General features: G+C 72.8%; 53 protein-coding genes and 1 pseudogene (1 of these 54 only partly in view). 24 read left to right on the top strand and 30 right to left on the bottom strand.

What is annotated here, in order from left to right; translation table 11 throughout:
• Window positions 1-200: pseudogene (locus ACWGJO_RS14375) on the top strand (phosphatase PAP2 family protein) (its annotated part extends 412 nt beyond the left edge of the window); the annotation flags it as partial.
• Window positions 201-368: 168 nt separating this feature from the next.
• Here the strand turns inward: ACWGJO_RS14375 and ACWGJO_RS14370 are convergent.
• Together ACWGJO_RS14370 and ACWGJO_RS14365 are read right to left on the bottom strand one after the other, a co-directional pair.
• Window positions 369-1,073: a response regulator gene (locus ACWGJO_RS14370; protein WP_452183696.1), complete on the bottom strand. Its 705-nt coding sequence runs from the start codon at window positions 1,071-1,073 to the stop codon at window positions 369-371.
• A gap of 82 nt (window positions 1,074-1,155) precedes the next feature.
• Complete coding sequence (locus ACWGJO_RS14365; RefSeq protein ID WP_452183694.1) at window positions 1,156-2,694, bottom strand: sensor histidine kinase; 1,539 nt, start codon at window positions 2,692-2,694, stop codon at window positions 1,156-1,158.
• A 159-nt stretch (window positions 2,695-2,853) separates the two neighbouring features.
• On the opposite strand from ACWGJO_RS14365, the gene ACWGJO_RS14360 reads away from it, so the two are divergent.
• Window positions 2,854-3,087: a hypothetical protein gene (locus tag ACWGJO_RS14360; protein WP_452183692.1), complete on the top strand. Its 234-nt coding sequence runs from the start codon at window positions 2,854-2,856 to the stop codon at window positions 3,085-3,087.
• A 54-nt stretch (window positions 3,088-3,141) separates the two neighbouring features.
• On the opposite strand, the gene ACWGJO_RS14355 is transcribed toward ACWGJO_RS14360, so the two are convergent.
• Together ACWGJO_RS14355 and ACWGJO_RS14350 are read right to left on the bottom strand one after the other, a co-directional pair.
• A complete protein-coding gene (locus ACWGJO_RS14355; protein WP_452183719.1) occupies window positions 3,142-4,254 on the bottom strand; it encodes a serine hydrolase domain-containing protein in 1,113 nt (370 codons plus the stop codon).
• A gap of 138 nt (window positions 4,255-4,392) precedes the next feature.
• Entirely contained in the window at window positions 4,393-4,839 is a 447-nt protein-coding gene (locus ACWGJO_RS14350; protein WP_359902968.1) for an Lrp/AsnC family transcriptional regulator, read from the bottom strand.
• Between the two features lie 93 nt (window positions 4,840-4,932).
• On the opposite strand from ACWGJO_RS14350, the gene ACWGJO_RS14345 reads away from it, so the two are divergent.
• The 6 genes from ACWGJO_RS14345 (at window position 4,933) to ACWGJO_RS14320 (ending at window position 10,476) form a co-directional block, all read left to right on the top strand.
• Window positions 4,933-5,742, top strand: coding sequence for an LLM class flavin-dependent oxidoreductase (locus ACWGJO_RS14345; RefSeq protein ID WP_452183690.1), 810 nt, complete (start codon window positions 4,933-4,935; stop codon window positions 5,740-5,742).
• A complete protein-coding gene (locus ACWGJO_RS14340) occupies window positions 5,739-6,176 on the top strand; it encodes a nucleoside deaminase (protein WP_452183689.1) in 438 nt (145 codons plus the stop codon). Before ACWGJO_RS14345 ends, ACWGJO_RS14340 begins: the two co-directional genes overlap by 4 nt.
• Window positions 6,177-6,400: 224 nt before the next feature.
• Complete coding sequence (locus ACWGJO_RS14335) at window positions 6,401-7,510, top strand: threonine aldolase family protein (RefSeq protein WP_452183687.1); 1,110 nt, start codon at window positions 6,401-6,403, stop codon at window positions 7,508-7,510.
• A 73-nt stretch (window positions 7,511-7,583) separates the two neighbouring features.
• Complete coding sequence (locus ACWGJO_RS14330; RefSeq protein ID WP_452183685.1) at window positions 7,584-8,162, top strand: NADAR family protein; 579 nt, start codon at window positions 7,584-7,586, stop codon at window positions 8,160-8,162.
• Window positions 8,159-9,277 (top strand): hypothetical protein, encoded by a 1,119-nt coding sequence (locus tag ACWGJO_RS14325; protein WP_452183683.1) that lies wholly within the window; start codon window positions 8,159-8,161, stop codon window positions 9,275-9,277. The genes ACWGJO_RS14330 and ACWGJO_RS14325 overlap by 4 nt, the downstream gene beginning before the upstream one ends.
• Before the next feature lie 68 nt (window positions 9,278-9,345).
• Entirely contained in the window at window positions 9,346-10,476 is a 1,131-nt protein-coding gene (locus ACWGJO_RS14320) for a hypothetical protein (RefSeq protein ID WP_452183681.1), read from the top strand.
• A 165-nt stretch (window positions 10,477-10,641) separates the two neighbouring features.
• On the opposite strand, the gene ACWGJO_RS14315 is transcribed toward ACWGJO_RS14320, so the two are convergent.
• Window positions 10,642-12,024, bottom strand: coding sequence for a glycine--tRNA ligase (locus tag ACWGJO_RS14315; protein ID WP_359902988.1), 1,383 nt, complete (start codon window positions 12,022-12,024; stop codon window positions 10,642-10,644).
• Between the two features lie 191 nt (window positions 12,025-12,215).
• Between ACWGJO_RS14315 and ACWGJO_RS14310 the strand changes: the two genes are divergently transcribed.
• Genes ACWGJO_RS14310 through ACWGJO_RS14295 form a run of 4 tightly spaced genes read left to right on the top strand, consistent with a single transcriptional unit; the run spans window position 12,216 to window position 15,437 of the window.
• Window positions 12,216-13,286: a metal ABC transporter substrate-binding protein gene (locus tag ACWGJO_RS14310; protein WP_452183679.1), complete on the top strand. Its 1,071-nt coding sequence runs from the start codon at window positions 12,216-12,218 to the stop codon at window positions 13,284-13,286.
• A 14-nt stretch (window positions 13,287-13,300) separates the two neighbouring features.
• Window positions 13,301-14,065 carry a metal ABC transporter ATP-binding protein gene (locus ACWGJO_RS14305; protein ID WP_380348007.1) on the top strand — a complete coding sequence of 255 codons (765 nt, stop codon included), beginning with the start codon at window positions 13,301-13,303 and terminating at the stop codon, window positions 14,063-14,065.
• Window positions 14,062-14,991, top strand: a complete 930-nt coding sequence (locus tag ACWGJO_RS14300) for a metal ABC transporter permease (protein ID WP_452183677.1) — start codon at window positions 14,062-14,064, stop codon at window positions 14,989-14,991. The genes ACWGJO_RS14305 and ACWGJO_RS14300 overlap by 4 nt, the downstream gene beginning before the upstream one ends.
• A 35-nt stretch (window positions 14,992-15,026) precedes the next feature.
• Window positions 15,027-15,437, top strand: coding sequence for a Fur family transcriptional regulator (locus ACWGJO_RS14295; RefSeq protein ID WP_189918013.1), 411 nt, complete (start codon window positions 15,027-15,029; stop codon window positions 15,435-15,437).
• 89 nt (window positions 15,438-15,526) lie between these two features.
• Here ACWGJO_RS14295 and ACWGJO_RS14290 read toward each other — a convergent pair whose 3' ends face one another.
• The 4 genes from ACWGJO_RS14290 to leuA all read right to left on the bottom strand — a co-directional run bounded on the left by ACWGJO_RS14290 (window position 15,527) and on the right by leuA (window position 20,111).
• On the bottom strand, window positions 15,527-16,360 hold the full coding sequence (locus ACWGJO_RS14290) for an isoprenyl transferase (protein WP_359902997.1): 834 nt from the start codon (window positions 16,358-16,360) through the stop codon (window positions 15,527-15,529).
• Between the two features lie 4 nt (window positions 16,361-16,364).
• A complete protein-coding gene (gene recO, locus ACWGJO_RS14285; protein ID WP_359903000.1) occupies window positions 16,365-17,111 on the bottom strand; it encodes a DNA repair protein RecO in 747 nt (248 codons plus the stop codon).
• Window positions 17,112-17,409: 298 nt separating this feature from the next.
• Entirely contained in the window at window positions 17,410-17,955 is a 546-nt protein-coding gene (locus tag ACWGJO_RS14280) for a TerB family tellurite resistance protein (RefSeq protein ID WP_452183675.1), read from the bottom strand.
• Window positions 17,956-18,314: 359 nt separating this feature from the next.
• A complete protein-coding gene (leuA, locus tag ACWGJO_RS14275) occupies window positions 18,315-20,111 on the bottom strand; it encodes a 2-isopropylmalate synthase (protein WP_359903005.1) in 1,797 nt (598 codons plus the stop codon).
• A gap of 341 nt (window positions 20,112-20,452) precedes the next feature.
• On the opposite strand from leuA, the gene ACWGJO_RS14270 reads away from it, so the two are divergent.
• Window positions 20,453-21,475, top strand: a complete 1,023-nt coding sequence (locus ACWGJO_RS14270; RefSeq protein WP_387693765.1) for a M4 family metallopeptidase — start codon at window positions 20,453-20,455, stop codon at window positions 21,473-21,475.
• 164 nt (window positions 21,476-21,639) lie between these two features.
• Complete coding sequence (locus tag ACWGJO_RS14265) at window positions 21,640-21,906, top strand: protealysin inhibitor emfourin (RefSeq protein ID WP_359903011.1); 267 nt, start codon at window positions 21,640-21,642, stop codon at window positions 21,904-21,906.
• A 75-nt stretch (window positions 21,907-21,981) separates the two neighbouring features.
• On the opposite strand, the gene ACWGJO_RS14260 is transcribed toward ACWGJO_RS14265, so the two are convergent.
• The 16 genes from ACWGJO_RS14260 to hrcA form a co-directional block, all read right to left on the bottom strand.
• On the bottom strand, window positions 21,982-22,686 hold the full coding sequence (locus tag ACWGJO_RS14260; RefSeq protein ID WP_452183673.1) for an alpha/beta fold hydrolase: 705 nt from the start codon (window positions 22,684-22,686) through the stop codon (window positions 21,982-21,984).
• A gap of 123 nt (window positions 22,687-22,809) precedes the next feature.
• Window positions 22,810-23,739: a GTPase Era gene (era, locus tag ACWGJO_RS14255; RefSeq protein ID WP_387693763.1), complete on the bottom strand. Its 930-nt coding sequence runs from the start codon at window positions 23,737-23,739 to the stop codon at window positions 22,810-22,812.
• A gap of 70 nt (window positions 23,740-23,809) precedes the next feature.
• Window positions 23,810-23,986, bottom strand: a complete 177-nt coding sequence (locus ACWGJO_RS14250) for a hypothetical protein (RefSeq protein ID WP_452183671.1) — start codon at window positions 23,984-23,986, stop codon at window positions 23,810-23,812.
• A gap of 148 nt (window positions 23,987-24,134) precedes the next feature.
• On the bottom strand, window positions 24,135-24,488 hold the full coding sequence (locus ACWGJO_RS14245) for a cytidine deaminase (protein ID WP_452183669.1): 354 nt from the start codon (window positions 24,486-24,488) through the stop codon (window positions 24,135-24,137).
• Window positions 24,489-24,516: 28 nt separating this feature from the next.
• On the bottom strand, window positions 24,517-25,074 hold the full coding sequence (locus tag ACWGJO_RS14240; protein WP_452183668.1) for a DUF4383 domain-containing protein: 558 nt from the start codon (window positions 25,072-25,074) through the stop codon (window positions 24,517-24,519).
• 20 nt (window positions 25,075-25,094) lie between these two features.
• Window positions 25,095-25,331 carry a hypothetical protein gene (locus ACWGJO_RS14235; RefSeq protein ID WP_452183666.1) on the bottom strand — a complete coding sequence of 79 codons (237 nt, stop codon included), beginning with the start codon at window positions 25,329-25,331 and terminating at the stop codon, window positions 25,095-25,097.
• A 33-nt stretch (window positions 25,332-25,364) separates the two neighbouring features.
• Window positions 25,365-26,690, bottom strand: a complete 1,326-nt coding sequence (locus tag ACWGJO_RS14230; RefSeq protein ID WP_452183664.1) for a hemolysin family protein — start codon at window positions 26,688-26,690, stop codon at window positions 25,365-25,367.
• A gap of 19 nt (window positions 26,691-26,709) precedes the next feature.
• Complete coding sequence (ybeY, locus tag ACWGJO_RS14225) at window positions 26,710-27,204, bottom strand: rRNA maturation RNase YbeY (RefSeq protein WP_452183662.1); 495 nt, start codon at window positions 27,202-27,204, stop codon at window positions 26,710-26,712.
• A gap of 14 nt (window positions 27,205-27,218) precedes the next feature.
• On the bottom strand, window positions 27,219-28,352 hold the full coding sequence (locus tag ACWGJO_RS14220) for a PhoH family protein (protein WP_380348012.1): 1,134 nt from the start codon (window positions 28,350-28,352) through the stop codon (window positions 27,219-27,221).
• 194 nt (window positions 28,353-28,546) lie between these two features.
• On the bottom strand, window positions 28,547-29,470 hold the full coding sequence (locus ACWGJO_RS14215; protein ID WP_359903035.1) for a ribonuclease Z: 924 nt from the start codon (window positions 29,468-29,470) through the stop codon (window positions 28,547-28,549).
• 6 nt (window positions 29,471-29,476) lie between these two features.
• Window positions 29,477-29,830: a histidine triad nucleotide-binding protein gene (locus ACWGJO_RS14210; protein WP_359903038.1), complete on the bottom strand. Its 354-nt coding sequence runs from the start codon at window positions 29,828-29,830 to the stop codon at window positions 29,477-29,479.
• A gap of 52 nt (window positions 29,831-29,882) precedes the next feature.
• The gene (locus tag ACWGJO_RS14205) at window positions 29,883-30,629 is read right to left on the bottom strand and encodes an RDD family protein (protein WP_452183659.1); all 747 of its coding nucleotides are present in this window, start codon (window positions 30,627-30,629) and stop codon (window positions 29,883-29,885) included.
• Window positions 30,630-30,750: 121 nt separating this feature from the next.
• A complete protein-coding gene (locus tag ACWGJO_RS14200; protein WP_452183657.1) occupies window positions 30,751-34,014 on the bottom strand; it encodes a S41 family peptidase in 3,264 nt (1,087 codons plus the stop codon).
• 155 nt (window positions 34,015-34,169) lie between these two features.
• Complete coding sequence (locus ACWGJO_RS14195) at window positions 34,170-34,919, bottom strand: 16S rRNA (uracil(1498)-N(3))-methyltransferase (protein WP_452183655.1); 750 nt, start codon at window positions 34,917-34,919, stop codon at window positions 34,170-34,172.
• 75 nt (window positions 34,920-34,994) lie between these two features.
• Complete coding sequence (dnaJ, locus tag ACWGJO_RS14190; protein ID WP_387693757.1) at window positions 34,995-36,134, bottom strand: molecular chaperone DnaJ; 1,140 nt, start codon at window positions 36,132-36,134, stop codon at window positions 34,995-34,997.
• A gap of 76 nt (window positions 36,135-36,210) precedes the next feature.
• The gene (gene hrcA, locus ACWGJO_RS14185) at window positions 36,211-37,245 is read right to left on the bottom strand and encodes a heat-inducible transcriptional repressor HrcA (protein ID WP_359903053.1); all 1,035 of its coding nucleotides are present in this window, start codon (window positions 37,243-37,245) and stop codon (window positions 36,211-36,213) included.
• A gap of 289 nt (window positions 37,246-37,534) precedes the next feature.
• Here hrcA and htpX point away from each other — a divergent pair, with 289 nt between their 5' ends.
• The 3 genes from htpX to ACWGJO_RS14170 are packed head-to-tail and all read left to right on the top strand — an operon-like array spanning window position 37,535 to window position 39,931.
• The gene (gene htpX / locus ACWGJO_RS14180; protein ID WP_452183653.1) at window positions 37,535-38,455 is read left to right on the top strand and encodes a zinc metalloprotease HtpX; all 921 of its coding nucleotides are present in this window, start codon (window positions 37,535-37,537) and stop codon (window positions 38,453-38,455) included.
• A gap of 32 nt (window positions 38,456-38,487) precedes the next feature.
• The gene (gene pspAB / locus ACWGJO_RS14175) at window positions 38,488-39,072 is read left to right on the top strand and encodes a PspA-associated protein PspAB (RefSeq protein WP_387693755.1); all 585 of its coding nucleotides are present in this window, start codon (window positions 38,488-38,490) and stop codon (window positions 39,070-39,072) included.
• A 31-nt stretch (window positions 39,073-39,103) separates the two neighbouring features.
• Window positions 39,104-39,931 carry a DUF3097 domain-containing protein gene (locus ACWGJO_RS14170; RefSeq protein ID WP_452183651.1) on the top strand — a complete coding sequence of 276 codons (828 nt, stop codon included), beginning with the start codon at window positions 39,104-39,106 and terminating at the stop codon, window positions 39,929-39,931.
• A gap of 6 nt (window positions 39,932-39,937) precedes the next feature.
• Here the strand turns inward: ACWGJO_RS14170 and ACWGJO_RS14165 are convergent, their stop codons facing one another.
• From ACWGJO_RS14165 to ACWGJO_RS14155, 3 genes are read right to left on the bottom strand one after another with little or no spacing between them, the layout of a single operon-like run.
• Complete coding sequence (locus tag ACWGJO_RS14165; RefSeq protein WP_452183649.1) at window positions 39,938-40,495, bottom strand: Uma2 family endonuclease; 558 nt, start codon at window positions 40,493-40,495, stop codon at window positions 39,938-39,940.
• A gap of 40 nt (window positions 40,496-40,535) precedes the next feature.
• Window positions 40,536-41,765, bottom strand: coding sequence for a radical SAM family heme chaperone HemW (gene hemW / locus ACWGJO_RS14160; RefSeq protein ID WP_452178215.1), 1,230 nt, complete (start codon window positions 41,763-41,765; stop codon window positions 40,536-40,538).
• A gap of 57 nt (window positions 41,766-41,822) precedes the next feature.
• Complete coding sequence (locus ACWGJO_RS14155; protein ID WP_359903070.1) at window positions 41,823-43,745, bottom strand: AMP-dependent synthetase/ligase; 1,923 nt, start codon at window positions 43,743-43,745, stop codon at window positions 41,823-41,825.
• A 306-nt stretch (window positions 43,746-44,051) separates the two neighbouring features.
• Here ACWGJO_RS14155 and ACWGJO_RS14150 point away from each other — a divergent pair, with 306 nt between their 5' ends.
• The 4 genes from ACWGJO_RS14150 to ACWGJO_RS14135 all read left to right on the top strand — a co-directional run bounded on the left by ACWGJO_RS14150 (window position 44,052) and on the right by ACWGJO_RS14135 (window position 50,088).
• A complete protein-coding gene (locus ACWGJO_RS14150; RefSeq protein WP_452183647.1) occupies window positions 44,052-45,785 on the top strand; it encodes an ABC transporter ATP-binding protein in 1,734 nt (577 codons plus the stop codon).
• A gap of 155 nt (window positions 45,786-45,940) precedes the next feature.
• Window positions 45,941-47,839 (top strand): ABC transporter ATP-binding protein, encoded by a 1,899-nt coding sequence (locus ACWGJO_RS14145; RefSeq protein ID WP_452183717.1) that lies wholly within the window; start codon window positions 45,941-45,943, stop codon window positions 47,837-47,839.
• Window positions 47,840-47,921: 82 nt separating this feature from the next.
• Window positions 47,922-48,920 carry an RNA polymerase sigma factor SigJ gene (sigJ, locus tag ACWGJO_RS14140; protein WP_452183645.1) on the top strand — a complete coding sequence of 333 codons (999 nt, stop codon included), beginning with the start codon at window positions 47,922-47,924 and terminating at the stop codon, window positions 48,918-48,920.
• Window positions 48,921-49,008: 88 nt separating this feature from the next.
• Complete coding sequence (locus tag ACWGJO_RS14135; protein ID WP_452183642.1) at window positions 49,009-50,088, top strand: NAD(P)/FAD-dependent oxidoreductase; 1,080 nt, start codon at window positions 49,009-49,011, stop codon at window positions 50,086-50,088.
• A gap of 108 nt (window positions 50,089-50,196) precedes the next feature.
• Here the strand turns inward: ACWGJO_RS14135 and lepA are convergent, their stop codons facing one another.
• Window positions 50,197-52,065: a translation elongation factor 4 gene (gene lepA, locus ACWGJO_RS14130; RefSeq protein ID WP_359903081.1), complete on the bottom strand. Its 1,869-nt coding sequence runs from the start codon at window positions 52,063-52,065 to the stop codon at window positions 50,197-50,199.
• A gap of 397 nt (window positions 52,066-52,462) precedes the next feature.
• On the opposite strand from lepA, the gene rpsT reads away from it, so the two are divergent.
• Together rpsT and ACWGJO_RS14120 are read left to right on the top strand one after the other, a co-directional pair.
• Entirely contained in the window at window positions 52,463-52,732 is a 270-nt protein-coding gene (rpsT, locus tag ACWGJO_RS14125; RefSeq protein ID WP_030309778.1) for a 30S ribosomal protein S20, read from the top strand.
• Between the two features lie 277 nt (window positions 52,733-53,009).
• The gene (locus tag ACWGJO_RS14120) at window positions 53,010-53,825 is read left to right on the top strand and encodes a hypothetical protein (protein WP_452183641.1); all 816 of its coding nucleotides are present in this window, start codon (window positions 53,010-53,012) and stop codon (window positions 53,823-53,825) included.
• 92 nt (window positions 53,826-53,917) lie between these two features.
• On the opposite strand, the gene holA is transcribed toward ACWGJO_RS14120, so the two are convergent.
• The gene (holA, locus tag ACWGJO_RS14115) at window positions 53,918-54,916 is read right to left on the bottom strand and encodes a DNA polymerase III subunit delta (protein ID WP_452183640.1); all 999 of its coding nucleotides are present in this window, start codon (window positions 54,914-54,916) and stop codon (window positions 53,918-53,920) included.
• A gap of 74 nt (window positions 54,917-54,990) precedes the next feature.
• Here holA and ACWGJO_RS14110 point away from each other — a divergent pair, with 74 nt between their 5' ends.
• Complete coding sequence (locus ACWGJO_RS14110) at window positions 54,991-55,284, top strand: hypothetical protein (protein WP_359903089.1); 294 nt, start codon at window positions 54,991-54,993, stop codon at window positions 55,282-55,284.
• Window positions 55,285-55,620: the final 336 nt, after the last annotated feature.

Here is a 55,620-nt window from a genome sequence, read left to right as displayed (position 1 = left end):
GCCGGGCCCTGGTCGGGCTGTCGGGCACGGCGGGCGCCGCGTGTCCGCCGCCGGGCGACTGGTCGTTCCCCAGCAACCACGCCACCCTGGCGGTCGCGCTGGCGACGGGGCTGGTGCTGCTGCGCCCGCGCTGGGCGCCGCTGCTCATACCCGTTGGTGGTGCCACGGCCGCGCTGCGGGTGGCGGCCGGGGTGCACTACCCGCACGACGTGCTCGCCGGTGCCGCACTCGGCGGCACGGTGACGGCGGCCGCGCTCCTCGCCCTGCGGCCGGCGGCCACCACCGCCGTCACGGCCCTGGCCGGGGTGCCGGTCCTCGGCCTGCTGCTGTCGGCACCGGCGCCGGCACCGGGCACGGGCGCGGCGACCTCAGTCCCGGGGGCCGCCCGCGCAGGTCGCGCCGAGGGTCAGCCCGGCCTCATGGGCGAGGACGGCGGCGGCCGCCCGGTTGGCCACCCCCAGCCGCGCCAGGATGGAGCTCGCATGGGCCTTCACAGTGCCTTCCACCACGCCCAACCGGCGGGCGATCTGACCATTGGACAGCCCGGCGGCGATCAGCGTCAGCACGTCCCGTTCCCGGGCGGTCAGGGCGGCCACCCGGTCCTGGGCGCCGGCACGCCGGTCGGCGGGGCCGCCGGCCCCGGTGGCGGCCAGGTGGGCGACCACCCGGGCGGCCACCTTGGGTGAGAGGTAGGCCGCCCCTCCAGCCACCGCGTGGACCCCGGCGAGCAGCTCCTCGGGCTCGCCGGACTTGATCAGGAAGCCGTTCGCGCCGCCGCTGAGCGCGCGCAGGATGTAGTCGTCCTCACCGAAGGTGGTCAGCATGAGTACTCCGGTGGCCAGGCCGTTCCGGCGGATCTCGGCGGCGGCCGTGATGCCGTCCGTCCCGGGCATCCGGATGTCCAGCACCGCGACGTCGGGCCGGTGGCTCCGGACCAGTTCGACGGCCTCCCGGCCGTCCCCGGCCTCGGCGACGATCTCGATACCCGGGTCGGTGGCGAGCACCGCGCGCAGCCCTGCGCGGATCATGGGCTCGTCGTCGGCGAGCAGCACCCGGATCGGTGCGGTGGTCATCGGTGGCTCCTGTCGGTCGCTCGGGGCGGGGGCGGGGATGGGAGTGGGAGTGGAGACGAAGGGAGGCGGGTGCGGCGGCAGGTCAGGAGACGAGCACGTCGCGCGAGACCAGGCGGGAGTCCTGGAAACAGAGCCGGTAGGCGTCGCCGGCCCGGTCCACGAACAGCTGGGAGGTGATGGCGTAGTGCACGCACGAGACTCCTTCCCCGGACGGCAGTGCGGGCGTCGACGGCCCACTCGGCGGACGGTACGGCAGCCGGTGGCCCGGCAGCAGACGCTCGACCGAGGCCTGGTCCTGCCCCACCTGGAGGGAGGCGAAGACCTCCGGCTCCAGCACCGACAGGCTGACCACGTAGAACGTCCATACTCGCAGCGCCACGGTCAGCAGCACGGCCGTCGCCAGCGGGACGAGCACCACCGCGGCCAGGGTGCGGCCCACCCTGCGCCGGGCCTGCCGCAGTTCGCGCACCGGCGACGGCGGGACGGCGGGCACCGGCGGGACGGGCCCGGCGGGACGGCGCGGCAGGTCGGCCACGACCTCGAACCCGCCGTCCGGGCGGGGCCCGTGGGCGAAGGTGCCGCCCGCGAGCCGAACGCGCTCGGTCAGCCCGACCAGGCCGCGGCCACCGGTGGGCGTTGCGCCGCGCGGGGTTGACGCGGGCGCCGGCGACACCGCCCCGGGGGCGGCCGGCACGGGCGACGCGGGCGTGAGCGCGGGCACGGACGGCACAGGCACGGGCGGCGCGGGCACGGACGGCGCGGGCGCGAGCGGCGCGGGCACGGGCGCGGGGCCGTTGGCCACCCGGAGGCGGGCGCCGTCGGCCGAGTACGCCACCTCCACGGTGACGGCCGCTCGGGGTGCGTGCTTGGCGGCGTTGGTCAACGCCTCCTGGACCACCCGGTACGCGGCGTGCTCGGTAGCGCGTGGGAGCCCGTCCGACCGGCCGGTGATCTCGGAGCGGACGTCCAGGCCGGCGGCGGCCGCGTCGGCAACGAGGTGCGGGATGTCCGAGTCGGCCGGCCCGTGGGCCGCGGCGGGCCCGGCGTCGTTCTCGTCCCCGTCCCGCAGGATGCCGATCACCTCGCCGAGCCGGTCGACGGCGGCGGCCGCGCCCGAGCGGATCTCCTGGACGGCCTCCCGGTGGGGCGGGGCCAGGCCGGGGGCGAGCTTGAGCGCCCCGGCGCGCAGGGCGATCAAGCTGAGGTCGTGCCCGAGGGCGTCGTGCATGTCCTGGGCGATCCGGGCCCGCTCGCGCAGTCGGGCCTGCTCGGCGACCAGTTGCTGCTCGCGCTCCAGCCGCTCGGCGCGCTCCCAGCCGGCGCGCACGAGCTCCTGCGACTGCCGCCAGAACCGGCCCAGCAGCCACGGGCCCATCCCAGTGCTCACGGCGAGCGCCACGAACCGCAGGCCCAGCACGATCCAGGAGGGCACCGATCCGATTACCAGCACCCCGGCCGCCACCAGGACGGCGAACACCACCGCCGCCGGCCGTACCCGCTCCGTCCGCAACCCGGCCAGAAAGGAGAACCCGATCGCCGGCAGCGCCCACCAGAGGCTCGTGACACCGAGCCCGATGCACACCGACGCGACCACGGGCAGCACCGCCCCACTCATCCGCATGCCCACGACCCTACGAGGGCCGCCGCCCCGGCGGATCTGTCGAAAGTCATGCCCGAGGATCCGGGTACGATCACCCGACATGCCCGATACGTGCGCACGCCCGTGCAGTACGACGGGACAACGGGTTGGACGCACTCGAACCGGGGGAAGGACGACGACATGGGTCTCGTCATGGTGTTCCTGCTCGCGCTCGCCGGCACCATCGTCGGCGCCACGGTCTTCCTGGTGCTCCGGGATCGCGCCCGGCGGCACCAGGCCGACGGCGCCGAGGGCCTGCTGATCGAGCGGCAGCGGACGGCGCAGGCCTCGCGAATGCGGGCGACGTACTCCAGCCTGTCCGTCCACGGGGGAAACGGCGTGATCGGCGACGAGGGGAACCACCGCCGTTCCTGACCGCGCACGGGCCGACCGCGCACGGGCCGACCGCGCACCGGCTCGGCGGGCGCCTCAGCGGCACAGGGCGGCGTCGACGACGTCTTCGAGGTGCCGGGTGACGGCGTAGTCGGTCGGCACGGTGGTCACCGCGATGTGCACGGCCCGCCCGTCGTCGGTGACGCCACCCCGGGTCTCGTAGCCAGGTATGTCGCCGCCGTGCCCCCAGTAGACCCCGCCGCAGGACAGCGGCCGGCTGAAGAGGCCCAGCCCGGAGCCCATGCCGCTGTCCCCGACCGGGACGGTGGTGCGCATCTGGGCGAGCTGAGCGGCGGGCAGCAGGCGGTCCGGGACCAGCAGTTCGGTGAAGAAGCGGTCGAGGTCCGCGTTGGTGGAGATCATCTGCCCGGCCGCCCAGCCCGCCGACGGGTCCAGCTCGGTGAAGTCGGTCAGCGGCCCGTCGGCGGATTCCTTGCGGTACCCCTTGGGGTGGGCTTCCCGGATGGTCCGGTCGCCGGCGGCCGGGAAGTAGGTGTGCCGCAGCCCGATGCGCCGGACGATCCGCCGGTCGATCTCCTCGGCGAGCGGCCGGCCGGTCACCCGCTGGACGATCAGGCCGGCCAGCACGTAGTTGGTGCTGCTGTAGCCGAACTTCTCCCCGGGCGCGGAGACGCGCTTCTGCCCGAGGGCGAGGTCCAGCAGCTCCCGGGGCTCGAAGTACCGGTGGCGGAGGGAGGCTTCGTCCAGCAGCCCCTCGTAGTCGGGCAGGCCGCTGGTGTGCTGGAGGAGCTGCCGGACGGTGATGCCGCGTCCGTCCCCGCCCTCGCCGCGGACCAGGCCGGGGAGGTAGGTGTCGACGAAGGCGTCGAGGTCGACCTTCCCCTCCCCCACCAGCTGGAGCACGGCGACGGCGGTGAAGGTCTTGGTGTTGCTGCCGATCCGCACCTGCCCGTCGACGGGGACCTTCGCGCCGGCGGCCAGGTCCCCCACCCCTGCCGTGTAGCCGCGGGTCCGGCCCCGCCCGTCCCGGACGGTCGCGAGCGCGGCGGGCACCCCGTCCGTCCGCACCAGCGCGTTCAGGCCCTGCTGCACGACGTCCGGCGGGGCCGCGGCGGACGCGGCCGACGCCGCGGACGGTGTCAGCGCCCCGACGGCCGCGGCGGTCGAGAGGGTGAGGGCGAGTGCCATGTGGCGGACACGCGAACGACGCACGGGTCAACTCCTGTGGGATCGTGGGGATCGGGAACAGCTCCCGGTCACGATCGCCAGTCTGGCCACGCGGCGGACGGCCGGCCTCCCCCGATCGAGGGAGCACCTCCGCCGGCGTCACGGCCGGCCGGGTCCCCGCAGCGGCAGCGTCCGGCTGTAGACGACGCTCGTGGTGGTGCTGCCGAAGCCGGCCAGCTCGTCCACCAGGGTTTCCAGGTGTTCCATGGACGTCGCCGCCACCTTCAGGGTGTAGCAGTCGTCGCCGGTGGTGCGCAGGCACTCCAGGATCTCCCGCCGCTCGTCGAGCAGCCGCCGCAGCGGCTCGTGCCGGTTGCCCGGGTACTTCAGCCGGACGACGGCGAGCACCGGGTAGCCGACCTTCGCCAGGTCCACCGTCGCGCGGTAGCCGGTGATGACGCCCAGCGACTCCAGGTTCCGCACCCGTTCCGTGGTCGCCGACGCGCTCAGCGACACCCGCCGTCCCAGCTCGCTGAGCGAGATGCGCGCCTCCCGCTGCAGCTGCTCGATGATCGCCCAGTCGGTGTCGTCAAGATTCACGGCCATGACGCGAATCTACCGGGAGAACCACGGCGATCCGCCGGTCACAGCGGGAGAACCCCGTTCCGTCCACCATGATCGCGGGGATAGCCTCGAAGCATGCAACTTGGCGTCAACGTACCGAACTTCGGCCCGGGAACCGACCCCGGCGTGCTGCGCGAGTGGGCCCGGACCGCGGAGGGCCTCGGCTTCGACCTCCTCATGGTGTCGGACCACGTGGCGGTCACCCCGGACGTCGCCGAGCGGTACCCGGAACCGTTCTACGAGCCCTTCACCACGCTGTCCTGGCTCGCCGGAGTCGCCCCGAACCTGCGGCTGGGCACGACCGTGCTCATCCTGCCCTACCGGAACCCGCTGCTGGTGGCGCGGATGACAGACACTCTCGACCGGCTCAGCGGCGGCCGGTTCGTCCTCGGCGTGGGAGTCGGCTGGGCCCGCCGGGAGTTCGCCGCCCTCGGTGTGCCGTTCGGCGAGCGCGGCAGACTGACCGACGAGTACCTGAGCACCCTGCGCGACGCCCGGGCCGAGGAGCCCGACCGCCGGCCGGTACCGGTCTGGGTCGGCGGCCACAGCGAGGCCGCGCTCCGGCGGGCACGCCGGTTCGGCGACGCCTGGCACCCGCTGCGGCTGCCCCTCGCCCGGATGCGGTCGGTCCTGGCCGAGCACCCGATGCCGGGGTTCGCGCCCCGCATCGCCCTGCGGCCGACCAGCACGCCGGTCGACGACCCCGAGCGGCCTGCCGGCGTCGGCACCGTCGACCAGATCCTCGACGACCTCCGCCACCTGCGCGATCTCGGCGCGGAGACCGTCGTCCTCGACCCCTACCACGGCGCCCCGGAGGAAACCCGTCGGCCGCAGCGGGCCTGGCAGGACCTCACCACCGTGGCCACCCGGTGGAGGGCCGTGTGATCACCGACGCCGACCGGGCCCTGCTGCGCCGCGCCCTCGCCATCGCCGCCCACGCGATCACCCTGGGCGACGCCCCGTACGGCTCCCTGCTCGCCGGCCCGGACGGCGGGATCCTCGCCGAGGCCCACAACACCGTACGGCGCGACGACGACATCACGGCCCACCCCGAACTGAAGCTCGCCCGCTGGGCGGCCCGCGAACTGGCCCCCGACACCGCCGCGCGCACCACGATGTACACCAGCTGCCAGCCCTGCGGCATGTGCGAAGGCGGCATCCTCCGCTCCGGCATCGGCCGGGTCGTGTACGCGCTCTCCACGGAGCAACTCGTCGAGCTCAACCCCGACTCGGGCGCCTGGACACCGGTACCGACGGACGGCCCGGCCCTGCCCGACGAGGCCCGGGCCCCGATCACGGCCTACTACGGCCCGCGCTGAGCCCCGGCCGCGCCGGAGCCCCGGGCGCTGAGCCCGAGTGGCCCGGGCCCTGGACGAAGAGCAGCAGGAGCCGGCCGCCGGCCGAGAGCACGGCTCCGTTCAGCGCCGTAGGGCGACGCGGACGTGCACCCCGACAAGCCCGGCCCGGACCGCCTTTCCGGCGCCCGCCCCGTCCTGGGGAAAAGCAGTTGGTCCGACCGCGTCACGAGTTCGACAATCGCCGGATGACCGATGACCAGAGCGCGGTCCAGCGGCGCCGCGCGGCCCGCATGACCTGCAAGCGCTTCCTCTCCGGCGACCGCGTCCTCAGCATCCGCGAGCGCCTCGCCCAACTCTCCGCCCTGGACGGCCTGGACGTCCCCCACGACTTCTACGGCAGCGACGGGCCCGTACGGAAGCTGGAGGAACGGACCGCCGCACTGCTCGGGAAGGAGGACGCGGTCTTCTTCCCCACCGGGACGATGGCCCAGCAGGTGGCCCTGCGCCACCACGCCGAGCGCACCGGCAACGCGGCGGTGGCCCTGCACCCGCTCAGCCACATCGAGCGGCACGAGCGGCACGCCTACACCCAGCTCACCGGCCTGCGCGGCCTCTGGCCCACCACCGAGCAGCGGCAGCCGACGCCCGGCGAACTCGGCGCGCTGGGCGAGCCGTTCGGCACCCTGACGGTCGAACTCCCGCTGCGCGACCCCGGCTACCTCCTCCCCACCTGGGACGAGCTGACCGCCCTGGTCGGGGCGGCCCGCGAGGCCGGCGCCCGGGTGCATTTCGACGGCGCCCGGCTCTGGAACACCACGGTCCACTTCGGCAAGCGGCTCGACGAGATCGCCGCCCTCGCCGACAGCGTCTACGTCTCCTACTACAAGGACCTCGGCGGGATCAGCGGGGCCGCTCTCGCCGGCGACAAGGCCCTCACCTCCTACGCCCGCACCTGGCGCCACCGCTACGGCGGCCAGCTCTCCCAGCAGTGGCCGGCCGCCATCGCCGCCCTCCACGGCCTGGACACCGCGCTGCCCCGCATCCCCGGCCTGATCCGCCACGCCGCGTCCACCCTCACCCCGGCCCTGGCCGCGCTCCCCGGCGCCCGCCTGCATCCCGAGGTGCCGCCCACCCACGAGTACCAACTCTGGCTCCCGCACCCGGCCGAGGCCCTGAACGCCGCCCACCTGGCTCTGGCCGAGCAGGAGGGCGTCTGGTTCGTCCCTCACTGGGAGGACGCCGCCCCCGGCCTCGCCGTGGCCGAGGTCAGCCTCGGCGAGCCGGCGCAGGCGTGGACGGCGGAGCAGGTGACGGAGGTCGGGCTGCGCTTCCTGGAGCTGGCGGCCAGGGGCTGACGGCGGAGATCCCGCGAGGAACGCCGCAGTCAAACGGTTCGCGGCCACCACCCCTTTGTGTCAGACTGACGATATGAGCGAGATGCACGTGGGGGACCTGGCCGCCGTCCGCAGCCGCGAGGAGCTGACCGCGCTGATGGCCGACGGGCTGCGGCCGAAGTGGGTGATGTTCTGGGGGCACACCGAGCGCAAGGGCGGTGGCACCCGCCAGGAGTGCCTGAGCCAGTGGTGGCCCGGCGAGTTCACCGTCGACAGGCTCACCTACACCTCCGCCGAGCACTGGATGATGGCCGGCAAGGCCCGGATGTTCGGTGACGAGGAGATCGCGCGGCGGGTGCTCGCGGCCCGGACCCCCGCCGAGGCGAAGAAGCTGGGGCGGCTGGTCAAGGACTTCGACGACGAGGTCTGGGCGGCCGGCCGGTTCGAGCTGGTGGTGGCGGGCAACGTCGCGAAGTTCGGACAGGACGAGGCGCTGCGCGATTACCTCCTGGGCACGGGCGACCGGGTGCTGGTCGAGGCCAGCCCGCTGGACCGGATCTGGGGCATCGGACTCGCCGCCGACGACATCCGGGCCCAACAGCCCGCCGAGTGGCGCGGGTTGAACCTGCTCGGCTTCGCCCTGATGGAGGCGCGGGCACGGTTGGCCGCATGAGCGCGATCGCTCCGCTGCTGGACGGGACGGTGGTGGCCTCGGCCGCCGCCGCCCTGCTCCTGGCGCCGGTGGTGTTGCGGCGGAAGGCCCGGCCCGCACGACGGGAAGGAACGTACGGGCCGGAGCCGCTGCTGGCGGCCGTCGTCGCGCTGATCTACCTCAACCAGGTGCTCGTCGCGGTCTACGTGAACCGGGTGCACCACGGGGACGTCTCCTTCATCGCCCGCCACCTGCCGCCCGGCTGGTTCGACGTGCCCCGCCTGGACTTCCTCGCCGCCCGCTTCCCGGCCCCGGAGCTCCTGGCGCCGTCGGTGCTCCGGGTGCAGGCGTTCCTCGAACTGCCGCTGGTACTGCTGGCGTTCGTCGCCGTCGTCCGGCGGCTGGACCGCGCGCTGTACGTCCGGTTGGCCCGCTCGCCGTTGATCCCGCTCGCCGCCGTCTCGTACACGGTGGCGTTCTGCGCGGTGGAGTGGGACCTGCGGAACCCGTACACCGCGGACGACCTCGTCCTGCGGGTGCTCGCGGCCTGCCTCACACCGCCGCTGATCGCCCGGCTGGCCCGACGCGAACCCGAAGCGGACGCCGAGCCCGCCCGCGGCCCGTTCCGCTTCGCGCTCGACCTGTGGGCGTACGGCCAGCTGATGCTGGTGCTGTACGACACCGCGCTGCTCTACAACCTCGCCCGGCTCGGGGGCCATCTCCCGTCCGCCGCGGCCGCGTTGGCGGTGCTCGTCGCCACCCGTACCCTTCCGCGCCGGATTCCGCGCGGGCGGCCCGGCCCGTACACCGCCGCACTCTCCGGGACGGTCGGCCGGGCACTGGCGCTGTTCCTCGTCCCCGCCCTGTCGATCCGCTACGCGCAGTCCTTCGGCACGCCCGAACTCTCCGCCCTGGCCGGGCTCCTGGTGATCGGGGCGGCGGTCCGCCGGGACGCGCTGCGCCTCCTGCCGCCCGCTCTCGTGGGCGCGCTGGTCGGTTACGCCGTCGCGGCGCTCGCTCCCGGCCCGTACTACGAGGCGACTCTCCTCCGGAGCGCGACCGGCGCACTTCTCGCAACGACCGCCGTCTGCGCGCTCCTTGACACCACTCGGACACGACTGGTCGTGCACTCTTAACTCCCACGCCACATACTGACGCCAGGATGTCACACAGTCAGGGTGCAGATGGACAGGTTGGGGCGATCATGCGCATGCGGCCGACGGCACAATCCGCAGGCCAGCGGCCGGAAGGCGAGCAGCAGGCCGAGGAACTCCGCGCGGAACTGGACGAGTTACTCCGTGCGAGCCGCTACGCGAGCCAACGTGAACGGCGCCTGAACGAGGCGATACGGGCCACCCCGGGCCGCCAGCGGCCGGACGGGGAGCTGCTGCGCCAGCTCGACCAGGCCCGCACGCTCCGCGAAGGCCTGGGCGCCCGCTGCCTCCAACTCAGCGACCAGCTGGAGGCGTTGGAGAGCCGAATCAGACAGCGGCAGCAGCCACCACCGCCGCCACCGCAGCATCAACAGGCCCCGGCTCAGCAGCCACCGCGACAGCAGCAGCCACCTCAGCAGCAGCCGGCGCCCGCCCGGCCCGACCTCGGCGCTCTCACCGAGCGGATCACCGCCCTTCACCGGGCCGGCTCCCTCGCCGAGGCCACCGGGGTGATAGACGCGGCCGCCGCCCGCCTCACCCCCTCCGACGCCGCGCTGCTGGTCGGCATGCTGGCCCGGTACGGTCCGACCGGCGGCTCGCTCCTCCTCGCCCGCAGCATCGCCCGGTCCGCACCCGACCATTCCGTCACCGTGCTCGCCGAGCTGCGCGAACTGGGCCTGGCGGAGGAGGCGGCCGAGGTGTTCCACGCCTTCTGGGGCTACCCGGCCGCCTCCGTCCCCGGCCTGCTCTCCGCGCTGGACCGGGCCGGGCTGGCCGCCGACAGCGCGACGCTGCTCTGGGAGTGGGGGTCCGCGCCGATGCCCGAGCTGACCTCCCTGGCCGCCTGCCTCCAGCAGCACGGCCGGTCCGCCGACGTCAGGACCCTGCTGCGCCAGGCCGCGGGCCGCTCCACCGCCGACCTCGCCGACCTCGCGACCGGGCTGCCGCCGGCGCTCGCCGCCCTCCTGCTGGGCGAACTGGCCGTCCTGCGCCCGCCCGTCGAGGTGGTCCGGCTGGCCGCCGCCCTGGACGGCGCCGGCAGTTCCGGGCTCTACGCGCAGCTGCTGGCCGCGCTGCTCGCCGACGAGGCCCGCCACCGCACCACGCTCGCGGCTCTGCGCACCGCCGGCCTCCCGACCCGCCCGCCCACGGCCCCGCGCTCGCGCTGGGGACGGCGGTAGCGGCGGCCGCACGGGGAACGGCCGCGGGACGGACCGGGGACGGCCAGGGACTGCACTCGGTCCCCGACCGCGGCCCGACCGCGGCCCGACCCCCGGACGGCAAGGAGCCCTCGTCCGCCCCACCAGGGCGGACGAGGGCTCCCGGGCCGTGCCGGACGGAGGCCGCTAGCAGCCGATCAGCCGCGCGCCCAGGTACGCCTTGACCTGGTCCAGCGAGACGCGCTCCTGCGACATGGTGTCGCGGTCGCGGACGGTCACCGCGTTGTCCTCAAGGGTGTCGAAGTCGACGGTGACGCAGAACGGCGTGCCGATCTCGTCCTGGCGGCGGTAGCGCTTGCCGATGGCGCCGGCGTCGTCGAACTCGACGTTCCACGCGGTGCGCAGGTCGGCGGCCAGGCCGCGGGCCTTCGGGGACAGCTCGGCGTTGCGCGACAGCGGCAGGACGGCGACCTTGACCGGGGCCAGGCGCGGGTCGAGCCGCATGCCGACGCGCTTCTCCATGACGCCCTTGGCGTTCGGCGCCTCGTCCTCGAAGTAGGCGTCGATCAGGAAGGCCAGCATGGCGCGGTTGAGGCCGGCCGCCGGCTCGATGACGTACGGGAAGTACCGCTCGCCGGACTCCTGGTCGAAGTACTTCAGGTCCTGGCCGGAGGCCTCGCTGTGCACCCGCAGGTCGTAGTCGGTGCGGTTGGCGACGCCCTCGAGCTCGGAGAACTCGCTGCCACCGAAGTTGAAGCGGTACTCGATGTCCACCGTGCGCTTGGCGTAGTGGGAGAGCTTCTCCTTCGGGTGCTCGAAGAAGCGCATGTTCTCGGTGCGCAGGCCGAGGCCGACGTACCAGTCCCAGCGCTGCTGGAGCCAGTACTCGTGCCACTGCTCGTCCTCGCCCGGCTTGACGAAGAACTCCATCTCCATCTGCTCGAACTCGCGGGTCCGGAAGATGAAGTTGCCGGGGGTGATCTCGTTGCGGAAGCTCTTGCCCGTCTGGGCGATGCCGAACGGCGGCTTCTTGCGCGAAGTGGTCTGGACGGCCTTGAAGTTGGTGAAGATGCCCTGGGCGGTCTCCGGGCGCAGGAACGCCAGGCCGCTCGCCTCCTCGGTGACACCGAGGTGGGTCTTCAGCATGCCCGAGAAGTCCTTGGGCTCGGTGAACTGGCCCTTGGTGCCGCAGTCGGGGCAGTTGACGTCCTGGAGACCGTTCGGCGGCGGGAAGCCGTGCTTGGCCTCGTACTTCTCCTCCAGGTGGTCGGCCCGGTGGCGCTTGTGGCAGGAGAGGCACTCGGTCAGCGGGTCGTTGAAGGTGGCGACGTGGCCGGAGGCCTCCCACACCTCGCGGGCGAGGATCACCGACGAGTCGAGTCCGACGACGTCCTCACGGGCCTGGACCATCGCGCGCCACCACTGGCGCTTGATGTTCTCCTTGAGCTCGACACCCAGCGGCCCGTAGTCCCAGGCGGCACGCGTGCCGCCGTAGATCTCGCTGCAGGGGTAGACGAAGCCACGGCGCTTGCTCAGGCTGACGATCGTGTCGATCTTGTCGGCGGCCACAGTGCTCTCTTCAGTACGTACGGCACGGTCAGGGCACGGCTGGTTGCGCGTACCCGAATACCTCAGGTTACCGGCCATACGGGTACGTGATTCAAATCGGTATCGTCCGGCCGCCCCCACCCTCCGTCACCTTCCGTTCACCCGTCCAAGTGATTTGACAATCATTTCCATGTGAGATGAGAATGATTGTCATGATGATCGGACTGCCTCGACTCGGACTGTCTCGCCGGACCCGCCGCGCCATGGCCCTCGGCGCCACCGCCCTCGCCGCCTCCCTCGTCCTCACCGCCTGCGGGGGCAGCAGCAGCGCCGACAGCGGCTCGGGCAAGCTGAAGGTCGTCGCCTCCTTCTACCCGATGGAGTACCTGGCCCAGCAGATCGGCAAGGAGCACGTCGCGGTCACCGACCTGACCGCCGCCGGCGTCGAGCCGCACGAGCTGGAGCTCACCGCCAAGCAGGTCGGCACGGTCCAGAAGGCCGACGCGATCATCTACCTCAAGGGCCTCCAGCCCACCGTCGACCAGGCCGTCGCGCAGTCGTCCAGCAAGCACAAGATCGACGCCACCGCCGCCAGCCCGCTGGTCGACCACCACCTCGACGAGGGCACCGGGGACGCCGACCACGGCGGCGACGGCCACGGGGCCGACGGCCACAAGCACGAGGACCCGGCCGGCGACCCGCACATCTGGCTCGACCCGACCCGCTACGCGGCGATCGCCAAGAGCGTCGGCGACGAGTTCGCCAAGGCCGACCCGGCCCACGCCGAGGACTACCGGAAGAACACCGACGAGCTGGTCACCAGGCTCACCGCGCTCGACCAGGAGTTCCGGGACGGGCTGAAGGACGCCAAGACCCGGACCTTCGTCACCAGCCACGCCGCGTTCGGCTACCTCGCCGACCGCTACGGCCTCACCCAGGTCGCCATCAACGGCGTCGACCCGGAGTCCGAGCCCACCCCGGCCCGCCTCGCCGCGGTACAGAAGGCCGCCAAGGACAACGGCGTCTCCACCGTCTTCTTCGAGACCCTGGTCAGCCCCAAGCTCGCCGAGACCGTCGCCAAGGACCTCGGCCTTCGGACCGCCGTCCTGGATCCGCTGGAGGGTGTCAAGGACCCGTCCAAGGACGACTACCTGACCGTGATGAAGCAGAACCTGGCCAACCTCCGGGACGCCCTCGGCGCCCCGACCGGGACCGCCCCGGCCGGCACCGCCCCGGCCGGCACCGCCGGGACCGACGCCGCCACCCCCGCCCCCGCGAACTGACGGGACCGAGCACCATGACCGACCCGATACCCCCGGCCGTCCGCCTCCGTGACGCCGTCGCCTCGCGCGGCGGCCGGCCGGTGCTGCGCGGCGTCGACCTCACCGTCCGGCCCGGAGAGGTCGTCGCCCTGCTGGGCGCCAACGGCTCCGGCAAGTCGACCACCGTCAAGGCCGTGATCGGCTCCGTCCCGCTGGAGCACGGCACCCTGGAGCTGTTCGGCACCCCGTTCCGCTCCTTCCGCGCCTGGCACCGGATCGGGTACGTCCCGCAGCGCACCACCGCCGCCTCCGGCGTCCCCGCCACCGTGCGCGAGGTGGTCTCCACCGGACGGCTGCCGCAGCACCGGCTGCTGCCCTTCCGCCGCAAGGACCGCGAGGCGGTGGACCGCGCGCTGGCCGCCGTCGGCATGCTGGAGCGGGCCTCGGACGGCGTGGCCGACCTGTCCGGCGGCCAGCAGCAGCGGGTGCTGATCGCCCGTGCCCTGGTCGGCTCCCCCGACCTGCTGATCATGGACGAGCCGATGGCCGGCGTCGACGCCGCCAGCCAGCAGGTGCTCGCCGACACCCTGCGCACCGAGGTCGGCCGCGGCGCCTCCGTCCTCCTCGTGCTGCACGAACTCGGACCGCTGGAACCGCTGATCGACCGCGCCGTGGTGCTGCGGGACGGCTGCGTCGCCCACGACGGCCCGCCCGTGCCCAACACCGGCCTGCACGCTCTGCCCGGCCACGACCACGTCCACCCGCACGCCGACCTGACCCCGCCGAGGCTGCTCGCATGACCGAGATGCTGTCCTACGACTTCATGCAGCGGGCCCTGCTCGCCGCCGTCCTGGTCGGGATCACCGCGCCGGCCGTCGGCATCTACCTGGTGCAGCGCCGCCAGGCCCTGATGGGCGACGGCATGGGCCACGTCGCGATGACCGGCGTCGGCCTCGGCTTCATCTTCCAGACCAGCCCGGTCTGGATGGCCGTGCTGGTCTGCGTGCTCGGCGCCGTCACCATGGAGCTGGTCCGCTCGCGCGGCAACCAGCGCGGCGACATCGCCCTCGCGATGCTCTTCTACGGCGGCATGGCCTGCGGCAAGCTGCTGGTCTCGATGTCCGCCCAGGCCGGGGCCGGCTCGCTGGAGAGCTACCTGTGGGGCTCGATCCTCACCGTCGCCCCCGCGGACCTGGCCACCATCGCGGTGCTCGGCGCGGTGGTCATCGCGGTCACCGTCGGCCTGCGCCGCCAGCTCTTCGCGATCTGCCAGGACGAGGACTTCGCCCGGGTCACCGGCGTGCCCGTGCGCACCCTCAACCTGCTGCTCGCGGTGATGGCCGCGGTCACCGTCACGGTCGCCATGCGGGTGGTCGGGCTGCTGCTGGTCAGCGCGCTGATGGTGGTCCCGGTGGTCGCCGCCCAGCAGCTCACCCGCTCCTTCGCCGCCACCCAGGCCGCCTCGATCGCGCTCGGCGTGGTCGTCTCGCTGGCCGGCGTCACCGGCTCCTACCACCTCGACGTGCCCTCCGGCCCGGCCATCGTGCTGCTCGCCATCGCGGTCTTCGCGGTGTTCAGCCTGCTCGCCGCGCCCCTGGCCCGGCGGCGCCACCGCGGCGCGGGCGAGAACGGACCGAAGGTGTGCGACGTCGAACTGCCGGGGCAGGCCGTCTCCGGGCCGTCCGGCACGACCACCCCTGAGCGGCGGGCCGGGCTGGCACAATGATGTGCGAGACGCCCACGACCCCAGGAGGACCCACGGTGACCACCGCAGGCCCGTCGCCGCGCGCCCGCTCGACCCGGCAGCGTGCCGCCGTCTCGGCAGCCCTGGACGAGATCGCGGACTTCCGCAGCGCGCAGGAGCTCCACGACCTGCTCAAGCACCGCGGGGACTCCGTCGGTCTGACCACGGTCTACCGCACGCTCCAGTCGCTCGCGGACGCCGGTGAGGTGGACGTGCTGCGCACCGCCGACGGCGAGGCGGTCTACCGCCGGTGCAGCAGCGGTCACCACCACCACCTGGTCTGCCGGCACTGCGGCGCGACCGTCGAGGTGGAGGGCCCCGCAGTGGAGCGCTGGGCCAACTCGGTCGCCGCCGAGCACGGCTTCAGCGACATCGCGCACACCCTGGAGATCTTCGGGACCTGTGCGGAGTGCGCCAAGAAGGCCTGAGCCGCCGACACGAAGGAGAGGACCCGCCGGGCAGATCCCGGCGGGTCCTCTCCTTTTCGTCCGGCACGGCCCTGGGGACCGTACGCCCGTCAGCGCTGGGACGGCACCGGCGCGCCGACCTCGTTGGGGATCGCCCCGCCGAAGCGCCGGTCGCGCATCGCGTACTGCTCGCAGGCGCGCCACAGGTCACGGCGGTCGAAGTCCGGCCAGAGCACGTCCTGGAACACGAACTCGGCGTAAGCCGACTGCCAGAGAAGGAAGTTGGAGGTGCGCTGCTCGCCGCTGGGGCGCAGGAAGAGGTCCACGTCCGGCATGTCCGGGTGGTACATGTACTTGGCCAGGGTCTTCTCGTTGACCTTCTTCGGGTCGAGCTTCCCGGCCGCGACGTCCTGGGCGATCGCCTGCGCCGCATCGGCGAGTTCGGCCCGGCCGCCGTAGTTGACGCACATGTAGAGCGTGACGGCGTCGTTGTCCTTGGTCTGCTCCTCGGCGACCTGGAGCTCCTGGACGACGCTCTTCCACAGCTTGGGCATCCGGCCCGCCCACCGGATCCGCACGCCCATCGCGTCCATCTCGTCGCGGCGGCGGGCGATGACGTCCCGGTTGAAGTTCATCAGGAACTTCACCTCGTCGGGCGAGCGCTTCCAGTTCTCGGTGGAGAACGCGTACAGCGAGATGTTCTTGACACCGAGCTCGATGGCGCCCTTGAGGACGTCCAGCACCACGGACTCGCCGACCTTGTGGCCCTCGGTGCGGGGCAGCCCGCGCTCCTTGGCCCAGCGGCCGTTGCCGTCCATCACGATCGCGACGTGCTCGGGGACCAGCTCGCCGGGGATCTTCGGGGGCTGTGCGCCGCTGGGGTGCGGGGTCGGGGGGACGTACGTCCGCTGCTTGCCGCCGCCGAAGAGCCGTCGCGCTGCCATGTGCTCACTTCTCCACGTATCTCATCGAGCGGATGCCCCGCTCCAGGTGCCACTGCAGATAGGCCGCGACCAGGCCGCTGCCCTCCCGCCAGTACCGCGGCTCGCAGGCGTCGGCCGTCTGCCAGTCCCCTGACAGCAGCGCCCCGAGCAGTACCAGTGTCTCAGGGGAGGGTACGGCACATCCGGGCACTCGGCAGTCCCCGCAGAGCACCCCGCCCGCGGGGAGGGAGAAGAAACGGTTCGGCCCTTCCAGGCCGCATTTGGCGCAGTCGGTGAAGCTCGCGCCGTACCCGTTCACCGCGAGCGAGCGCAGCAGGAAGGCGTCCAGTACCAGGTGCGACTCGTGCAGCCCGGCCGCCAGCGTGCGCAGCCCACCGACCAGCAGCAGGTACTGCTGGACGGCCGGCTCGCCCTCGTTCTCGGCGAACCGCTCGGCGGTCTCCAGCATCGCGGTGCCGGCCGTGTAGCGGCCGTAGTCGGCGACGATCGGGCCGCCGTACGGCGCGATGGTCTCCACCTGGGTGCAGAGCGGCAATCCGCGGCCGATCAGCTCACTCCCCCGGCTGAAGAACTGCACGTCCACGTGCGAGAACGGCTCCAGGCGGGCACCGAACTTGGACTTGGTCTTCCGCACCCCGCGCGCCACCGCCCGCACCTTGCCGTACTTGCGGGTCAGCAGGGTGATGATCCGATCGGCCTCGCCGAGCTTCTGCGCCCGCAGCACGACGCCGTCGTCCCGGAAAAGACTCATGGGGACCATTCTCCCCCACCGCCCCCCGGCGCCGGACAGCCGTGTTGCCCGCACCGGCGGCCGTGGGGGAGGCCATGCGGTGCGGGTCACGGCGGGCCCGGGGTGGGGAGTCCAAGGCCCGTTGTGGGGGATTCGGAGATGGTCTGCGGGTTCCGGAGGTCCGGACGGCGCTCGGCGGGCGGTGGTGGTGGCCGGTGATCGTGAGCAGTGATCGTGAGCGGTGATCGTGAGCGGTGATCGTGAGCGGTGAGAGGTGGTCGGCGAGCAGCGCTGCGGGCGGGCCGGCGGGCGGGCGGTGCTACTTGTACGGGGTCCTGGTCGCCGCCTCCAGCAGCGCCCCGACCCGGGACTTCGGCAGGTCCAGGCAGCCCCCGACCGCGGCGAGCGCGTCGCGCTCCTGCGGCAGGTAGCGCCCGTCCGCCAGGGCGATCGCCGCGCCCTGCAGCAGCAGCCGCTCGCGGCCGTGGTGGGCCAGGTGCGGGGTGAGCGGTTCGAGCACCGCGTGCAGTTCGACGGCCAGTCCGCCGGACATCCCCCGGGCGTCGTGGAGTTCGCCGCCGAGCCCGGAGAGCGCGGCGAGCGCGGCCAGCACCTGGGCCTCGCCGCAGTCCTCGAACCCGGCCTCGCGGACCGCCGCGCAGGCCGCGTCGCGGGCCGCCCGGTGGGCGGTGCCGCCAGCCGCGAGCAGGGCCAGCGCGATGGTGTACTGGGCGTCCCGCAGCATCGCGCCGAGGCGCACGCTGGTGGGCTGCTCCAGACTCTCGACGCCGTACCGGCCGTGGCAGCCGGTGCACTGCACACTGCCGATCACCGGACCGAGCGGGACCACCGGGGTCCCCAGCAACCGCAGCCACCGCCGGCCGTGCTGCCGGCGGTAGTTGCGGTCCCCGCCACAGCCCGGGCAGAAGAAGTCACCGAGAACATCAGTCCGCCACCGCGGGCGAACACCCCACAACCTGGTCACGGCGCCACTCCCCAGACATGGCAGGCGGCCTGCTCGACAATGGGCAGGTCACGCGACCGGACACCGAGGCCGTCCCACCGACCCGGCTTTCCGGTGGATCGATGTTGCCACGGTTACCGGCACGTGTCAGTACCTCGAACGGCTTCCGATTCGAAAAAATGTGGCGCAGGACACAACCCCAGGCCGGCACGGCGAAGGGCCGCCCCGCGGGACGGCCCTTCGCACACCACCCGTTCGAATTAGCCGCGCTGCGAGCGGTTGACGGCGCTGATCATGGCCTTCAGCGAGGCCAGCACGGTGTTGCCGTCGATGCCCACGCCCCACAGCACCTTGCCGTCCACCGCGCACTCCACGTACGCGGCGGCCTGGGCGTCGCCGCCCTCGCTCAGCGCGTGCTCGGCGTAGTCCAGGACGCGCACGTCCACGCCGATCCGGGCCAGCGCGTCGGCGAAGGCCGAGACCGGGCCGTTGCCGGTACCGGTCAGGGTGGTCGGGACGCCGTCCACCAGGGCCTCGGCGGTCAGCGCGTCCCGGCCGTCCTCGGTGGTCAGGGTGCGCGAACCGCTCAGCGAGATCCGGCCCCACGGGTTGTCGGTGGTCGGCAGGTACTCGTCCTCGAAGACCCGCCAGATCTCGGCCGGGCTGACCTCGCCGCCCTCGGCGTCGGTCTTGGCCTGGATGATCCGGGAGAACTCGATCTGCATCCGGCGCGGCAGGTCCAGCTTGTGGTCGTTCTTCAGCACATACGCCACGCCGCCCTTGCCGGACTGGCTGTTGACCCGGATGACCGCCTCGTAGGTGCGGCCGACGTCCTTCGGGTCGATCGGCAGGTACGGCACGCCCCAGGTGTGCTCGTGCACCGGTACGCCCGCGGCCCTGGCGTCCGCCTCCAGGACGTCGAAGCCCTTCTTGATGGCGTCCTGGTGCGAGCCGGAGAAGGAGGTGTACACCAGGTCGCCGGCGTACGGGTGGCGCGGGTGCACCTCCATCTGGTTGCAGTACTCGGCGGTGCGGCGCACCTCGTCGATGTCGGAGAAGTCGATCTGCGGGTCGATGCCCTGCGAGAACAGGTTCATCCCCAGCGTCACCAGGTCGACGTTGCCGGTCCGCTCGCCCTGGCCGAACAGGCAGCCCTCGATGCGGTCGGCACCCGCCATGTAGGACAGCTCGGCGGAGGCGACGGCGGTGCCGCGGTCGTTGTGCGGGTGCACCGACAGGCAGACGAACTCACGGCGGGACAGGTGGCGCGACATCCACTCGAACTGGTCGGCCTGGACGTTCGGGGTGGCCCGCTCGACGGTGGCGGGCAGGTTCAGGATGATCTCACGGCCCTCGCCCGGCTGCCAGACGTCCATGACCGCCTCGCAGACCTCCAGCGCGAAGTCCAGCTCGGTGTCGACGAAGATCTCCGGCGAGTACTGGTAGCCGAAGACGGTGTCGTCGCCCAGCAGCTTCTCCGCGTACTCCATCACCAGCCGGGTGCCCTCGGTGGCGATCGCCCTGGTGGCCGCCCTGTCGTTGCGGAACACCACCCGGCGGAACAGCGGCGCGGTCGCGTTGTACAGGTGGACGGTCGCCCGCGGGGCTCCGACCAGCGACTCCACGGTCTTCTCGATCAGCTCCTCGCGGGCCTGGGTCAGCACCGAGATGGTGACGTCCTCGGGGATCGCCCCCTCCTCGATCAGCGAGCGCACGAAGGCGTGGTCGGTGGCCCCGGAGGAGGGGAAGCCGACCTCGATCTCCTTGTAGCCCATCTTCACCAGCAGGTCGAACATCATGCGCTTGCGGGCCGGCGACATCGGGTCGATCAGCGCCTGGTTGCCGTCCCGCAGATCGGTGGAGAGCCAGCGCGGCGCCTTGGTGATCACCTTCTCCGGCCAGCTGCGGTCCGCCAGGTCGACGGTGCCGAACGGCAGGTAGCGCCCGTGCCGCATGCCCGAGGGCCGCTGGCGCACCGAGGCGGCGGTGATCGGGGTGGGGCGGTCGACGAAGGGACGGCCGGCGGGAACGGACGCGGCGGAGTTCTGCTCGGTCATGGAGGTGACTCGGCTTCCTGTGATGCGTGGTGCGGGCGGGTCGGGAGGGGTCAACACCTGGTCGACACCGACTGGCCGGCCTCGGCTGCCGCTCGCGATACACCATTGGATCGCCGATCGCGCGCACAGCTCGTTCCCCGCGGCGAGGGTGCCGGCCCGGTGGACTACAGGCCCTCGACGCGGCAGCTAAGAAGAAGCAGCCCGTTGCGCATGATGGCCCCAGCGTAACCCAGCGCCGCGCGCCCCCGAAGTGATCCGGGCTTCCGTTCCACTCCTTGAGACATCGACCGGCCATGCCAAAGGTGGTGACAACCGGTCATCGAGGCCTCACCCTGGGCCACATGACTGCAGCAGTACCGATCTGCACGATCGTCCCGCCGTACGTCCTGGACCGCCTCGCCGAGGCCGGTCACGAACCCGCCGTCCACTCCCTGGCCCTCGACGCGGCGCACCGCGCGGCCCGACTCTCCCCGCCCCCGCCCGTCGCCGCCGCCCCCGGCCTCAACCGGGTCATCTACGACGCCGGACACGGCCAGCGGCTGCCCGGGCGCAGCGTGCGCACCGAGGGCCGCGGCGCGTCCTCCGACAGCTCCGTCAACCACGCCTACGACGGCCTCGGCGCCACCTTCGCGCTCTACGCCGACGTCTTCGGCCGGCACTCGATCGACGACCGGAACCTGCGGCTGGACGCCAGCGTCCACTACGGCCGCAACTACGACAACGCCTTCTGGAACGGCCACCAGATGGTGTTCGGCGACGGCGACAACGTGGTGTTCGGCGACTTCACCGCCTGCATCGACGTCATCGGCCACGAACTCACCCACGGCGTCACCCAGTTCACCGCCGGGCTGGACTACCAGGACCAGCCCGGCGCGCTCAACGAGTCGGTCTCCGACGTCTTCGGCTCGCTGGTCAAGCAGTACTCGCTGCACCAGAGCGCCGCCGACGCCGACTGGCTGATCGGCGCCGGGCTGCTCGCCCCGGGCGTGCAGGGCGTGGCGCTGCGCTCGATGAAGGCGCCCGGCACCGCCTACGACGACCCGCAGCTGGGCAAGGACCCGCAGCCCGCGCACATGCGGGACTACGTGAACACCTCCCAGGACAACGGCGGGGTGCACATCAACTCCGGCATCCCCAACCACGCGTTCTACCTGCTGGCCACCGCGCTCGGCGGCTCGGCCTGGGAGCGCGCGGGGCGGATCTGGTACGACGCGCTGACCGGGCGCACGCTGCCCGCCGACGCCGACTTCACCGCCTTCGCCCGGGCCACCGTGGCCGCCGCCAAGGCCCGCTACCCCGACGACCGGTCGGTCGTGGACACCGTCACGGCCTCCTGGGCACAGGTCGGGGTCAGCCCGGGGTGACCCTCCGGGGGCGCGGCCCGCGGGGCCCGCCCGGAGCCCCAGGAGCCCGTCCGGAGCCACCGGAGCGTGCCTGAAGGGTGGTTGAGACCGGGTTGAGGCGGGCTTAAGGTCACGGTCCGGGAAAAGCCCGGCAAAACCCCTCCCTGCGTAGCACCATGGACACCATGCGTATCCAGGTGACCCGGACCGGCGGTTTCGCGGGGCTCGTCCGCCAGGCGGAGATCGACACCGCCGACCGCACGGACGCCCCGCACGTGCACGCGCTCGCCCGCGAGGCCGTCGCGGGCGGGCTGCGCGCGCCCTCGTACGGGGTGCCGGACGGCTTCCACTACGAGATCACCGTCGACGGCCGGTCGGTGTACTGCGCCGACCCGAAGCTCACCGACTCGCAGCGCGAGCTGATCTCCCTGGTGCTGCGCGAGGGCGCGTAGCACCAGGGCCGGGGCACCGGGGCCGCGCAGCAGGGCCCGCCCGCAGAGCGCGGAGGACCCGGCGGCCCCGGAGGGTCAGAGCCAGCCGTCGAGCGCGGCCAGGAAGCCGGCCGGGTCGTCCCGGTGGACGGTGTGGCCCGCGCCGGGCACGGTGCGCACCTCGAAGCCCCGGGCGCGCAGCGCCCGGGCGCTGGACGCGTCCACCAGCAGGCTGCGGTCGGCCAGCACCGCCAGCGAGGGCACCGCCGGCCCGGTCGGCAGGTCCGAGCGCTGGTCGGCCAGGGCCCACGCCGAGTCCTCGTCCCAGGCGGCCGCGGCGGCGAGTTCGGCGTCCACGTCGTCCGGTTCCCAGCTCGGGCTGAGCGCGACGATCTGCTCCCGGGTGAGGTGCCTCAGCTCCGCCATCACCCGCGGGTCCATCCCGGTCTGGGCGAACCGCCAGGCCGGATCGACGTACACCGCGCGGGCCGGCTCCAGCCGTTCGACCGCGCCCGCCAGCGCGATGCCGCCCAGCGAGTGGCCGATCGCGAGCTCGACGCCGGTCGGCAGGTTCTCCACCAGGTCGTCGGAGTACGCCTCCAGGGGGTAGCGCTCCAGCGGGCTCCCGCCGGTGCCGCGCGGGCTGCGCCCGTGCCCGCGCAGGTCCACCGCGAGTACCCGGTAGCCCCGCTCGGCCAGCGCCGGACCGATCAGCCGCCAGGTGCGGTGGTCGGACATGATGCCGTGCACCAGCACGGCCAGCCGGTCCCCACGGCCCCACTCCCGGGTGTGCAACTTCATCGCGCTGTGCCCCTTCTGACGTCGCGTACGGCCGGACCACGGCGAGGGCCCGCCCGGACGCACAACGTCCGAACGGGCCCAAGGCCTCCCGGCGGCTCGAACCCGCCGGTCCGGAGCCCGGACTCAGAAGCCGAGCTTGCGCAGCTGCTTGGGGTCGCGCTGCCAGTCCTTGGCGACCTTGACGTGCAGGTCCAGGTAGACCGGCGTGCCGAGCAGCGCCTCGATGTGCTTGCGGGCGGTGGTGCCGACGTGCTTGAGCCGCGAGCCCTTGGCGCCGATCACGATCGCCTTCTGGCTCTGCCGCTCGATGTAGACGTTGGCGTGGATGTCCAGCAGCGGGCGGTCCGCCGGGCGGCCCTCGCGCGGCAGCATCTCCTCGACCACCACGGCCAGCGAGTGCGGCAGTTCGTCGCGCACGCCCTCCAGCGCGGCCTCGCGGATCAGCTCGGCGACCATGATCTGCTCGGGCTCGTCGGTGAGGTCGCCCTCCGGGTAGAGCTGGTCGCCCTCCGGCAGCAGCTTGGTGAGAAGGTCGGCGACCAGTTCCACCTGCTTGTCGCCCACGGCGGAGACCGGGATGATCTCGGCCCACTCGAAGCCCAACTCGATGCCGAGCTGGTGGATGGCGATCAGCTGCTCGGCCAGGCGCTTGGAGTCGACCAGGTCGGTCTTGGTGACGATGGCGACCTTCGGGGTCTTCTTGATCCCGGCGATCTCCTTGGCGATGAACTTGTCGCCCGGGCCGATCTTCTGGTCGGCGGGCAGGCAGAAGCCGATCACGTCGACCTCGGCCCAGGTGCTGCGGACCAGGTCGTTGAGGCGTTCGCCGAGCAGGGTGCGCGGCTTGTGCAGGCCGGGGGTGTCGACCAGGACGAGCTGGGCGTCCGGGCGGTGCACGATGCCGCGCACGGTGTGCCGGGTGGTCTGCGGGCGGTCGGAGGTGATCGCGACCTTCGTCCCCACCAGGGCGTTGGTCAGGGTCGACTTGCCCGCGTTGGGCCGGCCGACGAAGCACGCGAACCCGGAGCGGTACGAGGAGGAAGGGGCATTCATGGGCTCCATTCTCCCTGATCACCGGAGCCCCGCCGTCCGGGCCCACCCCCGGGGATGTTCGGGGGCGCGTTCAGCCCTTCTTCCCGCCCTTCCCGTCCTTGCCGTCGGTGGGGATCAGCGAGACCACGACCAGCACCAGCAGGAAGCCGAGCGAGCCGAAGAGCCAGAGCTCCGACTTGGTCTCCTGCCACTTGCCCAGCCCCATCACGAACAGCAGCAGCCCGGCGAAGAACGCCACCGCCCCCATGCCCCAGCCCCCTCAGCGCATCCACTCCCCCGGTGAGATTATCTGCTGGGGATGGGCCGGGACCATGCCCCTCGACACGGCCGCCGAAGGCCCGGGGCACGGGCCCCCGGCGGCCCCGCCCAGGCCTCCCACCGGGCCCCGCCGGGCCTCAGCGCGCCTCGGCGAACACCCGCAGCGCCCCGTCCGGCCCGGCCAGCAGCACCGGCGTCCCGGCCCCGCCCAGGTCCCGTACGGCCGCCAGGTCCGCCTCGGCCGGCTGCTCCGCCTCGCTCACCACGGCCGCCGCCTCCAGCGACCTGGCACCGCTGGCCACCGCCATCGCCACCGCCGCCTGGAGGGCGCTCAGCCGCAGCGACTCCAGCGCGACCGTCCCGGCCACGTAGGTGCGTCCGGTCTCGTCACGCACCGCGGCCCCCTCGGCGACGCCGTTGCGGGCGCGGGCCGAGCGGGCCAGGGTGATGATCTTCTTGTCTTCGGGGTCGAGCTCGACGATGTCACTCATGCCGCCGAGCATAGGCACCCGGCGCCGCTCAGTGGCCGACCGGGTGGGTCGGCCCCGGGTTCGGGTGCAGGACCTTGACGAAGGTCTTCGGCCCGGAGGGCAGCGGCTCCTCGCGCTCCTCGCGCCCGATGCGCTCGCGCCAGAACGGGTTGTCGTGCGGCAGGTGGCTGCTCACCCGGCCGTACATCCCGAAGGTCGTCAGGACGATCCCGAAGATGAACGCGAACAGCACGTTCGACATCCGGAAGTTGAGGATGTTCGCGTCCGGCCGCCCCAGCACCGTCAGGCCGTAGAAACCGGACAGGACGAACAGCACGCCCACCGCCATGTTGAGGTTGGACGCGAAGTTCCCGCCGATCACCGCCCCCACCAGCAGCACCGCGCCCGCCACGATGGACAGGATGGCCAGCGCCCCGTTGGTCGACAGCCCGGCGACCTGGTCGCCGTGGGTGGACAGGAAGCCGGGGTGGTCGGCCAGCCCCAGGCCCCCGAAGACGATCAGGAAGATCCCCCCCGCCCCCGCCCCGATCCGCCACACCATGGCGAGACGGCGGTCGACGGGCTTCAGCGAGTCTTGCAGCTTCATGGCGACCTCCAGGGCACGCCCTAACTGTAGGGATGGAGCTTCTCCATGTGCGGGGTCTCGTGCATGTAGAGCGAGCCGCACTGCTGGCAGCAGCGAAGCCCGGTGCCCCACTCCTCCTCGGGCCGCGTCTCGGCGTCGTCGGGTATGTCCCGGCCGCAGAGCGCCACCGACAGGTCCTCGTCCCGCACCACGTGCCAGGACTTGACTCCGCCGGCCGCCCCCTGCGGGCCGTACTCCGCGCGAAGTTTGTGCGTCATGCCCTCCATGGTCGCTCGGCGACCGCCCGCCCGCTACTCGCCCGCCGGGGCCCCGGCGTCCTCGGTGCGGCGGACGGGGGCGGCGACCATGGAGCCGATCCGGTTGCGGCGGCCGGCCGAGGACTCGGCGGTCAGCAGGATGCCGGTCAGGCCGCCCCCGACCGGCTCGGGCAGCGGGATCTCGCAGGACGAGCCGGGAATCGGCACCCGGCCCAGGTGCTTGGCCAGCAGGCCGCCGACGGTCTCGACGTCCTCGTCCTCCAGCTCGATGCCGAACAGCTCGCCCAGGTCCTCCACCAGCAGCCGGGCGGTGATCCGGTACGAGCCGTCGCCGAGGTCCTCCACCGGGGCGATCTCCCGGTCGTACTCGTCGGTGATCTCGCCGACGATCTCCTCCAGGACGTCCTCGATGGTGACCAGCCCGGCCGTGCCGCCGTACTCGTCGATCACGATCGCCACGTGCGAGCGGCGCTGCTGCATCTCGCGCAGCAGGTCGCCGGCCGGCTTGGAGTCGGGGACGAAGACGGCCGGGCGCATCACCGCGCCGACCTCCTCGGACTCCGCGTCCCGGTTGATGTGGGTGCGCCGCACCAGGTCCTTGAGGTAGACGATGCCGACCACGTCGTCCTCGTTGTCGCCGACCACCGGGATGCGCGAGAAGCCGGAGCGCAGCGCCAGGGTGAGCGCCTGCCGGACGGTCTTGTGCCGCTCGATCATCACCAGGTCGGTGCGCGGCACCATCACCTCGCGCACGATGGTGTCACCCAGCTCGAAGACCGAGTGCACCATCCGGCGCTCCTCGTCCTCGATCACGTCGTCCTTCCCGGCGAGGTCCACCAGGGCCCGCAGCTCCGCCTCCGAGGCGAACGGACCCTCCCGGTAGCCCTTGCCCGGGGTCAGCGCGTTGCCGAGCAGGATCAGCAGCCGCGGGATCGGGCCCAGCACCGCGGCCAGCGGCAGCAGCACGAAGGAGGCCGCGGTCGCGGTGGTGATCGGGTGCTGGCGCCCGATCGTGCGCGGCGAGACCCCCATCGCGACGAAGGACACCAGCACCATCACGCCGAACGCCAGCAGCACGGCCTGCCAGGTGGGCGTCACGTTGCGCACGCACACCACGGTGACCAGGACGGCCGCCGCCATCTCGCTGGCCACCCGGATCAGGGTGGCCAGGTTGAGGTAGCGGATCGGGTCGGAGGCGACGGTCAGCAGCCGCGCGGAGCCGCGCCGGCCGCTGCGCACCGCCTCCTCCGCCCGGAACCGGGAGACCCGGGAGATGCCCGCCTCGGCGCACGCGGCCAGCCAGCCGAGCACGACGAGCAGCACGGCACCGAGGATGAAGCTCGTACTCTCACCGCTCACAGGGGTTCGGGCTCCGCGCTCAGTGGGTGGTGGGGGCCGGGGAGATGCCGCCGAGGCCGCGGCCTGCCCGCCAGTCGTCCAGGATGCGCTTCTGGAGGGCGAACATCTCCTCCTCTTCCTCCGGCTCCTCGTGGTCGTAGCCGAGGACGTGCAGCACCCCGTGCACGGTGAGCAGTTGCAGCTCCTCGTCCATCGAGTGCTTGGAGGGGGCGGCCTGGCCCTGCTGCTCGGCGACCTCGGGGCAGAGCACGATGTCGCCGAGCAGGCCCTGCGGCAGCTCGTCGCCGTCCTTGCCGGGACGCAGCTCGTCCATCGGGAAGGACATCACGTCGGTGGGCCCGGGCAGGTCCATCCACTGGATGTGCAGCTCCTCCATCGCCGCACTGTCCACCAGGATCACGGACAGTTCTGACTGCGGGTGGATCCGCATCTTGTCCAGGGCGAAGCGGGCGACGTCGAGGATGGACTCCTCGTCGGCTTCCCAACCGGACTCGTTGGCGATGTCGATCGACATGACGGGCTGTGTGCTCAGCTTTCGGTGCGATGGGACTGTCGGGGAGCGCGGGGCGCGGTGGCCTTGCCGGGGCGCCGCTGGGCGGGCTTGCGGGGAGCCGGGGAGCCGTCCTCGGCCTCCTGCCGGGCGTCCCAGCGCTCGTAGGCGTCCACGATCCGGCCGACCAGCTTGTGGCGGACCACGTCGGTGCTGGTGAGGACGGAGAAGTGGATGTCGGGCACGTCGGCCAGGATCTCCTGGACGACCTTGAGTCCGCTGCGGGTGCCGCCCGGGAGGTCGATCTGGCTGGTGTCGCCGGTGACCACCACCCGGGAGTTGAACCCGAGGCGGGTGAGGAACATCTTCATCTGCTCGGGCGAGGTGTTCTGGGCCTCGTCGAGGATGATGAAGGCGTCGTTGAGGGTGCGGCCGCGCATGTACGCGAGCGGGGCGACCTCGATGGTGCCGGCCGCCATCAGGCGCGGGATGGAGTCCGGGTCCATCATGTCGTGCAGCGCGTCGTACAGCGGGCGCAGGTACGGGTCGATCTTCTCGTAGAGGGTGCCGGGCAGGAAGCCCAGCCGCTCCCCCGCCTCGACCGCCGGGCGGGTCAGGATGATCCGGTTGACCTCCTTGGCCTGGAGGGCCTGGACGGCCTTGGCCATCGCCAGGTAGGTCTTGCCGGTGCCGGCCGGGCCGAGGCCGAAGACGATCGTGTGCTTGTCGATCGCGTCGACGTAGCGCTGCTGGTTGAGGGTCTTCGGGCGGATCGTGCGGCCCCGGTTGGACAGGATGTTCGCGGTGAACACCTGGGAGGGCGCCGGGCTGTCCGGGTCCTGTTCCTGGCTGCGGAGCATGGCGATGGAGCGCTCCACGGAGTCCTCCGTCAGGGGCTGGCCGGTGCGCAGCACCAGCATCATCTCGTTGAAGAGCCGCTGCACGAGGGCGACCTCGGCCCGGGCTCCGGTGGCGGTCACCTCGTTGCCGCGGACGTGGATGTCGGCGGCGGGGAAGCCCTGCTCGATCACGCGCAGCAGCGAGTCCGCGGTGCCGAGCAGGGTGACCATCGGGTGCTTCTCGGGGATGACGATCCGGGCGCTGACGCGGCCGTCGTCGGCCGGTTCGGTGCGCGACTGTCCGTTGGTACGGGTCTGCGATGTGTCACTCATAGGTCGGCGCTGGGGCCTGCCTCATCCCATCCGTGGTCTCGGGTGCCGCTCGGTGTCTCCGGGGCACCAGGGTACGCCGCGAGCGTGATCGCCGTGGCGGGCGGCGGGGCCGCACCCGACGATGCTGCGGCAGATCGGAGGCCGATGCGAGCGTATTTTTCCCGCCGGCCGCGGCTCGGCGGTTCCCGGGCCGGTCACGACGGGCGGCGGGCCGGGACGGGCACCCGGTCGAGGTCGGCGGCCAGCACCAGTTCCCCGTCGAAGTGCTTGCGGGCGTCGGCCAGGTGCTGGCCGAGGTCCGGGTAGCGCTGCGAGAAGTGGGTCAGCACCAGGGTGCGCACCCCGGCCTCGGCGGCGACCTTGGCGGCCTGCCCGGCGGTGAGGTGGCCGTGCTCCTCCGCGAGGCGGGCGTCGGCGTCGGTGAAGGTCGCCTCGACGACCAGCAGGTCGGCGCCCTCGGCGAGGGTGTGCACGCCCTCGCACAGGCGGGTGTCCATCACGAAGGCGAACTTCTGGCCCGGCCGCGGCTCGCTGACCTCGCCCAGCGTGACGGTGCGGCCGTCCACCTCGATCGCGCCCTCGTGCTGGAGCCGGCCGACCGCCGGGCCGCGCACGCCGAGCGCGGCGAGCCGCTGCGGCACCAGCCGGCGGCCGTCCGGCTCGGACAGCCGGTAGCCGAAGGACTCCACCGGGTGGTCCAGCCGGACGGCGTCCAGCGCGAAGCGGGCGCCGGGCGCGGGCAGCGGCCCGGGCTCGTCGATCGGCCGGGGCCGCAGCACGGCCGTCTCGTGGTAGGCGGTGGAGTGCCGCAGCCGCTCGAAGTAGACCTCGCCGGAGGCCGGGAAGTAGACGTCGACGGGGTGCGGGACCCGGTCGAGGTTGATCCGCTGGATCACCCCGGCGAGGCCCAGGCAGTGGTCCCCGTGGAAGTGGGTGACGGCGATCCGGGTGATCTGGGTGGCCGTGACCCCGGCGTGCAGCATCTGGCGCTGGGTGCCCTCGCCGGGGTCGAACAGCAGGCCCTCGCCGTCCCAGCGCAGCAGGTAGCCGTTGTGGTTGCGGTGCCGGGTGGGCACCTGGCTGGCGGTGCCGAGGACGACGAGTTCGCGCTGGGACACCTGCGCTCAGACCATGCTCTCGGTCATCTTCGCCCCGCCGAGCACGTGGACGTGCGCGTGGAAGACGGTCTGCCCGGCGCCCGCACCGGTGTTGAAGATCAGCCGGTAGTCCTCGATGCCCTCGTCCCTGGCCACCGCGCCCGCCTCGGCGAGCAGTTCGCCGGCGATCTCCGGCTCGGCGGCGGCCAGCGCGGCCGCGTTCGGGTAGTGCGCGTGCGGGACCACCAGCACGTGCACGGGCGCCTTGGGAGCGATGTCGCGGAAGGCGAGGGTGCGCTCGGTCTTGCGCACCACGGTCGCCGGGATCTCGCCCGCCACGATCTTGCAGAACAGGCAGTCGGGCTGCGGCTCGCCGGCCATGGTTCCCTCCTCGGGATCGGTACGTCGGGTGGTGGGGCCGTACGGGCGCAGCCTAGCCGAGCGGGGCGACGGCCTGCTGGTACTCCTGGAGGTGCTTCCAGCGCACCGAGCGCATGCCGACGATGTCGCCCTCGTCCGTGTCGAAGTCCTCGGTGAGGAAGGAGACCGCGAGGATGACGAAACCGATCAGCCAGCGCCTGGTGAGCCGCCAGGTGTTGGGCCGCATCACGCCCTTGCGGCGCACCACCCGCATCGCCATGACCCCCTTGCCGACGCTGAAGCCGGTCAGCCGGGCGAGCACCACCTGGTTGAGGAAGGACGCGGCCAGGCCGACGGCCAGCAGCGCCACGAAGTAGGGCACCACCGGTCCGCTCTGCACGGCGTGGCCGGCCGCGTGCCCGGTCCTCGGGCGGCTCGCGGCGTTGGCGGCGACGAAGCCGAGGCCGATCGCGAACAGCCAGTCCAGCACGATCGCCAGGAACCGCCGGCCGCCGCCCGCCTCCTTGGGGCAGGGCGGCAGCGCCCGCCGCGGCTGCTCGCTCCGCGGGTAGGGGTCCGGGTACGGCTGCGGGTACGCCTGCGGGGCGTGTCCCTGCGGCGGGTACGGCTGCGCCGGCGGCTGCTGGTACGGCTGTGCCGGCGGGTACGGCTGCGGCGCGGCGTACCCCTGCGGCGGGTACGGCTGCGGCGGGTACGGCTGTGCCGGCGGCTGCTGGTAGGGCTGCGCCGGCGGATGGGGCTGCGGCTGCTGTGCGTAAGGATTCTGGCCGTACTGCGGCGGCGGGTAGCCCTGCGCCATGTGGTTCCCCCGTGAGCTGTGGATCAAGAAACAGCCCCGCATCCTACCCACGCCCCCGCACCCCGCACCCCGCAGCGGGAAGCCGGCCGGTACGGCCTCCCGCTCCGAGGACGGCGCCCCGCTACCGCCAGGGCAGCGGCGGCGCCGTACGGGCCGGGGTCTCGGCGAGCCGCTCCAGGGCGAGCCGGACGCCCTCGGCCAGCTGGGGGTCCTCGCCGGCCGCCCAGTGGTGCGGGGCGAACGGCACCTCGACGTCCGGGTCGACGCCGTGGTTCTCCAGGCCCCAGCCGTAGTTCTCCAGCCAGAGCGCGTACTTGGGCTGGGTGACCAGGGTGCCGTCGACCAGCCGGTAGCGGCTGTCGATGCCGATCACCCCGCCCCAGGTGCGGGTGCCGACCACCGGGCCGATCCCGAGCGCCTGGACGGCGGCGTTGACCACGTCGCCGTCCGAGCCGGTGAACTCGTCGGCGAGCGCGACCACCGGACCGCGCGGTGCGTCCGCCGGGTAGGGCACCGGGTGGTCGGTGTCCCGGATGACGTCCCAGCCGATGATCCGGCGGGCCAGCTTCTCGATCACCAGCTGCGAGGTGTGGCCGCCCCGGTTCCCCCGGACGTCGACGACCAGGCCCTCCCTGGCCATCTCGCTGCTCAGGTCGCGGTGCAGCTGGGCCCAGCCGGCCGTCTGCATGTCGGGCAGGTGCAGGTAGCCCAGCCGCCCGCCGGACAGCTCGCGCACCGCGGCCCGCCGACCGGCCACCCAGTCGTGGTAGCGCAGCGCCTCCTCGTCGGCGAGCGGGACGACCACCGGGTGGCGCCGGTCGGTGCCGTCCTTCCCGGCCACGGTCAGCTCGACCGGCTGGCCCGCCGTGCCGGCCAGCAGCGGGGACGGGCCGGTGACCGGGTCCACCGGGCGGCCGTTGACGGCCAGCACCGCGTCGCCCGGGCGGACCGCCGCGCCGGGCGCGGCCAGCGGCGAGCGGGCCCTGGGGTCGGAGGACTCCCCGGGCAGGATCCGGGCGATCCGCCACCGCTCGCCGTCCCGGACCAGGTCGGCGCCGAGCAGGCCCTGGCGCCGGGCGGGCTCGGTGTACCGGCCGTAGGGCATCACGTAGGCGTGCGAGGTGCCGAGTTCGCCGTGCACCTCCCAGAGCAGGTCGACCAGTTCGTCGTGCGAGCCGACCCGCTCGACCAGCGGCCGGTAACGCTCCAGCACCCCGTCCCAGTCGACGCCGGAGAGGTCGGGGCGCCAGAAGTTGTCCCGCATCAGCCGGCCGTTCTCGGCGTACATCTGCCGCCACTCGGCGGCCGGGTCGACGGTCACCCGCAGCCGGGCGAGGTCGACGGTGGTCTCCTCGTCGTCGCCGCCCTTGTGGTCGGCCGGGACGACCCGCAGCTCGCCCTCGTCCAGCACCGCCGCCCGGGTGCCGTCCGCGCTGACCGAGAAGCCGTCCAGGCCGTGCACCAGCTGCTCGACCCGGCGCTTCCTCAGGTCGAAGCGCTCCAGCACCGGGCGGGGCCGGTCGTCGTCCAACGAGGCGGCCTCGTCGCCGAGTTCGCCCATCAGCGGGGCCCTGGTCCAGAGCACGCCGTCCTTGGCGGCGGCCAGGTCCTCGAAACGGCCGCCCTCGACCGGGAAGGGGACGATCCGGTCGGCGATGCCGTCCAGGTCCACCCTGGTCACCGGTGCGGCGTCGGCCGCCGCCTCCTCGGCGTCCGCCTTCCGGGCCTTCGGCTCGTCCTCCTCCCCGCCGAGCGGGCGCCCGGCCCGCTGCGGCCCGAACGGGGAGGGCGTGTCGGCGGCCAGCGTGACCAGGTAGGGGCGGCAGCCGTTCGGGAAGGACAGGTCGAAGACGTGCGCGTCGTAGACCGGGTCGAAGTTGCGCACCGACAGGAAGGCCAGGTAGCGCCCGTCCGCGGTGAAGCAGGGCGAGGTGTCCACGAAGCGCGGCTGGGTGACCTCGCCGACCGTCCGGGTGGCCAGGTTGGCCAGCACGATCTGGCGCAGCGAGTGGGGGCCCATCCCGCGCACCGGGCGCGACCAGGCCAGCCAGGCCGAATCCGGGCTGAAGGCCGGCCCGCCGGCCTCGCCGTCGGCGCTGCGGTCCAGCTCGTGCACGGCGCCGTCGGCCAGCGAGACCAGCAGCACCCGGCCGTCGTGCACGCCGAGCGCGGCCTGCTTGCCGTCCGGCGAGACCACCAGCGAGTTGACCCGGCCGAGCTGCCCGGCGGCCAGCCGGCGGCGCTCGGCGCCGTGCAGGTCGGGGGCGAACTCCAGGGCGTCCTCGCCCTCGGCGTCGGACACCCACAGCACGCCCTGGGCGCCGTCCTCGCCCGGCACCACCCGGACCAGCCGCCCGCGCACGCCCGGGGTCTCGTCCAGCACCCGGGCCGGGCCCTCGCGGTGGGTCAGCCAGTGCACGCTGCCGCGCACCACCACGGCGCTGCCCCGGCCGGTGCGGTCGGGGGCGACGGAGTCCAGCCAGTGCGCGGCGGGCACCGGGCGGGGGCGGCGCCCGGCCCGCGGACCGGCGAGGCGGACGTCCAGCCGGCGCGGCTCGGCGCCGTCCAGGTCGTCCAGCAGCCAGAGGTCGCCGGCCCGGTGGAGGACCACCCGGGTGCCGTCGGTGGTGGCGCCGCGGGCGTAGAAGCCGTCCGGGTCGGCGGTGTGGCGGCGCAGGTCGGTGCCGTCCGGGCCGCTGGACCACAGCTCGCCGACGCCCTCGTGGTCGGAGAGGAAGGCGATCCGGCCGCCCCGCCCGCCCGGCCCGGCCACCCACAGCGGGGAGTCCAGCTGCCCGTCCAGCTCCGCGTGGACGCGGACGAACTCGTCCCGGCCCAGCCACAGCTTGCCGGCCCGCCCGCCCCGGTACCGCTTCCACCAGGCCGGGTCGCGACCGTTGACGCTGCTCAGCAGCACCCGGTCCCCGCCCGGCTCGAAGGCGAGCCCGCCGACCGGCCCGTACGGCAGCCGCTGCGGCTCGCCGCCGTCCAGCGGCACGGCGTGCGCCCAGGTGCGGCGGAAACTGGCCTCGCCTGCCGCGGTGGCGGCGATCGGGCGGCCGTCGGCGGTCCAGCCGAGCACCCGGGTCTGGTGGCTGCCCCAGTGGGTGAGCCGGCGCGACGGGCCGCCGTCCACCGGCACCACGTGCACCTCGGGCGCGCCGTCCCGGGTGGAGGTGAAGGCGAGGTGCCGCCCGTCCGGGGAGAACCTCGGGTGGTGGACCGGCAGGTGGTCCGCCGTCAGCCGCCAGGCCCGGCCGCCGTCCAGCGGGGCGAGCCAGAGGTCGTCCTCGGCGACGAAGGCGACCAGGTCGCCGTGCAGGTGGGGATGGCGCAGGTAGGCGCCCGCCGAGCTGTTCGAGGAGGTGCTCAGGGAGTCCGTCACCCGGCCAGCCTAAGCAGGTGCGCGTACGATCCGCGCCGTTTTTCCCAGACTTCCGGCGCCGCCCGCGGAGGGCTGTTACGCCCTCCCGGGAACCGCCCCGCAGGCCGCCCCGACCGCCTGCACGGCTGCCGTCACAGCTGCCGTCACAGCAGCCGTCACGACCAGCGGCCGGTGCGCCCGAGCAGCAGCGCGCCGGCGGCCACCCCGGCGGTCGAGGTGCGCAGCACCGAGGAGCCCAGCCGGTACGGCTTGGCGCCCGCCTCGGCGAAGGCGGCCAGCTCCTCCGGGGAGACCCCGCCCTCGGGGCCGACCACCAGCACGATGTCCCCGCCCTCCGGCAGCCCGGCGTGCGCCAGCGGCTCGGCGCCCTCCTCGTGCAGCACGGCGGCGAACGCGGCCTGCGCCAGCACCGGCGCCAGCTGCCGGGTGGTCATCGGCTCGCGGACCTCGGGGAAGCGCAGCCGGCGGGACTGCTTGCCCGCCTCCCGGGCGGTGGCCCGCCACTTGGCGAGCGCCTTGGCGCCGCGTTCGCCCTTCCACTGGGTGATGCAGCGCGAGGCGGACCACGGGATCACCACGTCCACGCCGACCTCGGTCATCGTCTCCACCGCCAGCTCGCCGCGGTCGCCCTTGGGCAGCGCCTGGACGACCACGATCCGCGGCGCGGGCTCCGGCTCCCGGCGCACGGCGGCGACCGTCACGTCGATCGCGTCCTTGCCGAGCACCTCGGCGACCGTGCCGTCCACCCCGAGTCCCAGCCCGTCGGCCAGGGTGACCGCCTCGCCCGGCTCCAGCCGCTTCACCGCGGCCGCGTGCCGCCCCTCCGGGCCGTCCAGGCGCACCAGGGCCCCGGGCACGGCGGCGGCGATCCGCTCGGTCTCGACGACGAAGACGGGCGCGGTCATGACGGGGGAACCTCCAGGAGTGGGACGGGAACACGGAAGGGGTGCCGGGATCCCCCGGCACCCCTCCGCGGACGACTACCGGCCGTTGAAGGCGTCCTTCAGGCGGGAGAACAGGCCCTGCTGGCCCGGCGCGAACTGGCCGGACGGCTGCTCCTCGCCGCGCAGCACCGCAAGGCGGCGCAGCAGCTCCTCCTGCTCGGCGTCGAGCTTGGTGGGCGTCTTCACCTCGACGTGCACTATCAGGTCGCCCCGGCCGCCGCCGCGCAGGTGGGTGATGCCCCGGCCGTGCAGCGGGATCGACTGGCCGGACTGGGTGCCGGGCCGGATGTCGACGTCCTCCAGGCCGTCCAGGGTCTGCAGCGGCACCCGGGTGCCGAGCGAGGCCGCCGTCATCGGGATGGTGACGGTGCAGTGCAGGTCGTCCCCGCGCCGCTGGAAGATGGCGTGGGTGGTCTCGGCGATCTCGACGTACAGGTCGCCGGCCGGGCCGCCGCCGGGGCCGACCTCGCCCTCGCCGGCCAGCTGGATCCGGGTGCCGTTGTCGACCCCGGCCGGGATCTTGACCGTCAGGGTGCGGCGGGCGCGCACGCGGCCGTCGCCGGCGCACTCCGGGCACGGGGTCGGCACGACGGTGCCGAAGCCCTGGCACTGCGGGCAGGGGCGGGAGGTCATGACCTGGCCCAGGAAGGACCGGGTGACCTGGGAGACCTCGCCCTTGCCGCGGCACATGTCACAGGTCTGCGCCGAGGTGCCGGGGGCCGCGCCCTCGCCGCTGCAGGTGGTGCAGGTGACGGCGGTGTCGACCTGGAGTTCCTTGGTGGTGCCGAACGCGGCCTCCTCCAGGGTGATCTCCAGCCGGATCATGGCGTCCTGGCCGCGGCGGGTGCGCGAGCGCGGGCCGCGCTGGCCGGCCGCGGCGCCGAAGAAGGCGTCCATGATGTCGGAGAAACCGAAGCCCGCCGCGCCGGCGCCGAAGCCGCCGGCACCGCCGCCGCCCGGGGACAGCGGGTCCCCGCCGAGGTCGTAGACCTGACGCTTCTGCGGGTCGGAGAGCACCTCGTAGGCGGCGTTGATCTCCTTGAACCGCTCCTGCGTCTTCGGGTCCGGGTTGACGTCCGGGTGCAGTTCGCGTGCCAGGCGCCGGAACGCCTTCTTGATCTCGTCCTGCCCCGCATCCCGCCGGACGCCGAGTACCGCGTAGTAGTCCGTGGCCACCAAATGCTCCGCTTGTTCCGCCTGTAGTAGTGCTGCGACTGGACGCCACCGTTAAAGATTTTAACGGCGGCCCTTGCTAGGACTCGGCCAGGATCTGGCCCACGTACCGTGCCACCGCTCGCACCGCCCCCATTGTGCCGGGGTAGTCCATCCGGGTCGGACCGATCACACCCAGTTTCGCCACGCTCTCGTCGCCCGAACCGTAGCCGACCGAAACGATCGAGGTGGAATTCAGCCCTTCATAGGCGTTCTCCCGCCCGATCCGGACCGTCATCGCGGCGTCCGCGGTCTCACCCAGGAGGCGGAGCAGGATGACCTGCTCCTCCAGGGCCTCCAGCACCGGCTGGATGGTGAGCGGGAAGTCGTGCCCGAAGCGGGTCAGGTTGGCCGTGCCGGCCAGCATGATCCGCTCCTCGTTCTGCTCGGCGAGCGTCTCGAACAGGGTCGCCAGGACCGTGCTGACCGTCGGCCGGTCGGCCTGCTCGAACAGCGCCGGCAGCTCCTCCAGCAGCCCCGGGACCTCCGGGAGGCGCCGACCGGCGGCTCTCGCGTTGATCCGGGCCCGAAGGTCCGCCAGCACCGTCTCGCCGACCGAGCCCGGGCAGTCGACCATCCGCTGCTCGACCCGGCCGGTGTTGGTGATCAGTACCAGCATCACCTTGGCCGGGGCCAGCGCCACCAGCTCGATGTGCCGGACGGTGGAGCGCGTCAGCGAGGGGTACTGCACCACCGCGACCTGCCGGGTCAGCTGGGCGAGCAGCCGCACGGTACGGGCGACCACGTCGTCCAGGTCGACCGCGCCGTCCAGGAAGTGCCGGATGGCCCGGCGCTCGGGGGCGCTCATCGGCTTGATCTCGGCGAGCTTGTCGACGAAGAGGCGGTACCCCTTGTCGGTCGGGATGCGGCCGGCACTGGTGTGCGGCTGGTGGATGTAGCCCTCCTCCTCCAGCGCCGCCATGTCGTTGCGGACGGTCGCCGGCGAGACCCCGAGGTTGTGCCGTTCCACCAGGGCCTTGGAGCCGACCGGCTCCTCGGTGCCCACGTAGTCCTGCACGATCGCGCGGAGTACGGCGAGCTTGCGTTCGTCCAGCTGGCGGACCTCACCGGCCATGGGGCACGCACCTCCGTCTTCGCACGTTGTCCGACTGTGTCCCTCGCTGCTGCGGGCCTCCCCGGGAGGCCCCCGGTCTTGGCACTCTGAACGTACGAGTGCCAGAACCGTACCTGCCAGTGTAAGGCCCGGGTCCTACGGCAGGAACGGCCCGAGGAGCGTGATCCTCCCCGCAGTTCCGGACACGGCCCGCGGGGCCCCGGCGGTTCGATCCTCCCGGCACCGGGGTGGTGCCGGGAGGCCGTCCGGGTGGCAGCATCGAAAGCGACGGCGAACGGAGGAGCAAGCGATGTCGAGCTCGGGCCAGCACACCCGTTTCGCGCCCGACCGCGGCCTGACCGGCCGCATGGTCGCGACGATGTTCGTGATCGGGTTGCTGTACGTCGGTTTCACCGGCCTGCTGATCGCGCTGCTGCGCGGCGCCTGGCCACTGATCGTCCTGATCTCCGGCGGGCTGTTCGTGGCCCAGTTCTGGTTCAGCGACAAGATCACCGAACGGGCGATGGGCGCCCGCCAGGTGTCCCCGGAACAGTTCCCCCAACTCCACGGCACCGTCGACCGGCTCTGCGCCCTGGCCGACATGCCCAAACCGCGGGTGGCGGTCGCCGACAACGACATGCCGAACGCCTTCGCCACCGGCCGCAACCCGCAGAACGCGGTGATCTGCGTGACCACCGGGCTGCTGCGCCGGCTGGAACCGGAGGAGCTGGAGGGAGTCCTCGCGCACGAGCTGTCGCACGTCGCCCACCGGGACGTCGCGGTGATGACGATCGCCGGGTTCCTCGGCGTCCTCGCCGGGGCGATGACCCGGATCGCCGTGTACGGCGGGTTCATGGGCGGCGGTCGCAACAACAACGACCAGAACGCCGCCATTCTGGCGCTGATCATCCCGCTGGTGTCGATCGTCGTCTACGCGATCAGCTTCCTGCTCACCCGGCTGCTCTCCCGCTACCGCGAACTGGCCGCCGACCGGGCCGCCGCCCAGCTCACCGGCCGGCCCAGCGCCCTGGCCTCGGCGCTCACCAAGGTGACCGGGCAGATCGCGGCCATCCCCAGCAAGGACCTGCGCCAGGCGCAGCCGTACAACGCCTTCTACTTCGCCCCCGCGCTGAGCGCCCGGGAGGCCGCCTCGCAGCTGTTCTCCACCCACCCCAGCCTGGAGAAGCGGCTGGAGCAGCTGGCGAGGATCTCCGAGCAGCTCGGCCGCTGAACCCGCCGAGCCCCTGACGCGAAAGGACCGCCGTGGGAATCCTGGACACCCTGTTCGGCCGCACCAAGCCCGTCAAGCCCGACCTCGACCAGCTGTTCGGCGTGCCGTCCGCCGCGCTCACCCTGGAGGCCGGGGCCGGGTTCACCCCCACCGGGCTCGGCTCGGTCTGCTTCGCGGCCGTCGAGGGCGCGGCCTTCGTCCAGGTCGAGCAGCAGGTCCGGGCCCTGCTGGACGCCGACACCGAGCGCGGCGGCGTCCCGGTGGAGGCCTCCAAGGACGACTACGGCTACTCCTGGCTGCTCGCCCGGCACCGGCCCGAGGAGCTGCCCGAGCTGGTCAACGACCTGCACGCGGTCAACAGCGAGCTGGAGGCGAACGGCTTCGGGCCGCAGCTGCTCTGCTCGCTGGTCGCCTTCCGCGATCCGCAGGGGCGGTCGCTGGCCCTGGTCTACCTCTACAAACGCGGGACGTTCTACCCCTTCGCCCCGATGCCCGGCGGCGGGGAGAAGCGCAACAGCCCACTGGAACTGCAGGTCAACGCGATGCTGGGGAACGACCTGCGGCTGGAGAAGGACCTGAGCCGCTGGTTCCCGGTCTGGGGCGCGCCGGGCCTCTGACACACCGTCCGCCGTCCCTATGATCACCCGTATGCGCAGCCGCCAGTACGGACCCGACCTGACCCCGCCGTGGAAGAAGCAGCAGCCCGCCCCGGAGGTGCCCGCCGAGCGGGACCTGGTGGTCGAGGAGGCGGCGACCGGCTTCTGCGGGGCGGTGGTGCGCTGCGAGAAGACCGCCGAGGGGTTCACCGTCACCCTGGAGGACCGGTTCGGCAAGCACCGGGTGTTCCCGCTGGTGCCGCGCGGCTTCCTGCTGGAGGGCCGGGTCGTCACCCTGGTCCGCCCGGCGGGCCCGGCTCCCGCCCGGACGCCGGGCCGCACCGCCTCCGGCTCCGTCGCCGTCCCGGGCGCCCGCGCCCGGGTCGCCCGCGAGTCCCGGATCTACGTCGAGGGCCGGCACGACGCCGAGCTGGTCGAGCGGGTCTGGGGTGACGACCTGCGGATCGAGGGCGTCGTCGTCGAGTACCTGCGCGGCATCGACGACCTGCCCGCGATCGTCGCCGACTTCGCCCCCGGCCCCGGCCGCCGCCTCGGCGTCCTGGTCGACCACCTGCTGCCGGGGACGAAGGAGCACCGCATCGCCGCCCGGGTCACCGGCGACTCGGTGCTGGTCGTCGGCCACCCCTACATCGACATCTGGCAGGCCGTGAAGCCCTCCAGCGTGGGCATCCCCGGCTGGCCCGCCGTCCCGCGGGGCGAGGACTGGAAGGAGGGCACCTGCCGCCGCCTCGGCTGGCCGGTGGACACCCCGGCGGCCTGGAAGCACATCCTGTCGAAGGTGAACAGCTACAGGGACCTGGAGCCCGAACTGCTGGGCCGGGTGGAGGAACTGATCGACTTCACGGCCCTGCCGGAGTGAGGCCGGTCAGACGTATTTCTGAAAGTCCGTGGTGTCCAGATTGATTTCAAGCAGCTCGATGGGGACGGGCTCGCCGAACTTACTGGTCCGCTCGGACATGTACCTCGGGAGACCGGAGCCGGGCTCCTGACCCAACTCGGTCAGCAGCACACACACTCCCTTGATCGGGTCGACGATCAGATACGCGGGGACAGTGCCCTCGGCATAGAGCTCCCGCTTGGTCCGGTAGTCGCGGTCGACACTGGTCTTCGACACCACCTCGACCACCAGGGAGACCGCCGGCGACGGCAGTAGCCGTCCGTGCTCCTCGACCGCCCCGCGTTCGAAGACGACCAGGTCGGGCTGAGGTTCGCTGGCCTGGCCGGGGATCCCCAGGTCCTGCGTGGTGAGAGGGCGCCACCGACCGTACGGAAGCTGGTGCTGAATCGCCAGGACGATGAGGTTGCGGACCATGTCAGGCCCGGCCATCATCACGATTTCCCCCCTGATGAGCTCGGCCTTGACGCCTTCCGGCACCTCCAGGTTCTCGAAGATCCCGGTCATCCGGTCATCGATGGCGGTCATGGCGCTCTCCCTCCGACGGCTGACACCACGTTAACGACAATCAGTCCACCAGGTCACGTACCACCGCGTCGGCCAGGAGGCGGCCCCGGAGGGTCAGGGCGGCGCGGCCCTGCCGGTACGGCCCGGCGGCGAGGAGGCCGTCGGCGAGGTGCCGGTCCGCCGCCTTGCGGCCGGTGTCGGTGAGCAGGTCGAGGGGGATGCCGTCGACCAGGCGCAGCTCCAGGAGGATCCGCTCGACGCGGCGGTCCTCCTCGGCCAGCACCTCGCGGGCCAGCGCCGGGGTGCGCTGCTCGGCGAGGGCCTGCGCGTAGGCGGCGGGGTGCTTGGCGTTCCACCAGCGGACGCCGCCGACGTGGCTGTGGGCGCCGGGGCCCGCGCCCCACCAGTCGGCGCCGGTCCAGTACAGCTCGTTGTGGCGGCAGCGGCCCTCGGGGGCGGTGGCCCAGTTGGAGACCTCGTACCAGGAGTAGCCGGCGGCGGCGAGCGCCTCCTCGGCGATCAGGTAGCGGTCGGCGTGCACGTCGTCGTCGATCATCGGCAGTTCGCCGCGCTTGACCCGGGCGGCGAGCCGGGTGCCCTCCTCGACGATCAGCGAGTACGCGGAGACGTGGTCGGGCCCGGCGCCGATGGCGGCGTCCAGGGAGGCCCGCCAGTCGTCGTCGGACTCGCCGGGGGTGCCGTAGATGAGGTCGAGGTTGACGTGCTCGAAGCCGGCCGCGCGGGCCTCGGCCACGCAGGCCTCGGGGCGGCCCGGGGTGTGGTGGCGGTCGAGCAGCTTCAGGACGTGCGGGCGGGCGCTCTGCATGCCGAAGGAGAGCCGGTTGTAGCCGCCCTCGCGCAGTTCGGCCAGGTACGCCGGGTCGACCGACTCCGGGTTGGCCTCGGTGGTGACCTCGGCGTCCTCGGCGAGCCCGAACTCCTCGCGGATCGCGGCGAGCATCTTCACCAGGTCGCGGGCGGGCAGCAGGGTCGGGGTGCCGCCGCCGAGGAAGACGGTCCGCACCGGGAGGTCCGTGTCCCCCAGCACCTTCCGGGCGAGGCGGATCTCGGCGACCACGTTGTCCGCGTACGTGTCCTGCGAGGCGACCGCCCCGGAGGAGCGCAGCTCGGTGGCGGTGTAGGTGTTGAAGTCGCAGTAGCCGCAGCGGCTGGCGCAGTACGGCACGTGCAGGTAGAAGCCGAACGGCCGGTCGCCCAGCCCGTCGAGGGCGTGCGCGGGCAGGGAACCGTCGGACGGCACCGGATCGCCGTCGGGGAGTGCGGAGGGCATGAGCCCATTGTCCCGTACGGCGCACCCGTTCGGGCGAGCCGTACGGGACGGGGCGGCTCAGGCCTCGTTGGCGCCCGCGTACATGGCCGCCACGGCGTCCGCGTAGGTCCGCTCGACCACCGGGCGCTTGATCTTCAGGCTCGGGGTGAGCTCGCCGTGCTCGATGTCCAGGTCGCGCGGCAGCAGGTGGAACTTCTTGATCGTCTGCCAGCGCTGGAGGTCGGCGTTGACCCGCTTGACGAAGCCCTCGATCAGCTGGTGCACGGCCGGCTCGGCGGCCAGCTCGGCGTAGCTCCTGCCGGCCAGGCCGCGCTCGGCGGCCCACGGCAGGAGGACCGCCTCGTCCAGGCCGATCAGCGCGGTGCAGAAGTTGCGGCCGTTGCCGATCACCAGGATGTTGCTGACGAACGGGCAGACCGCCTTGAACTTGCCCTCGACCTCGCTGGGCGCCACGTACTTGCCGCCGGAGGTCTTGAACAGGTCCTTCTTGCGGTCGGTGATCCGCAGGAAGCCGTCCGGGGTGAGCTCGCCGATGTCCTCGGTGTGGAACCAGCCGTCCGGCTCCAGCACCTCGGCGGTCTTCTCCGGCAGGTTGTGGTAGCCGCGCATGACGCCCGGGCCGCGCAGCAGGATCTCGCCGTCCTCGGCGATCCGCACCTCGGTACCGGGCAGCGGGCGGCCCACCGTGCCGATCCGCACGTCCTCCGCGCGGTTGACGCAGGAGCCGGCGCTGGTCTCGCTCAGGCCGTAGCCCTCCAGGATCGGCACCCCGGCGCCGATGAAGAAGTAGCCGATCTCCGGGGCGAGCGCGGCGCTGCCGGAGACCGCACCGCGCAGCCGGCCGCCGAAGGCCGCCCGGATCTTCGCGTACACCAGCTTGTCGGCGAGCGCGTGCTGCGCCCGCAGGCCCAGCGGGGCCGTCTCGGTGCCGGTGGCCACCCGGCTCTCCTGGACCGCCCGGGCGTGCTCGCGGGCGACCTTCGCCGCCCACAGGAAGATCTTGTACTTGGCGCCGCCCTCGGCCCGGGCCTTGCCCGCGATGCCGTTGTAGACCTTCTCGAAGATGCGCGGGGCCGAGGCCATGATGGTCGGCCGGATCACCGGCAGGTTGTGGATGATCCGGTCCACCCGGCCGTCCACCGCCATCACGTGCCCGGTGGCGATCTGCCCGGAGATCAGCGTCTTGCCGAACACGTGCGACAGCGGCAGCCACATGAACTGCACGTCGTCGGGGCCCAGCAGTCCGCTGGCCTCCTGCGCCCGGCCCTCGTACGCCCAGCAGTCGTGCACCAGGCGCACGCCCTTGGGGCGGCCGGTGGTGCCGGAGGTGTAGATGAGGGTGGCCAGCTGCTCCTTGTCGAGCCCGTCGACGGCCTTCTCCACCGCGTCCGGGTGCTCCGCCAGGTACCGGGCGCCGCGCTCCTCCAGCTCCGCGAGGGTGAGCAGCTCCAGGCCGGCGCTCTCGGGGGCCTCGGCCGGCGCGTCGAAGAGGATCACGGTGCGCAGCTCGGGCAGCTGGTCGAGCTGCCCGACGGCCTTGGCCAGCTGGGCCGCGTTCTCGGCGAACAGCGCCCGGGACCCGGAGTCGGAGAGGATGAACGCCGTCTCGTCCGCGTTGGTGCTCGGGTAGACGGTGGTGATCGCGGCGCCCGCGCACATGGCGCCGAGGTCGGCGACGATCCATTCGAGCCGGGTCGAGGAGGCCAGGGCCACCCGGTCCTCGGGGTGGATGCCGAGTGCCATCAGGCCGGCGGCCACGGCCTTGACGCGGGTCGCGGTCTGCGCCCAGGTGAGCGAGCGCCACTGCTCGGCGCCGGGCGCGCCGTCGGCGGCCTGCTCGTCCACGGGCGAGGGGTAGCGGTAGGCCTCGGCGTTCGGGGTCAGGGCGACCCGCTCCAGGAACAGGTGGGCGACGGAGGCCGGACGCCCGGCGACGAGGTCGGACCTGCCGGAGCCGATCAGGGACTGCGCGGAACTCAACGAGGACCTCCGGGGGCGGGTGGCCGTCTGGATTGTCGCGGCGTCCGTGGGGGCGGTCGCCGGGCCCCGGTTCACCTGAACGGTACCGGTCAGTAACAAAGGGGCAATCAGCAGCCTAGGGGGAAACCGGTCATTCCGTAAGAGGGCAGCGCCCGACGGCACGCCCCCGCGCCACCGGTGCCGGACCCGTCCGTTCGGCAAAAGCCCGGCAAACCTCCGGCTCCCGCACGCCGAATGACCTGTACGACGCTACAGAACACGGAGAATTGGGGTGCGAACCCGACCGGCGACGACAAGAGTGTGCTAGTGCTGATCAGACTGCTGAGGGCGTACCTGCGCCCGTACTCCCGACCGATCACCCTGCTGGTACTGCTCCAGCTGGTGTCCACCCTCGCGGCGCTCTACCTGCCGACGCTCAACGCCGACATCATCGACGACGGCGTGGTCAAGGGCGACACCGGCTACATCCTGCGCGTCGGCGGGGTGATGATCGCCGTCACCGTCCTCCAGGCCCTGTGCTCGGTCGGCGCCGTCTTCATCGGCGCGCGCACCGCCATGGCCTTCGGCCGGGACGTCCGCGCCACCGTCTTCGACCGGGTGCAGAGCTTCTCCGCCCGCGAGGTCGGCCAGTTCGGCGCCCCCTCCCTGATCACCCGGACCACCAACGACGTCCAGCAGGTCCAGATGCTCGCCCTGATGAGCTTCACGCTCATGGTCGCCGCGCCGATCATGTGCGTCGGCGGCATCATCATGGCGCTCAACCAGGACGTCCCGCTGTCCGGCCTGCTGCTCGCCGTCATCCCCGCGCTCGGCGTCGTCGTGGTCCTGCTGGTCCGCGCACTGCGCCCCCGGTTCCGCAGCATGCAGGAGCGGATCGACACCGTGAACCGGGTCCTGCGCGAGCAGATCACCGGCATCCGGGTCATCCGCGCCTTCGTCAAGGACGACCAGGAGCAGGCCCGCTTCGCCGACGCCAACGAGGACCTCACCCAGGTCGCCCGCCAGGTCGGCCGGCTGATGTCCATCATGTTCCCCGCCGTCATGCTGGTGGTGAACGTCTCCAGCGTCGCCGTGCTCTGGTTCGGCGCCCACCGCATCGACAGCGGCGCCATGGAGATCGGCGCGCTCACCGCGTTCCTCTCCTACCTGATGCAGATCCTGATGAGCGTCATGATGGCCACCTTCATGTTCATGATGGTGCCGCGCGCCGAGGTCTGCGCCGAGCGCATCGAGGAGGTCCTCGGCACCCACAGCAGCGTCGTCCCGCCCACCGACCCCGTCCGGAAGGTGCTGCGCCGCGGCAACCTGGAACTGCGCGACGTCGACTTCCGCTACCCCGGCGCCGAGGCCCCGGTACTGCGCGCCATCGACCTCACCGCCCGCCCCGGCGAGACCACCGCGATCATCGGCTCCACCGGCAGCGGCAAGTCCACCCTGCTCGGCCTCGTCCCCCGGCTCTTCGACGCCACCTCCGGCCAGGTCCTGCTCGACGGCGTCGACGTCCGCGAACTCGCCCCCGCCGCACTCGCCGAGAACGTCGGCATCGTCCCGCAGAAGCCCTACCTCTTCTCCGGCACCATCGCCAGCAACCTCCGCTACGGCCGGCCCGACGCCACCGACGAGGAGCTCTGGCACGCCCTGGAGATCGCCCAGGCCAAGGAGTTCGTCGAGAAACTGCCCGAAGGCCTCGACGCCCCCATCGCCCAGGGCGGCGGCAACGTCTCCGGCGGCCAGCGCCAACGCCTGGCCATCGCCCGGACCCTGGTCCGCCGGCCCTCCGTCTACCTCTTCGACGACTCCTTCTCCGCGCTCGACTACGCCACCGACGCCAAGCTCCGCAAGGCCCTCGCCCGCGAGACCTCCGACGCCACCGTCCTGATCGTCGCCCAGCGCGTGTCCACCATCCGCGACGCCGACCGGATCGTCGTCCTCGACGAGGGCGCCGTCGTCGGCACCGGAACCCACCACGAGCTGATGGCCGACAACCCGACGTACCGGGAGATCGTGCTCTCCCAGCTCACCGAGCAGGAGGCGGCGTGACCACGCCCGGAAAGCCCGACCTGGACAAGGGGCAGGCCCCCGGCGGCGCCCCCACGGACACCCTGAAGAAGGACGCCCCGCCGAAGGACACCGGACTGCCCAGCGACTCCCAGGCCGCCGCCGCCCGCCGCGGCCCCGCCGGCCCCGGCCGCTTCATGGGCGGCCAGGGCACCGAGAAGTCCATGGACTTCAAGGGCTCCGGCAAGCGCGTCCTCGGCCTGCTGCGCCCCGAACGCAACACCCTGATCGGCGTCCTGCTCCTCGGCGTCATCGGCATCGGCTGCGCCGTCATCGGCCCCAAGATCCTCGGCGACGCCACCGACCTGATCTTCGCCGGCGTCGTCGGCGCCCGCTTCCAGGCCGGCACCTCCAAGGAACAGGTCGTCGACGGGCTGCGCGCCCACGGCGAGGGCGGCGTCGCCGACCTGCTCTCCTCCGTCGACTTCACCCCCGGCCAGGGCATGGACTTCGGCGCCATCGGCACCGTCCTGCTCTGGGTGCTCGGCATCTACGTCGTCTCCGCCGTCTTCGGGATCTTCCAGGGCCGACTGGCCACCCGGGCCATCCAGGCCGCCGGCTACCGGCTGCGCCAGGACGTCGAGGCCAAGCTCTCCCGGCTGCCGCTCAGCTACTTCGACAAGCAGCCGCGCGGCGAGGTGCTCAGCCGGGTCACCAACGACATCGACAACATCGGCCAGTCCATGCAGCAGACCCTCGGACAGGTCGTCAACTCGCTGCTCACCGTGGTCGGCGTGCTCGCGATGATGTTCTGGATCTCCCCGCTGCTCGCCGTGATCGCACTGGTCTCGGTGCCCGCCTCGGTGATCGTCGCCACCAAGGTCGGCAAGCGGGCCCAGCCGCAGTTCGTCCAGCAGTGGAAGTCCACCGGCCAGCTCAACGCCCACATCGAGGAGATGTACACCGGCCACACCCTGGTCAAGGTGTTCGGGCGCCAGCAGGAGTCCGCGGAGACCTTCCGCGAGCACAACGACGCGCTCTACCAGGCCAGCTACAAGGCCCAGTTCATCTCCGGCACCATCCAGCCCGCGATGATGCTGATCGGCAACCTCCAGTACGTGCTGGTCGCCGTCGTCGGCGGCCTGCGGGTGGCCAGCGGCTCGCTGTCCATCGGCGACGTCCAGGCGTTCATCCAGTACTCGCGGCAGTTCAGCCAGCCCCTCACCCAGGTCGCCAGCATGGCCAACCTGGTGCAGTCCGGCGTCGCCTCCGCCGAGCGCGTCTTCGAGCTGCTGGACGCCCCCGAGCAGAGCCCCGAACCGGCCATGCCCGAACGGCCCGACGTACTGCACGGCCGGGTCGCCTTCCAGGACGTGGCCTTCCGCTACGACCCCGAGAAGCCGCTCATCGAGGACCTCTCGCTCAAGGTCGAACCCGGGCAGACCGTCGCCATCGTCGGCCCCACCGGCGCCGGCAAGACCACCCTGGTCAACCTGCTGATGCGGTTCTACGAGGTCAGCTCCGGACGGATCACCCTCGACGGCGTGGACATCGCCGCGATGTCCCGCGAGGAACTGCGCTCCGGCATCGGCATGGTGCTCCAGGACACCTGGCTGTTCGGCGGCACCATCGCCGACAACATCGCCTACGGCGCCGAGTCGGCCACCCGCGAGCAGGTCGTCGAGGCCGCCAGGGCCGCCCACGTCGACCGCTTCGTGCGCACCCTGCCGGACGGCTACGACACCGTCATCGACGACGGGGGCACCAACGTCAGCACCGGCGAGAAGCAGCTGATCACCATCGCCCGGGCCTTCCTCGCCCAGCCGTCCATCCTGGTCCTGGACGAGGCGACCAGCTCCGTCGACACCCGCACCGAGGTGCTGATCCAGCGGGCCATGGCCCGGCTGCGCACCGGCCGCACCAGCTTCGTGATCGCCCACCGGCTCTCCACCATCCGGGACGCCGACGTGATCCTGGTGATGGAGAACGGCTCGATCGTCGAGCAGGGCTCGCACGACGAGCTGATCGCCGCCGACGGCGCCTACGCCCGGCTCTACCAGGCACAGTTCGCCGAGGCCGCGGTCGAGATGGACTGACGTCCGGCCGACCGGAGGGCCGGGGCGGGGACTTCCCGCCCCGGCCCTTCGCTTCGCGGACACCGCGCGCTACGTTGGGCCCGTGATCGACGACCAGGCCCCGGACCGCCCGGACACCCCTGCCGCCCCCGGCACCGCCGCCGCCCCCGGTACTCCCGCTGCCTCCGGTACTCCGCGGACGCCGGACGCCTTCGAGGCGAACCGCCGCTACCTGGGCTCGGTCGCCTACCGGCTGCTCGGCTCGTTCACCGACGCCGAGGACGTCCTCCAGGACGCCTGGCTGCGCTGGCGGGCCGCCGACCGCTCCGCCGTCGCCGACCCCCGCGCCTTCCTCACCACCGTCGTCACCCGGCTCTGCTACGACCAGCTGGGCTCCGCCCGGGCCCGCCGCGAGGCCTACTACGGCGAGTGGCTGCCCGAGCCCGCCGTCACCTACACCACCGGCCCCGACTCCCCCGCCGAACTGGCCGAACGCGGCGAGTCCGTCTCGCTCGCCCTGCTGGCCGTCCTGGAACAGCTCACCCCCGCCGAACGGGCCGCCTTCGTGCTGCACGACGTCTTCGCGGTCGGCTTCGAGGAGATCGCCGCCTCCCTGGAACGCACCCCCGACGCCGCCCGCCAGCTCGCCTCCCGGGCCCGCCGCCGGGTCCGCGACGGCGGCCGCGCGCAGGACGCCGCCCGGCGCACCGGCGGGACCGACCGGGCCGAGCACCGCCAGGCCGTCGAGGCCTTCGCCGCCGCCAGCACCCGCGGCGACATCCTCGCCCTGATGGAGGTCCTCGACCCCGACGTGGTCTGGCACTCCGACGGCGGCGGCATCGTCCGCGCCGGAGTCCGCCCGATCCACGGCGCCGACCGGGTCGCCCGGATGGTGGCCGGCCTGGTCGCCAAGTGGTTCACCCCCGACACCGCCACCACCACCGCGCTGGTCAACGGCGAACCCGGACTGGTCTGGTACGACCGGGCCACCGGCACGGTCGGCGGCGTCCTCGCCTTCACCGTGGCCGACGGGCGGATCGCCGAGGCGCACGTCGTGGTCAACCCCGAGAAGCTCGCCCGGGTCCCCGCCGTGGAGCTGTGACACGGGTCACCGTCACACCCCGGCCGGCTGCGTCGTCCCCTTCCCGAACAGCGCTCCACCGGAGCGCCCTCGCGAGGAGGCGGACGAGATGAGCAGCACCACCACCGGGCAACGGATCGTCGTACTGGGCGCCGGGTACGCCGGGCTCACCGCGGCCAAGGGCGCCGGCCGGCACCACGACGTCACCCTGGTCGCCCCCGAGGAGCGGATCCTGCACCGCATCCGCCAGCACGAGACCGCGGCCGGCCGCGGCCGCGACTGGCCCACCGTCGGCGAGCTCACCCGCGGCGGCCGGATCACCCACCGCCGGGCCCGGGCCGTCGGACTCGACCCGGCCGCGCGCGAGGTCCGGCTCGACGACGGCACCACCCTCGGGTACGACACCCTGGTCCACGCCCTCGGCAGCCGCACCGCCTGGCACGCCGTCCCCGGCGCCGAACAGCTCGCCTACCCGGCGGAGCGCGCCGCCGAGCTGCGCCGCCGGATCGACACGGCCGACCCGCCCGGCACCCTGGCCGTGGTCGGCGGCGGCGCCACCGGCATCGAGCTGGCCACCGAACTCGCCGAGGCCCACCCCTCCTGGCAGGTGCGGATCGTCGCGTCCGGCCTGGTCGGCGGCGTCTACTCGGCCAAGGGCCGGGCCCACGTCCGGCGCGTCCTCGCCCGGCTCGGCGCGAGCGTCCACGAGCACACCACCGTCACCGAGGTCACCCCGGACGGGCTGCGCACCACCGCCGGCCCGATCGGGGCCGACCTCGTCGTCTGGGCCGCCTCGCTGGAGCCGCACCCACTGGCCGCCGAGGCCGGACTGGCCGTGGACGAGCGCGGCCGGGCCGTGGTGGACGACCACCTGCGGTCGGTCTCCCACCCGGACGTCCATGTGATCGGCGACGCCGCCGCGGTCACCGTCCCCGGCATCGGCACCCTGCGGATGGGCTGCGCCACCGCCCTGCCGCAGGGCCAGTACCTCGGCAGGCTGCTGGACGGGCGCACCGAGGGGCCGTTCTCGTTCCGGTACCAGGTGCAGTGCGTGAGCCTCGGCCGGCGGGACGGGCTGCTCCAGGTGGTCCGCCCGGACGACTCGATGCGGCCCACCGTGTTCACCGGCACCGCGGGTCGACTGGCGAAGGCGGCGATCGTCGCCGTGGTCCTCAACAGCCTGAAGTAGGCCCGCCGGAACGCCGGCCGGGGGCGGAGTGCTCCAGGGGGCCCCGGAAACGCCGGAAGGGCCCGGGCGGGTGCCCGGGCCCTTCCGGCATGCGTCGCCGCCGTGCCGCTACTTCTTGTCCTTCGGCGTCTCGGCGTCGGTGGACAGCGCGGCGATGAAGGCCTCCTGCGGGACCTCCACACTGCCGACCATCTTCATCCGCTTCTTGCCTTCCTTCTGCTTCTCCAGCAGCTTCCGCTTACGGGAGATGTCACCGCCGTAGCACTTGGCGAGGACGTCCTTGCGGATCGCGCGGACCGTCTCACGGGCGATCACCCGGGAGCCGATGGCCGCCTGGATCGGCACCTCGAACTGCTGGCGGGGGATGAGCTTCTGCAGCTTGCCGGCCATCATCACGCCGTAGCTGTAGGCCTTGTCCTTGTGCACGATCGCGGAGAACGCGTCCACCGGGTCGCCGTGCAGCAGGATGTCGACCTTCACCAGCTGGGCGGCCTGCTCGCCGATGGGCTCGTAGTCCAGCGAGGCGTAGCCGCGGGTCTTGGACTTCAGCTGGTCGAAGAAGTCGAAGACGATCTCCGCGAGCGGCAGGGTGTAGCGCAGCTCGACCCGGTCCTCGGAGAGGTAGTCCATGCCCTGGAGGTTGCCGCGGCGGGACTGGCAGAGCTCCATGATCGCGCCGACGAACTCGTTCGGCGCCAGGATGGTGCCGCGCACGACCGGCTCGAACACCTCGGAGATCTTGCCGGTCGGGAACTCGCTGGGGTTGGTGACGGTGTGCTCGGTGCCGTCCTCCATCACCACCCGGTAGACCACGTTCGGGGCGGTGGAGATCAGGTCGAGGTTGAACTCGCGCTCCAGGCGCTCCCGGATGATCTCCAGGTGCAGCAGGCCCAGGAAGCCGCAGCGGTAGCCGAAGCCGAGCGCGACCGAGGTCTCCGGCTCGTACACCAGCGCGGCGTCGTTGAGGCGCAGCTTGTCCAGGGCGTCGCGCAGCAGCGGGTAGTCCGAGCCGTCCAGCGGGTACAGGCCGGAGAACACCATCGGGCGCGGGTCCTTGTAGCCGCCGAGCGGCTCGGTGGCGCCCTTGTGCATCGAGGTGATCGTGTCACCGACCTTGGACTGCCGGACGTCCTTCACACCGGTGATGATGTAGCCCACCTCGCCGACGCCGAGGCCGTCCGCGACCTTCGGCTCGGGCGAGATGACGCCGATCTCCAGCAGCTCGTGGGTGGCGCCGGTGGACATCATCGCGATGCGCTCGCGCTTGGTGAGCTGGCCGTCCACGACACGGACGTAGGTGACCACGCCGCGGTACGAGTCGTACACCGAGTCGAAGATCATCGCGCGGGCCGGGGCGTCCTTGACGCCGACCGGGGCCGGGACGGTGTTGACGATGTGGTCCAGCAGGTCCTCGACGCCCAGGCCGGTCTTGGCGCTGACCTGGAGCACGTCGGACGGGTCGCAGCCGATGATGTGGGCGATCTCGGCGGCGTACTTCTCCGGCTGGGCGGCCGGGAGGTCGATCTTGTTGAGGACCGGGACGATCGTGAGGTCGTTCTCCAGCGCCAGGTACAGGTTGGCGAGGGTCTGCGCCTCGATGCCCTGGGCCGCGTCGACCACCAGGATGGTGCCCTCGCACGCGGCGAGGGAACGGGACACCTCGTACGTGAAGTCCACGTGGCCGGGGGTGTCGATCATGTTGAGGATGTGCGTCGCCCCGGCGTTCGGGCCGGTCTTCGGCGCCCACGGGAGGCGGACCGCCTGCGACTTGATGGTGATGCCGCGCTCACGCTCGATGTCCATGCGGTCGAGGTACTGGGCACGCATCTGCCGGGGGTCGACGACGCCGGTGATCTGCAGCATCCGGTCTGCGAGCGTCGACTTGCCGTGGTCGATGTGGGCGATGATGCAGAAGTTGCGGATCAGCGCCGGGTCGGTACGGCTGGGCTCTGGCACATTGCTGGGGGTCGCGGGCACCTTGGTCCGATTCTCCGTTGGTCCGGGGCCGGGGGTGTCCGGATCATCGCTGACCGGTTTCCCGGGGACCGGACAGTCTCGTCCGATCGAAATAGTTCCTCCCATCTTCCCACGACTGCGGCCCGGGGCACCGTCCGGGAGTCTCCCGGGCACCCGGGGCGGTCCCCGTGGGCGCCGGGGAAGCTCCTCGCGGGCGTCGGAGGCGGCGCTCGCGGGCTTCCGGGTGCGGTCCTCGCGCGGGCCCGGGGGCGGTCCTCGCGGGCGCCCGGTTTGGGGCGGGCAGCGGGCCCCTGGTAGCGTGGGCTGCTGCACCTGGCCTCGGCATGCCCTCTCAGCTTGACCGAAGGCCGCCGGCTGCAACCCCGTTCACAATCTTTAGACAGACTGAGGCTCCTTCGTGGCGAACATCAAGTCCCAGATCAAGCGCAACAAGACCAACGAGAAGGCGCGCCTGCGCAACAAGGCCGTCAAGTCCTCGCTGAAGACCGCTCTGCGCAAGGCCCGTGAGGCCGCTGCCGCCGGCGAGACCGAGAAGGCCACCGAGCTGGCCCGCGCCGCCTCCAAGGCGCTGGACAAGGCCGTGAGCAAGGGCGTCATCCACGCCAACCAGGCCGCCAACAAGAAGTCGGCCATCACCAAGCGCGTCAACACGGCCGTCCAGGCCTGACGCCCCCGGGGGCGGTGACCCCCATCGCTTCGGGACGACCCGGCCCTCTACCCGGACCCCCGAGGCGCGCGAGACTCGCACCGTACGCGGCCTGCGTTCGCCACGCGGGTGCGGTGCAACCAAGCAGTGCGACAGGCGTCGCAGTCGGCCTCCTCCCCGGAGACCACTGCGGCGCCTGTCGCGTTCCGCGGTCCGGCCGCTATGGTCGGTCGGGTCCGTTCGAGGTTCGGTTCGAGGTGCGGGGAGCACCCCGGCGCCAGGTCCAGGGGGAACTTCCATGACGACGCCACCGCCGCCACCGGCACCGAACGGACCGGGGTACGGCTTCCCGCAGCAACCGGGCGGGGGCGCGCAACCGGTACCGGGCGCCCCGGGGCCCGCGGGCGCGGGCGGCTTCGGACCGCCGCCGGGGCTGCCCACCGCGCCCGGCCTGCCCGCCACCCCGGGCCCCGGACGGAGCGGGAACCTGCGGCGCAACGCCGTCTGGGCGTTCGTCGGCGCGGTGATCGTCTCGGTCGGCTGGGCCGCCGCGGTGATGACCGTCCCCGGCCTGGTCACCAGCCAGTCCTCCCCGCGCGACCTGCGCGGCTACCGGCTCTCCGACGACTTCTGCACCACCGGGAAGCCCACGAAGATCCTCCAGACGTACTCCGTCTCGGACACCTCCAAGCCGACCCACCACACCGATCGGCACCCGGCGCTGGACAGCATGAACTGCTCGATGTCGCTCAAGCGCACCGGCGGCACCAGCGACAGCGAGTACGCCAACCTCTACATGCGCGTCGACCTGCACAAGGCGGTCAACCCGGCGCCCGAGCTGGAGGCCAACAAGGAGCTCTACCGGGCGCGCGGCTACCAGGTCACCGACATCGCGGGGCTCGGCGAGGAGGCGTACTTCCTGTACAAGGACGACGGCTCGGACCAGTACCACAGCGTCTACGCCGAGCTGGACATCCGCGACGGCGGGATGACGTACTACGTCACCTACTCGGCCAGCTACACCGAGGGCAAGGGCAAACCGCCGTCCAAGGACGAGCTGCGCGGCGCCCTCCAGTCGGACGGGCAGGACGCCCTCCGGGCCATGAAGAAGTAGGCCGGACCGCTCGCACCGCCGCCCCGCGCCGCCAGTGGACGGACCATCGGCGGGCGGGCCGTCGGTGGGCGGGCCCCGTCAGTGGGCGGCTGTCAGTAGGCGGGCCGGGAGCCGGCCCGGGATGCCCGGGCGACGGCGACCACCGCGTGCTCCAGGGCGAAGGCCGGGTCGTCCGATCCACCCTTGACGGCGGCGTCGGCCTGGGCGATCGCGGTCAGCGCGGTGGCCACCCCGTCGCCCGTCCAGCCGCGCATCTGCTGGCGGACCCGGTCGACCTTCCACGGCGGCATGCCCAGCTCGCGGGCCAGGTCGCCCGGGCGCATGTTCCGCCCGGCGCTCGCCAGCCGGCCGATGCTGCGCACCCCGGAGGCCAGCGCGTAGGTGATGCCGGTCGGCGGCTGGCCGACGGCCAGCGCCCAGCGCAGCCGCTCCAGCGCCTCCGCGGCCCGGCCGGTGACCGCCAGGTCCGCCACCTCGAAGCCGGTCGCCTCGGCCCGTCCGCTGTAGTAGCGGGCCACCACCGTCTCGTCGATCGCGCCCTCGACGTCCGAGGTCAGCTGGTGGCAGGCGGCGGCCAGCTCGCGCAGGTCACTTCCGAGCGCGTCCAGCAGCGCCTGGCAGGCCTCCGGGGTCGCGGAGCGGCCCAGGGTGCGGAACTCGCCCTTGACGAAGGCCAGCCGCTCGCTCGCCTTGGCCAGCTTGGCGCAGGCCACCTCACGCCCGCCGGCCTTGCGCCCGGCGTCCAGCAGGCCCTTGCCCTTGGCGCCGCCGGCGTGCACCAGCACCATGATCACTTCCTCGGCCGGCGCCTCGATGTACGCCTTGACCTCCTTCACCGAATCGGCGGAGAGGTCCTGTGCGGCCCGGACCACGATCACCTTGCGCTCGGCGAACAGCGACGGCGTGGTCAGCTCGGCCAGGCTGCCGGGCTGCAGGCCGCCGGGCGGCAGGTCCCGCACGTCGGTGTCCGGGTCCGCCGCCTTCGCCGCCGCCACCACCTGGGCGACCGCGCGGTCCAGCAGCAGCTCCTCCTGGCCGACCGCGAGGGTCAGCGGGGCGAGCAGGTCGTCGGGTGCACTCTTCCTGGCCATCGCCTACCAGCATCCCACGGGCCGCGGACACTCCCGCCCGACGGAGCGGGCGGCCCGACCTGGACAATGGCCGGGTGAGCGAGAACCAGACCACCGACCTCCCGGACGTCGACGACCCGTACGCCCGGCAGCTGCTCGTCCTGCCCGACCGCGACACCGCCCAGGAGGCGGCCGAGGAACTCGGCGCCACCCAGCCCGACCTCGGCGAGCTCGAAGTCGTCCGCGACGCGCTCGCGGGCGAGGACGACGCCGAGGACGCCCAGTGGCTGGTCGTCGCCGAGGCCCCGGAGAGCGGCTGGACCCCCGCCCTGCTGCACGCCCTCGACACCCTCGCGACCGGCTACGAGGGCTGGCGCGAGGAGGCCTGAGGCCCGCGCCAGGCACCCGGCACCCCGGCACCTTCCGGGCCGGCTCGACCACTGCGGCGAGCCGGCCCCTGCCGTCGGCGCCCCCGTCCGCCCAGCCCGGCGGCAGCACCGTCGCGGTGATCGGATCAGGGTCGGGAACAGCTCGGCGAAGACGTTCTCGGTCAGCGAGACCACGGCCGGCGAGGCGTTCAGCGCGACGGACGCGCACAAGGCGACGGAGGCGTCGCCCTCGGCCGGCAGCGGGGGGGGGGGGGCGGGGGCGGGGCGGCGCCCCCGCCCCCAACAGGCCGAGGTTGCCGGGGGGGGGGGGCGAGGAGCCGGGGGGGGGAGGATTAA

This window comes from Kitasatospora sp. NPDC054795 (genome assembly GCF_053611565.1).
Note: the sequence above shows the minus strand (reverse complement) of the source record. Positions and strands in the feature narration are given on the sequence as shown.

What these genes read in the sequence shown, in the direction of transcription:
- ACWGJO_RS14265 (WP_359903011.1), top strand. Translation starts at nt 21,640, where the DNA reads ATGCGTATCCAGGTGACCCGGACCGGCGGTTTCGCGGGGCTCGTCCGC.
- leuA (WP_359903005.1), bottom strand. Translation starts at nt 20,111, where the DNA reads ATGACCGAGCAGAACTCCGCCGCGTCCGTTCCCGCCGGCCGTCCCTTC.
- era (WP_387693763.1), bottom strand. Translation starts at nt 23,739, where the DNA reads ATGAATGCCCCTTCCTCCTCGTACCGCTCCGGGTTCGCGTGCTTCGTC.
- ACWGJO_RS14305 (WP_380348007.1), top strand. Translation starts at nt 13,301, where the DNA reads ATGACCGACCCGATACCCCCGGCCGTCCGCCTCCGTGACGCCGTCGCC.
- ACWGJO_RS14290 (WP_359902997.1), bottom strand. Translation starts at nt 16,360, where the DNA reads ATGGCAGCGCGACGGCTCTTCGGCGGCGGCAAGCAGCGGACGTACGTC.
- hemW (WP_452178215.1), bottom strand. Translation starts at nt 41,765, where the DNA reads ATGCCCTCCGCACTCCCCGACGGCGATCCGGTGCCGTCCGACGGTTCC.
- ACWGJO_RS14195 (WP_452183655.1), bottom strand. Translation starts at nt 34,919, where the DNA reads ATGACCGCGCCCGTCTTCGTCGTCGAGACCGAGCGGATCGCCGCCGCC.
- holA (WP_452183640.1), bottom strand. Translation starts at nt 54,916, where the DNA reads ATGGCCAGGAAGAGTGCACCCGACGACCTGCTCGCCCCGCTGACCCTC.
- ACWGJO_RS14300 (WP_452183677.1), top strand. Translation starts at nt 14,062, where the DNA reads ATGACCGAGATGCTGTCCTACGACTTCATGCAGCGGGCCCTGCTCGCC.
- ACWGJO_RS14270 (WP_387693765.1), top strand. Translation starts at nt 20,453, where the DNA reads ATGACTGCAGCAGTACCGATCTGCACGATCGTCCCGCCGTACGTCCTG.
- ACWGJO_RS14345 (WP_452183690.1), top strand. Translation starts at nt 4,933, where the DNA reads ATGCAACTTGGCGTCAACGTACCGAACTTCGGCCCGGGAACCGACCCC.
- ACWGJO_RS14145 (WP_452183717.1), top strand. Translation starts at nt 45,941, where the DNA reads ATGGGCGGCCAGGGCACCGAGAAGTCCATGGACTTCAAGGGCTCCGGC.
- ACWGJO_RS14370 (WP_452183696.1), bottom strand. Translation starts at nt 1,073, where the DNA reads ATGACCACCGCACCGATCCGGGTGCTGCTCGCCGACGACGAGCCCATG.
- ACWGJO_RS14220 (WP_380348012.1), bottom strand. Translation starts at nt 28,352, where the DNA reads ATGAGTGACACATCGCAGACCCGTACCAACGGACAGTCGCGCACCGAA.
- htpX (WP_452183653.1), top strand. Translation starts at nt 37,535, where the DNA reads ATGTCGAGCTCGGGCCAGCACACCCGTTTCGCGCCCGACCGCGGCCTG.
- ACWGJO_RS14210 (WP_359903038.1), bottom strand. Translation starts at nt 29,830, where the DNA reads ATGGCCGGCGAGCCGCAGCCCGACTGCCTGTTCTGCAAGATCGTGGCG.
- ACWGJO_RS14205 (WP_452183659.1), bottom strand. Translation starts at nt 30,629, where the DNA reads ATGGCGCAGGGCTACCCGCCGCCGCAGTACGGCCAGAATCCTTACGCA.
- ACWGJO_RS14250 (WP_452183671.1), bottom strand. Translation starts at nt 23,986, where the DNA reads ATGGGGGCGGTGGCGTTCTTCGCCGGGCTGCTGCTGTTCGTGATGGGG.
- ACWGJO_RS14235 (WP_452183666.1), bottom strand. Translation starts at nt 25,331, where the DNA reads ATGACGCACAAACTTCGCGCGGAGTACGGCCCGCAGGGGGCGGCCGGC.
- hrcA (WP_359903053.1), bottom strand. Translation starts at nt 37,245, where the DNA reads ATGGCCGGTGAGGTCCGCCAGCTGGACGAACGCAAGCTCGCCGTACTC.
- ACWGJO_RS14260 (WP_452183673.1), bottom strand. Translation starts at nt 22,686, where the DNA reads ATGAAGTTGCACACCCGGGAGTGGGGCCGTGGGGACCGGCTGGCCGTG.
- recO (WP_359903000.1), bottom strand. Translation starts at nt 17,111, where the DNA reads ATGAGTCTTTTCCGGGACGACGGCGTCGTGCTGCGGGCGCAGAAGCTC.
- ACWGJO_RS14120 (WP_452183641.1), top strand. Translation starts at nt 53,010, where the DNA reads ATGACGACGCCACCGCCGCCACCGGCACCGAACGGACCGGGGTACGGC.
- ACWGJO_RS14165 (WP_452183649.1), bottom strand. Translation starts at nt 40,495, where the DNA reads ATGACCGCCATCGATGACCGGATGACCGGGATCTTCGAGAACCTGGAG.
- ACWGJO_RS14325 (WP_452183683.1), top strand. Translation starts at nt 8,159, where the DNA reads ATGAGCGCGATCGCTCCGCTGCTGGACGGGACGGTGGTGGCCTCGGCC.
- ACWGJO_RS14240 (WP_452183668.1), bottom strand. Translation starts at nt 25,074, where the DNA reads ATGAAGCTGCAAGACTCGCTGAAGCCCGTCGACCGCCGTCTCGCCATG.
- ACWGJO_RS14310 (WP_452183679.1), top strand. Translation starts at nt 12,216, where the DNA reads ATGATGATCGGACTGCCTCGACTCGGACTGTCTCGCCGGACCCGCCGC.
- ACWGJO_RS14330 (WP_452183685.1), top strand. Translation starts at nt 7,584, where the DNA reads ATGAGCGAGATGCACGTGGGGGACCTGGCCGCCGTCCGCAGCCGCGAG.
- ACWGJO_RS14320 (WP_452183681.1), top strand. Translation starts at nt 9,346, where the DNA reads ATGCGCATGCGGCCGACGGCACAATCCGCAGGCCAGCGGCCGGAAGGC.
- ybeY (WP_452183662.1), bottom strand. Translation starts at nt 27,204, where the DNA reads ATGTCGATCGACATCGCCAACGAGTCCGGTTGGGAAGCCGACGAGGAG.
- ACWGJO_RS14350 (WP_359902968.1), bottom strand. Translation starts at nt 4,839, where the DNA reads ATGGCCGTGAATCTTGACGACACCGACTGGGCGATCATCGAGCAGCTG.
- ACWGJO_RS14135 (WP_452183642.1), top strand. Translation starts at nt 49,009, where the DNA reads ATGAGCAGCACCACCACCGGGCAACGGATCGTCGTACTGGGCGCCGGG.
- ACWGJO_RS14355 (WP_452183719.1), bottom strand. Translation starts at nt 4,254, where the DNA reads ATGGCACTCGCCCTCACCCTCTCGACCGCCGCGGCCGTCGGGGCGCTG.
- ACWGJO_RS14360 (WP_452183692.1), top strand. Translation starts at nt 2,854, where the DNA reads ATGGGTCTCGTCATGGTGTTCCTGCTCGCGCTCGCCGGCACCATCGTC.
- ACWGJO_RS14365 (WP_452183694.1), bottom strand. Translation starts at nt 2,694, where the DNA reads ATGCGGATGAGTGGGGCGGTGCTGCCCGTGGTCGCGTCGGTGTGCATC.
- ACWGJO_RS14170 (WP_452183651.1), top strand. Translation starts at nt 39,104, where the DNA reads ATGCGCAGCCGCCAGTACGGACCCGACCTGACCCCGCCGTGGAAGAAG.
- ACWGJO_RS14245 (WP_452183669.1), bottom strand. Translation starts at nt 24,488, where the DNA reads ATGAGTGACATCGTCGAGCTCGACCCCGAAGACAAGAAGATCATCACC.
- ACWGJO_RS14335 (WP_452183687.1), top strand. Translation starts at nt 6,401, where the DNA reads ATGACCGATGACCAGAGCGCGGTCCAGCGGCGCCGCGCGGCCCGCATG.